Source organism: Tenacibaculum tangerinum, from assembly GCF_029853675.1.
GTDB lineage: Bacteria > Bacteroidota > Bacteroidia > Flavobacteriales > Flavobacteriaceae > Polaribacter > Polaribacter tangerinum_A.
In genome coordinates this window covers 1,618,507-1,676,177 of record NZ_CP122539.1, presented here as the reverse complement: position 1 = coordinate 1,676,177, position 57,671 = coordinate 1,618,507, and the positions used below count along the sequence as shown (strand labels likewise).

Genomic DNA, 57,671 nt, shown 5'->3' with positions numbered 1-57,671 from the left:
CAAAACGATATTCTAAAAGAGTTTATGGTGCGGAACACCTATATTTACCCACCTACCCCATCGATGAAAATTATTGCCGATATTTTTAGATACACTTCTGAAAATATGCCAAGATTCAATTCCATTTCTATTTCAGGATACCACATGCAAGAAGCTGGTGCTACGGCAGAAATTGAATTGGCATATACGTTGGCAGACGGATTGGAATACATTAAAAAAGGACTCGAAGCAGGTATGGATATCGACACCTTTGCTCCTCGCTTGTCTTTTTTCTGGGCAATTGGGATGAGTCATTTTATGGAAATCGCCAAAATGCGAGCAGCTAGAATGCTATGGGCTAAATTGGTAAAACAATTCAATCCGAAAAATCCTAAATCACTAGCCTTAAGAACCCATTGCCAAACCAGCGGATGGAGTTTAACCGAGCAAGACCCTTTTAACAATGTTGCTCGTACGGCAATTGAAGCCATGGCGGCGGCTTTTGGAGGCACCCAAAGCTTGCACACCAATGCCTTAGATGAAGCCATTGCCTTACCCACCGATTTCTCTGCACGCATTGCTCGTAACACGCAAATATACTTACAGCAAGAAACTTATATTACCAAAACCGTAGACCCCTGGGCGGGAAGTTATCACGTAGAACAACTTACGGAAGAAATTGCGAACAAAGCATGGGAGCTTATTCAAGAAGTTGAAGAATTAGGAGGGATGACCAAAGCGATTGAAAAAGGGATTCCGAAAATGCGTATTGAAGAAGCTGCAGCTAAGAAACAAGCAAAAATTGATAGCGGTCAAGATGTTATTGTGGGCGTGAACAAATATCAATTAGCACAAGAAGATCCTTTACATATTTTAGAGGTCGACAACGAAGCCGTTCGTCAATCACAAATCGACCGATTAAACGACTTAAAATCAAAAAGAAATCAAGCTGAAGTAGACAAAGCGTTGCATAATTTAACAGAAGCCGCGAAAACAGGTGAAGGAAATTTATTAGATTTAGCCGTAAAAGCAGCCAAAAACAGAGCTACGTTGGGTGAAATTTCTGATGCCCTTGAAGTTGTTTTCGGACGTCATAAAGCAGTACATAAAACCATCTCTGGCGTGTATAGTAAAGAAATAAAAGACGATACATTATTTAAAAAAGCTACTGAATTGGCAGACAAGTTTGCTGACTTAGAAGGACGTCGCCCACGTATTATGATTGCAAAACTAGGGCAAGACGGTCATGACCGTGGTGCTAAAGTAGTCGCAACAGGCTATGCCGACCTAGGTTTTGATGTAGATATTGGTCCTCTATTCCAAACGCCCCAAGAAGCTACCAAGCAGGCAGTTGAAAACGACGTTCATATTTTAGGAATATCTTCGTTGGCAGCAGGACACAAAACATTGGTTCCGCAAGTAATTGCTGAACTCAAAAAGTATGGTCGTGAAGACATTATGGTAATTGTAGGCGGGGTAATTCCTGCACAAGATTATCAGTTCTTATTCGATGCAGGCGCTGTAGGCGTTTTCGGTCCTGGTACTAAAATTGCACAAGCTGCCATTGATATGTTAACTATTTTAATTGATAGCACCGAAGAATAGGGGGTATGCAAATAAAATTCATCGATAGAAAAACAGGCAACATCATTACCGAAACCCCTCCTGGGGAAGGGTATTTGAAATTATTATACAACAATCCGTTTGGTAAAATGGCTTTGTTACCCTTGGTAAAGCGTAAGTTTTTATCCTCTTGGTATGGTAAACTCATGAACAAACCCAACTCTATCAACAAAATAAACAACTTTGTTAAAGAACTGAACATTGACATGAGCGAAGCTGAACGATCTTCAGAAGATTACATTTCATTCAATGATTTTTTCTATCGAAAGTTAAAACCAGGGGCACGCCCCATCGAAGAAGGTTTTGTTTCTCCCGGTGACGGAAAACTATTAGCATTTAAAAGCATTTCAGATATTAACAACTTCTTTGTAAAAGGAAGAAAATTTACTTTAGAAGAGTTTTTAGGCAACAAAGAACTAGCCACAAAACATAAAAATGACTCTTTAATAATACTTCGATTGGCTCCGAACGATTATCATAGATACCATTTTCCCTACGACGGAACTCCTTCTGAAGTAACAAAAATTAAAGGACACTATTTTTCGGTATCACCCTATGCACTAGCAGCCAACTTTACCAAAGTTTTTTGTGAAAATAAAAGGGAATACTGCACATTAACAACCCACGATAAAGGAGATATTGTTGTCGCTCCAGTAGGCGCCACGATGGTTGGAAGCATTATTGAAACGTACACCCCGAATACTGAAGTAAAAAAAGGAGACGAAATGGGCTATTTTGCTTTTGGGGGTTCAACCATAGTTTTGTTAGTTAACAATTCTAGAATTATTATTGATGACGATCTGTTAACCAACACAAAAAACAAGATGGAAACCTTTGTTAAAATGGGAGAACGAATTGGAAAATAACCCTCGCAACTTTAACAATTAAGCTCTTAAAAATGATTGATTTCGTAGGGCGGTTAAAGCTTTAATCCGTAAATTTGCATCGTTTTTACACATAGCTGATTTACCGATGAAAAAAATCTTGAATATTCTCTACTCTACCCGTTTAATGGCTGTTTTGTTTTTGTTTTTTGCCATTGCCATGGGAATTGCCACTTTTATTGAAAACGATTACGGAACCCAAACCTCTAAAGCATTGGTGTACAACACGTGGTGGTTCGAGTTAATTATGGTGCTTTTTGTGGTTAATTTTTTCGGAAATATTTTTAGATACCGACTGTACAAAAAAGAGAAGTGGTCTGTTTTACTATTTCATTTGGCATTTATTTTCATTTTAATCGGTGCTGGAATTACTCGTTATATAAGCTATGAGGGACTCATGGTAATTGATGAGGGTGAAACTACGAATACTTTTTTTTCAGATACCAATTACCTTAATGTTGTTATTGATAATAATGAATTTCAAAGAGAATACAACAATAAATTATTATTATCTGCTTTAGGAACAAATTCAGCAAACTTTACCGAATATTTCAAACCCAAAAATGATAGTATAAATCATAAAATTGATTTCAAGCTGGTAAACTATATCCCTTGGGTTGAAAAAAAGTTTATGGAAGATGAAAATGGTACCGAACACATTTTGTTTGTAGAAAGTTCAAGCGGAAGTAGACACGAGCATTATATTAAAAGTGGAACAGTACAAAATATTCATAATATATTAGTTGCTTACAACTCAGAAAAAAGTGGCGCTACTATTAATATATTTAAAAGAAATGACACGTTAAAAATCATTACAAAATCTGAAGGTAATTTTCAGGTAATGGCTACTCAAGAAAAAGGTTTTGTAAAAAAAGATACTATTCAAAACTTTAAACTACGCTCACTTTACAATGTAGCTGGTTTACCATTTGTAGTTCCACAGTTCCCAGTAAAAGGAGAAGTAAAAACGGTTAGCGGCAAAAAAGACCCTAAAAAATTTGATATGGTGGTTTTTGATGTGACTTCTGAAGATAAAACAGAACGTGTAGAATTAATCGGAGGGCAATTCAATGTCGATGGAACAAAACAATTTAGTATTGGCGACTTAAACTTTAGAGCTTGGTATGGGTCAAAACTCAGAAAAACACCTTTTAGCATCAAGCTAAACGACTTTCAGTTAGAAAAATATCCTGGTTCAGAAAGCGCTGCTGCTTATGCAAGTGAAATAACAGTCATCGCTCCTAACGAAACTTTTGATTATAGAATATTCATGAATCATATTTTAGATTACCAAGGATACAAATTTTTTCAGTCAAGCTATAAAATTGAAGATGAGTATGAGCAAACACATCTATCGGTAAATCACGATTTTTGGGGAACGCTGGTTACTTACATTGGATATTCTCTATTATTCATTGGCTTAATTAGTTCTTTGTTTGCAAAAAACACACGTTTTGACCATTTAAAAGAATCGTTGGTGAAAATCCGAAATAAAAAGGCCAAACTATCAGTTATTGCCATATTATTTTCTTTAATTAGTTACGGTCAGCACAAAGCTCACACGCCCAAACAAATTACTGAAGCACAGATTGATTCTATTTTAACCGTTAACAAAGTAGATGACAAACACGCTGCGCTGTTTAGTTCTTTGGTTATTCAAGATGCTGGTGGACGTATGAAACCTGCACATACTTTTGCTTCGGAATTGGTTCGGAAAGTAGCACATAGCGGTACTTTCAAAGATATGGATCCTAGCCAAATCTTACTTTCTATTACAGAAAATCCGATGCTTTGGCTGAATGTTCCTTTCATTTATTTAGAAAAAGGAAACACACAAATACGAGAAATTTTAGGTCTTCCAGAAGATACTGAATATGCACGCTTTTTAGATTTCTATAATGAAGATGGCTCTTCAAAAATTAGCACACTAGTAGCTGAGGCTCAAAAGAAAAGAATTCAGAATAAATTTGAACAAGACGCCATTAAGATTGAAAGAAGAGTTTGGTTGTTATCGCAAGCCATAGGAGGCGGTGTACTTCGTATTTACCCTATTCCTAATGACGAAAACAACAAGTGGGTGTCGCAACCAGAAACACTGCATGCAAACTTTAAAGGAACAGATTCTGTTTTTGTACGTCAGTCGTTACCTGTGTATTTACAATTACTACAAGCCTCGAAAAAATCAGACGATTACACAGAAACGAACAAAGTTTTAGACGGAATTAAAAAGTTTCAACGAAAGTTTGGAGCAGAAGTTATTCCTTCAAAAGATAAAATCGATTTAGAAATTGCTTACAATAAGTTGAACATTTTTGTAAAGCTATCTAAATACTACGGATATGTAAGTCTGTTTTTAATTGTATTTGTTTTCTTGCAAATTTTTAATACTAAACCTTGGGTAAACACAGTCGTAAAAGGATTGATTGGAGTTGTTATTTTCTTGTTTGTTTTTCACGTACTAGGGCTGGCGGCTCGTTGGTATATTAGCGGAAATGCACCTTGGAGTAACGCTTATGAGTCTATTGTTTTTGTCGGCTTAGCCACCATGCTGTTTGGGTTACTATTCGGAAAAAAATCATCCTTAACGATTGCTGCCACCACATTTTTAGTGTCTATTATTCTGATGTTTGCCCACCAAAATTGGCTAGATCCTGAAATTGCCAACTTGCAACCGGTATTAAATTCTTGGTGGTTATATGTACACGTTTCTATAATTGTTGCTGCTTATGGTCCTTTCTTTCTAGGAATGATTCTTGGAGTGTTTGCTTTGTTCTTAATCGTTTTTACCAACAAAAACAATAAAAGCAAAATGGATTTACACATCAAAGAGTTAACTATTATAAACGAAATGGCACTAACTGTTGGGCTAGTTATGTTTACAGTTGGTAACTTTTTAGGAGGAATGTGGGCTAATGAAAGTTGGGGGCGTTATTGGGGTTGGGACCCTAAGGAAACTTGGGCTTTAGTTTCTATAATGATTTATGCTTTTGTATTACATATGCGATTAATACCTGGTTTGCGAGGTAGATATACGTTTAATTTAGTATCTATCCTTGCTATTTCATCAATCATGATGACGTATATGGGTGTGAATTTTTACTTATCTGGATTACATTCTTACGCAAGTGGTGACAAAGTAGTAACTCCATCATCCGTATATTACTCTATAGCTTTTGTAACTATTTTAGGAATTCTAGCATGGGTAAAGAACAAAAAGTATTACAAGAAGTAAATTGGCAGTTTTTCTACTAAAAACTGTATTTTTGCAAACCAATAAAAAGAAAAAACAATTATGTTCAATAAAAATATAAAATTAGTTCTAGCAGCTTTAACAACGGTATGGTCGGTGTATGAATTTACACAAGGACATATTATGAATGGAATATCTTTACTTTTACTTGCAGGACTGTTTGTTTTATTTTATTTCAAAAATGAGTTTATTCTTTTGGCTTTTTTACAATTGCGTAAACAGAATTTTGAAGGAGCTCAAAAGTGGTTAGGATACATTAAAAATCCTGCTACTGCATTAACTCAAAAGCAAGAGGGGTATTATAATTACTTACATGGTATTATGCTGTCTCAAACCAACATAACACAAGCGGAAAAGTATTTGAAGAAAGCTGTTAAATTGGGGTTGTCTATGGATCATGATTTGGCAATGGCTAAATTACAGCTAGCAGGTATTGCCATGACGAAACGTCGTAAAAGAGAAGCTACAAACTTAATGGCAGAGGCTAAAAAACTAGACAAGCACGGAATGCTTAAAGAGCAAATGCAATTAATGAAACAACAAATGAAGAAGATATAGTACTTATCTAAGTTTTTTTCATTTTATATTTTGTAATTTTGTCTGCTAACAAAAAACATCAATGATTAGAAGTCTATTTTTAAAAGCTTTTGATAAGTACGCTTCAAGATGGCTCGTTTTAATTATAGATATTACTTTAGTTTGTATATCTTTTGTTCTTGCTTATGCAGTAAGGTTTAATGCCAGTTTAAATTTTGATGTGCATAACCTTTATTTACAAATTCCTTTTATTGCCATTATTGCTCTAATCAGCTTTTTAATGGTTGGTTCTTACAAAGGTATCATTCGACATACAGGTACTAGAGATGCATTTAACGTATTCTTAGGAGTTACTCTTATCTCTCTTATTACCACTTGTTTTGTACTGTTAAATAATGTTTTTAATTTATTTTCTGGTTTTACCATTCCGAAAACAATTATAATCATTCACTATTTAATTTCTGTACTTATTCTTGTTATTAGTCGTTATATTTTCAAAGCTTTTTATGAAATCATTTCTACAGAATTAAAATCCATTACCAATGTTTTAATTTATGGAGCAGGAGATTCAGGATTGGTAACTTATGGCGCTTTAAATAGAGATACAAAAAATAAATATGAAGTAGTAGGTTTTATAGATGATGACCCGAAGAAAGTTGGAAAAAAAATAGATAGAATAAAAATTTACGAAGGAAAGTGTATCAATAAAAGTTTTATTGAAGAAAAGAGTATTGATGAGATTATTATTTCTATCCAAAATATTAAATCTGATAAGCTCTTGTACCTAACCGATAACCTATTAGCTTTAGGGGTTGAAGTTAAAATTGTCCCTCCTTTGTCTAAATGGATTGGAGGCGATTTAAACGCTAATCAGATTAAACAAGTTAGAATTGAAGATTTATTAGATAGAAAACCTATTAATATTGACAACCCTATTGTAAAAAGAGATGTAAATAATAAAGTTGTTTTGGTAACAGGTGCTGCTGGCTCTATTGGCTCTGAAATCTCACGTCAATTAAGTATTTATAACCACAAACATTTGGTACTAATAGACCATGCAGAATCACCTTTGTATGATCTTCAGCAAGAATTAATTCAAAAAGGGCGTCAAAATTTTACGCCAATTGTTGCAGATGTGCGTGATGAAAAAAGAATAAATCAAATTTTTGAAGAATTCAAACCTCAAAAGGTATTTCATGCTGCGGCTTATAAACATGTTCCCCTAATGGAAATGAGTCCTTATGAAGCTGTGAAAATAAATATTGGAGGTACAAAAAATATAGCTGATTTATCAATAAAACACGAAGTTGAACGTTTTGTTATGGTATCTACAGATAAAGCTGTAAACCCGACAAACGTTATGGGAGCTACTAAACGTGTTGCTGAAATGTATATAAGTTGCCTAAGCAATTCTAGTAATCATGTTACCAAATTCACCACCACTCGTTTCGGTAATGTATTGGGGTCAAATGGTTCTGTAATACCTCTTTTCAAACGTCAAATTGAAAATGGTGGTCCTTTAACAGTGACACACAAAGATATTACTCGTTACTTTATGACCATCCCTGAGGCATGTAGATTAGTTTTAGAGGCAGGTACTATGGGGAATGGTGGTGAGATATACATTTTTGACATGGGGAAATCTGTAAAAATATATGACATTGCAAAAAGAATGATTTATTTATCTGGTTTGCAATTTCCTGATGATATTGATATAAAAATTACTGGTTTACGACCAGGTGAAAAATTATATGAAGAACTGTTAGCTAATGGAGAAAACACCACTCCTACTTATCACGAAAAAATAATGATTGCTAAAAATTTAGAGATAGACTATAGCACCATTAGTAATAAGATAAGAGCTTTGTGCTTGTCAAATCAAAATCATGATAATGAAAAAACTGTTCATTTAATAAAAGAGATTGTTCCAGAATATAAATCAAACAATTCTATATACGAGAAGTTAGATACTATTACTACTAAAAATTAAATTAGTATTTTCGCCAAAAATTCAATCAATGCAAAGATTTTCAAAAATTGTTCTAGTTTTAATCACGCTATGCATCACTTCTTGCGCCGCAAGAAAGGATATTGTATATTTCCAAAAAGATGAGGTTAATCAATCTCAAGCTAACACAACCTATAAAACTATTTTCAAACCAGATGATTTACTTTTAATAACCATATCTGCTTTAGATATGGAAGCGGTAAAACCATTTAATTTGCCAGTAGTTGCTTTTTCTACAACTACCGATAGAGCTGTTGGAACACCACAGCAACAATCGTATTTAATTGATAATGATGGATTTATTGATTTCCCTATTCTTGGAAAAATAAAACTAGGTGGTTTGTCAAGACCCGAAGCTATTGATTTACTTAAAAGTAAACTGTCTCCTGATTATATTATAAATCCAACTATCAATATAAGAATTACCAATTTTTCAATTACTGTATTAGGTGATGTAAAAATGCCAGGTAGGTTTACCATTCCTAACGAACGAATATCTGTGTTAGAAGCTATTGGTTTAGCTGGTGATTTGAATATGTCGGGGATTAGAAACATTGAAGTCAAAAGAGAAGAAAACAACCAAATAAAAAGTTATCAGCTAGATTTACGCTCTAACAAAGTTTTCAATTCTCCTGCATATTATCTGCAGCAAAATGATGTAGTGTATGTAGAGCCAAATAGATCTTCATCACAAGATGCTGCTTATAACAAAAATACAGGGCTATTTATTTCTTTAGGCTCTGTTATTATTTCATTATTAACACTTCTTACTAGATAATATTGCTATGGGTAACGAACAATATACTCCACAGTTACAAGATAACGATACCATTAACATCAGAGCTGAAATTGAAAAATACTTGATTCACTGGAAGTGGTTTGCTTTAGGTATTTTTGTCGCTCTTATTGGGGCTTTTATCTATTTAAGGTATAGCACACCAAAGTATAGCGCTTCTACAACTATATTGATAAAGAATGATAAGAAAGGAGGACTGTCTGAAGAGTTAGCCGCTTTTGAAGATTTAGGTATCGTAGGAGGTTCTAGCAAAAACATTGATAATGAAATTGAAATTATCAAGTCCCGTAAACTCATTAAAGATGTTATTCTGAATTTGAAATTAAATATTTCATATTTAACAGAAGGTAGAATAAAACAATCTGAGGTTTATACCAACACTCCCATTATTTTTAAGCAACTTGATTCTATTTCTGAATCTTTTTATGAAACGGATACTATTTTTAATGTTGAAATTTTATCTAACGACGAATTTCATTTGAAAGATATAGAGCATAATATTATTTCTAAAAACACATTCAATGAAGTAATAAGCAGTGATAAATTAGGGAGTTTTAAAATTGAGAAAACATCTGAGTTCACCAAAGAAAAGACAGGAGACAACATCAAGATTAGTATTACTCCTCTCAACAAGATAATTGATGCTTTGCAGGAAAAAATTACTATTTCTCCTATCAGTAAAAAATCTAGTGTTTTAAGATTAACTCTTGAATCTGTAGTAAAAGAAAAAGCAGAAGATGTTTTAGATGAACTAGTAAGACAATATAATTTAGATGCTATTGATGATAAAAAGCAAGTTTCTCAGAGAACAAGCGATTTTATTGCCAGCCGTTTGAAAAGTGTGGCTAAGGAATTGGGTAGACTCGATGATGATGTTGAAACATTTAAAGATAAAAATAACATTACTGATATTCAGTCAGAAGCACAATTAACGCTTCAAACGAATACTGAAAATCGCAAAAAATTAATTGAAGCTTCTACAGAATTAAGTTTAGCGAAATCACTAAACAAAGAGTTAGATAATAACGATTATCTACCTGCTAACTTAGGGGTATCTGATCAAAATATTGGAAATTCTATCAATGAATACAATCAACTGTTAGCCCAACTAAAACGTTTAGAAAAAACTGCTGGTGCGAAAAATACAGTATTAATAGATGTTCAAGAAAATATAAATAGCTTGAGAAGTTCATTAAAAAGAAGTCTTCAAAATACTGTCAACTCCTTACAAATAAAGGTCAATAATTTACAACGTGAGGCTAGTAGATTCGATACAAAAATTTCTTCAATTCCTACGCAAGAAAGAGAATTTTTAGATATTGCACGTCAACAAGAAATCATTGCAGGTTTATATTCTTATCTACTTAAAAAGAAAGAAGAAACAGCTATCTCTCTTACAGCGACAGCTGTACCCAACGCCAAAATTATAGATAAGGCGTATGGCTCTGACATTCCTGTAAGTCCTAAAAGAAAAATAATTTATCTAGCTGCTTTACTACTCGGGTTAATTTTTCCTTTTATAATTATATATATAAGAGACTTGTTAGACACTAAGATTCATACAAGAAAAGACATAGAAGATTTAACTTCTATTCCTTTCTTAGGAGATATACCCCACTCAGAAACTAAAGAGAAAATTGTAATAAATGCTGGTGCTCGATCTAGTACTGCGGAGGCATTTAGGTTAATTAGAACCAATCTCGATTTTATGCTCCCAGCTAATGATGCGCAAAGAGCTAAAACTATTTTTATTACTTCAACCACCAGTGGTGAAGGAAAATCGTTCCTTTCTATAAACTTAGCTGCTTCTTTATCCTTATCAGGTAAAAGAGTTATTTTGGTTGGAATGGATTTAAGAGCACCAAAAATTACTGAGTACCTAGAAATTCCTGATAGAAAAGGTATTACTAATTTTATAACAAATAATAGTATTACATTAGATTCTCTGAAGTTTTCAATAGATGAAGTACCAAATTTAGATATTATTGCTTCAGGCGCTATACCACCGAACCCAGCAGAACTACTAATGAGTACTAGAATAGATGAAGTTTTTACCGAATTAAAAGAGCAGTACGATTATATTATTATAGACACCGCACCTGTTAGCTTGGTAACAGATACACTTTTGATAGCTAAGCATGCAGATTTAGTATTGTATGTAAGTAGAGCGAATTATTTAGATAAGCGTATGTTGGTTATCCCTGAAAGTTTATACAAAGACAAAAAATTACCAAATTTAGCGATTGTTTTAAATGACACCAATATAAAACGTGGTTATGGATACGGTTACGGATATGGTTACGGGTATGGCTATGGTACAAATTACGATGAAGTTAAACCATGGTATAAAAGAATATTTTAAGTAAAAGAGGAAACTGAAAAACATATTCGGAATACACCCTAGATTTTAAGATTAAAAATAGAAGGCACTTTCAGAAAAAGCCTGCTTTTTGAAAGTGCCAAATGATTTGAAAACAGAGGCAGCAGCATCTCCTCATTAAACACATTTCTCAAAAGGGTAGTTTTATACTTTTTATTTTGGATAGATTACTAAATCTAAAGCAATATCAAATTCATGAACATCCTCTATTCTTTCAATAGGGGAGAAGAAGTTAAGCCCAATAGTTTGCGTGTCTTTTCTGCACTCTGATAAAAACCGATCGTAAAACCCTTTTCCGTAACCAACACGATAGTTTTGCTCATCTGAAATTAATAAAGGAACAAAAACTAAGTCGATATCTTTTACATGAGCTTCCTCTGCGTCTACAGGTTCTGGAACTCCAAATTTATTGAGGTGTAATTTGGTGTTTTCTTCAAGATAGAAATGAGTAAGGGAATTCGTATTAAAATTACAACGACTTACGATAATTCTCTTTCCTTTTTCTGTAAAATAGTTAATGATAGGCTTGGTGTCTATTTCATTAAATTTTCTCATGGATAGAAACAAATGAACGGTGCGAATATCATTCGTTTTTAACTCGAATATTTGTTTATAAATATTTTTCTGTAGTTTTTCTTTTTCTAGTGGTTTAAGCGCATTTCTTTTTTGCTTATATAATTTTCTTAATTCAGTTTTAAGCATTTGGTTATAATGATTTCAATTCTTCTTTTAGTTTTTTTGTCAATCCTTTAACCACAAGTTCGTAAGAATGGTCAATTAATTCAAAAGCAAAAGCATCAGAAACATCGTTGTTTAGGGTAACTGTATTCCAGTGTTTTTTACTCATGTGAAATCCAGGGTTAATACCATCGTATTCAGATCTCAGTTCTAAAGCTCTTTCAGGGTTACATTTTAAGTTAATTTTTGTTTCGCCCTGTTCCCATCTGTCTAATCCAACCAGCGCAAACATTTTTCCCATTACCTTGAAAACTAAGGTAACTTCGTCGAAAGGAAAATGTTCGGTAACTCCTTTCTTTGAGGTGCAATAGGTATGTAGTTGTTCTATATTCATGCTTATACTGATTTTACATTAACTAAATTTAAGCAATTAAATTTAAAGCAGTTGAAAACTGATAACCAGCAATTTGTAATTAAAAATTACACTATAACAAGCGCTCCATCAATCTTTCAGGGTGGGCTAGCTCTGTAAATTCAAAATGTTTATATAAACCATGAGCATCACGGGTTTTAAGCAACCAAGTTTTACAAGTAGCCAACTCGGGAGCATGTATAATTTCATGCAGTAGTTTTTTTGAATATCCATTACCTCTGTATTCTGGTAGAATAAAAACATCCATAAGGTAAGCAAATACAGTATAGTCAGATGCTACTCTGGCAAAACCAATTTGTAATTCGCCATCATATATTCCAAAACAAAGGCTATTTTTTATAGTGTTTTCTACTTCTTCCATAGTTCTACCCTTCGCCCAATAACTATTGGTTAAGAAAGAATAAATGACATCAAGTTGTAGTTTTGATTTTTCTTTGGAAATGCTAATCATTTATTCGATTAAATTTTGAGACGATTTGGGAATTTCTAACGCTGAATAATCTAACTTCCATCCGATAGTTTCTACTAAGTTTTGCATTAAAGTAACGGCTTCTAAAGCCTCTTTATTCGCTATTTGCATTAAGTTACTTTCAGGTATTTTTTGTAGAATATGTTCTTTAGCTTCTTTATTAACTTCGGTTAAATCTTCTGAACTAAATTTATTAAGCAATCCGTTTTGAATATCGTAAAAACGTAAATTGGGTTCAACAGAAAATACTTCTGGTTGCGGAAACTCTGATAATATTAACACCTTCTTTTGGGTATCGGTGTGCATTTTTATTTTTCTAAAATCGAAACCAATATGCACTTTAGCGTTTATTAAAATAATGGCTTTTTTCTTGCTAGTAATTAATCCTAAAAATTTCTCTTTAGTATTTTGGTGATGGTATATTTCGGCAAATTCACCTTCAACTGTAATGAGTTTAGATACTTTTTTAATTTTATCTAATAACACTACCGATTGTTTTTCGGTTAGGTTTTTGCTTTTTGCAGAGGTAAATTTTCTTAAAACATAATAAGATATAACGGCTCCTCCAGCCAATCCTAAAAAAAGTAATTCCATAAATACGAATTTACATAAAAATCTTATAGCGATGAAAAAGAGCGGCAAAAGAAAAAGACTTAAGATTTACTTAAGCCTTTTACTTTTGAATTTTAGAATAACAACCTAATAAGCTGTCACTTCAAAAAATAATTTTAAAATATAGTTTACTAAATTTCATTACTCCCAAATATCTTCTAGCTCTTCTAACGTCTTACCTTTAGTTTCTGGAATCAATTTGTAGGTGAAAACAATAATTACGAAAATAAAGAAGATAAAAATAAAGTAAGGTAAAGAGCCATTCCAAAAACTATTGTTGTTTACATCGCTACCTACAACAATTGGAAAAGATTGTGAGACTATATAATTTGCAGCCCATTGTGCAGCAACAGCAACAGACATGGCTACGCTTCTAATTTTATTAGGAAACATTTCTGATAGCAATACCCAAACCACGGGTCCCATTGATAATGAAAAGGAAGCTATAAATATTAAAATTCCAATTAGCGATGCAACTCCTACTGTTTGTTGTTGTAGCGTAACGCCCAATAATAAGAAACCTATAATCATACCAATACTACCAATATATATTAGAGGCTTTCTTCCAAATTTATCTACGCTAAACATGGCAACTAGTGTAAATACTACATTTATAAAAGCCAGTAGTATTTGCTGTTTTAATACATCTTCTTGCCCGAAACCTAATGCTTTTTCAAAAATATCTGCACCGTAATATAGCACAGCATTAATACCCGTAAACTGTTGTAATGCTGAAAATATTGTTCCAATGGCAATAATTACCAAAATCGATTTTGAGAAGTAATTTATTTTATTAGTGTCTGTGCTTTCATTTTTCAATGAAGCTTTAATTTCTTGAAGATCTTTCTTAACAGTCTCTGGGTCTTGAATTTTTTCTAATACCTTGAGTGCTTCTAGATATTTACCTTTAAGGCATAACCACCTAGGGCTTTTAGGAACAAAAAATAGTAATAAAAGAAATAAAGTACTGGGAATCAATTCGGACCAAAACATGCGTTTCCATCCAAAAGCAATATTTTCTGATTGAGTTAACTCATTTCCAATAAAATAGGTAACTAAGAATACACTAAAAAAACCAATAACTATTGCTAGTTGGTAGTAGGTAACCATTTTACCTCTTATTGAGCTAGGTGAAATTTCAGCAATGTACATAGGGGCATTCATAGAAGCAACCCCAATTCCTAAACCGCCAATAATTCTAAAGAAAACTAAGACAGAAACAGTTTCTGGAAATATATCAGGCAAACCAGAGCCATAGGCTGAAACGGTAAATAATGCAGCTGAAATAATTAATGAGTTTTTTCGACCTATTGCAGCACTTAACTTGCCTGCAATGATGGCGCCAACAAAGCAACCTAATAAAGCACTACCAACAACCCAACCTTTTAACGAATCGCTTAGTTCAAAATACTTGCTTAAATAAAATTGAGCACCATTGATAACTCCAGTGTCGTAGCCAAATAAAAGGCCACCTAAAGCAGCGATTACAGTTATTAACAATAAGTATGATTTTTTTTTCATTTTTTAGTTGTCTGTTTTAGATAAAAGGTTGAAACGTTTTAATTTATTAACTTCAAAGGCAAAGTTAATAAATTATTGTTTGCATTGTATGTGGAGCTATCTTATAATCGATTTTATACTCTCCGACGATTAATTTATAATCAATAGGATCGTCTGTTTTATTCATAACGACAGTGATGATTTCGCCATCTGGATTTTGAAAAGAGGTGCTTTCAAGCGTACTTCTACTTACCGTGGTACTGATACGTTTTGCCTTTGGTTTTATGAATTTTGAAAAATGACCTATATAATAATAACTTGGTGTATAAATAAGCTCATTTTTTTGCGTATCTGCATGGATTGGTGCGAAACAAAAGTTTTGTACATGATTTGGTCCTCCGTTTTCATTTAATAATATATTCCAATCAGTCCAACCTACCGTGCCGCTATTAAAATCGTTAATCATGGAGTTTCCATAACGTTCTGCATTCGACCATCTTTGGTAGTGCTCTGGGTCAAATTTTTCTTGACAACCTTCGGTAAATAACAGTTTTTTATCTGGATAAGATTCTGTTATGTTTTTTAAATTATCATATTTTGGATCTCCACCAGTCCATGTTTCATACCAATGAAATCCAATTCCCCAAGCATATTTAGAAGCTTCTGGATCTTCAAAAATAGTGTTTGCTCTATGAGATATTAAGTCTCTGTTATGATCCCAAACCACAATTTTTTTATCACCAAAGCCATTTTTTTCAAAAGTAGGGCCTAAGTTATTCTTTAAAAAGTCACGCTCTTCTTCGGCAGTGTAAATGCAAGACTCCCAGCGTTGCGTAGCCATTGGTTCGTTTTGAATAGTAACTCCCCACACAGGAATATCTTCTGCTTCGTAAGCTTTGATAAATTTCACAAAATAATCGGCCCATGTTTGGTAATATTGCGGCATTAATTTTCCGCCTTGCAGCATATTTTTATTCGTTTTCATAAACGCAGGTGGACTCCAAGGACTCGCGTAAAACACAAAATCATTGCCAATAAGTGCTTGCGCACGTTTTATCATAGGAATACGTTTTACTTTGTCTTTTTCTATAGAAAAAGTTTTAAGTTCTCCATCTCCTTCTTCAATATAGGTAAAACTTCCTAAGCCAAAGTCGGCACTATGTATACTAGTTCTTATAATATTGTAATTAATACCATCTTCAGTAAAATAGGCGTTTAGTAATTCCTCTTGTTTGTCGGCACTTAATTTTGAAAATACCTCAGAAGAAGCGTCAGTAATGGCACCACCGATACCTAAAAATTCTTGAAATTGTTTTTTAGGATTAACGAAAATGGCTATCTCTGTTTCTAAAGGCTGTGTAGCACTAGTAAACATAGTATTAGGTGAAAGAGATAGCCTTTCATTAGTTCCTTCTGATGTGGTGTATACTTTAACTTTCTTGTTTTTCAGTTTTATCGAATCGTCTTGTTTAATTTCAGAGCTGGCTAAAGGTTTTTTATCATCGTTTGTATTTGTTGCACAGCTACTAAGTAATACAAAAGCTATCGAAAATTTTAAAAACACTATTTTCATATTCAAATTTTAAAAGGAAACTATTAATTATTAATCAAAACTTTTTTAGAAACAACCTCTCTGTCACTATTAATGTTTACAATGTAAATACCATTACTTAAACCAGTTGTATTAACGATGAACTCTCCAATTCCTTTATCATAATTTAAGGTTTTAACTTTTTTACCAAGGATTGAAAAAATGTTAACCTCTACACTATCTTTAAAAGGAGATTTTAGAATTAGTTCATTTCTAGAGTTTTTATAAATTGAATACGTTGTATCCGTTAGTATTGTGTCTTGACTTGCTGCTTTACCAGATACAGAACTATACGAATTACAGGTTATGGTATTTAACGATGAGTTGTATGTTAAAGATTGATGCGTAATATTATCTACACAGAAAGTAAATGAAATAGGGTCTCCAGTTGTACTACTAGTTGAAAAATTAACAATACCACCAGGACCAGTATTACCTGTTACGGTTTGAGAATAATCTCCTGAAAAAGTACCCGTAACAGTGGCTGATGAAACAGTATTACCATTTTCATCTAGCACAAGTACTTGAGCGGTTCCTTTTTTATTTTTACCGTTGCTAGTTCCTAAAGTAACATTTGACACATACATTGCAGGACCTTGTCCCGTAGTATTTTGTACAGTGATACTTGCTGAATTGCTTACGGTTGTAGCACCATTATTATCAATGGCTTCTGCAGTAAGGGTGTAGTTTCCTTCTGATACATTATTCCATGTAAAACTATAAGGGCTTGTAGTATCTGAACCTAATAGGTTAGTTCCACTATAAAAATTAACTTGCGTAATAGTTCCGTCGGAATCACTAGCATCTGCAGTTACATTAATATTTGATCCTGCTACAAATGAGGATCCGTTAGTAGGCGATGTTAGCGCTACGGTAGGTGGGTTATTACTTGTTGCATCTTGTACACTAATACTTATTGGATTGCTAACAGTTGTAGCTCCTTCATTATCAACAGCTTCTGCTGTAATAGTGTAATTACCCTGAGCAACATTACTCCAAGTATAAGAGTAAGGACTAGTGGTGTCTGATCCTAATAAAGTTGTTCCCTCGTAAAAATTAACTTGAGTTACAGACCCATCAGAATCACTAGCATCAGCTGACAATAAAATATCAGAAGATGGTGTGAATGAGGCACCGTTTGAAGGTGAAGTTAGTGCTACTAATGGTGCGTTGTTTCCAACTGGTGTACCATCAATAGACCATTTAAAACTTGCAACAGCTCCATTTGGAAGTGTATAACTAAATGATTTACCTCCTATCCTTACTCTAAAACTTGAAGATCCTCCCGAGTCATTTAAGGTTATTAGAGAAATAGTATTGTCTGGGTTTAAGAAAGCTACATTTTGTATATCGGTAATATTAGATTCTATTCTTTCAGCATTAGGTTGTACAAACTTGCTGATATGACTAATGATGTAATATGATACATTTCTTGTAAAGCTTACACCGTCATTACCAACGGTAATAGCACCTAGGCAGTCATCACAGCCTCCTGGGGTTCTCGGACCATATTCTGTATCTGTTGCCAAGTTCCATTCTATTACTGTTTTCGACCAGTTACGTGTTGAACCAATAACAACATTCTTTAGATGCCAATTTAAGTCTCCTCCAAAACTTCCGTTTGCACCAGTATATTGTTCTGTAAAATATACATTTTTTCCAGTGTCTTCTTTTACTTGTGACATAGCTGATATTTGTGCTCTTCTATCATAAAGGTGAAAGGCAGCACCATCAACATAAGGGCTACTATTTAATACTTTAGTAGGATATCTTGGGTTGTCACAGTTATGATCGTAAGCGATAATCTTGGTATTATAACCAGCGTTTACAATGGCGGGCCCCAAATGGTTGTTAATTAGGTTGATTTGTTCATTTTCACTCATAAACATACTTGGTTCATTATTGGTGTTTAATGGTTCGTTTTGGGGAGTAATAGCCCAAATATCAATACCTTGTGCCTTCATGGCATCCAAATATTTAATGAAATATAATGCATAAGCAGCATAATATTGTGTATCGAGTCGGTCACCTATCCAAGTAGGATTTGTTTTCATCCAAATAGGTGCTGTCCATGGAGTGGCTAAAATTTTGATATTCGGGTTGATACTTAAAATCTCTTTGAGTACAGGAATCAAATAAGTTTGATCTGGTCCTGCAAGAGAGAAGTTTGTCATGTTCACATCACCAGGAGTATCATTGTAAGTATATACAGAATTGCTTAGATCTGATGCCCCTATACTAATTCTAACAATAGAAACAGCGTTGTTTGATGGGTCGTAAAGTTCTTTTAATAAATTGGTTCTAACGGTTGAGTTTAAACTCATTAACACCTCTGCACTACCTTGTGTTAACATAAATCCAAACCCATCTAATGATTGGTAAGTATTATTAGGATTAAGGTCTATAACATTCGTTCCTAAACCATCATCGTTTACAAAAGACACATCTGACTGCTGAGTTAATTTTTGAGATTCATCACCTAACGTTAACCATGAACTAACCGTTTGAGGTGTCATGGTTTGATTAAGGAAAATAATAATTAATAGAGTTATAAGTTTTTTCATCTTAAAATTTAGTTATGTTTTTTTTCTAAAAATAGAGTAGCAAGCATGAGCAAGAGTAACCTACTTTTTAAGTAACTTCTCTCGTATTAAGAGCTATAATAAGTATGCTTACCAAACAAAGGTTGCAACTCCGCGACTAGGCATAGTTACACTTACAGGTTCTGATCGTACATTGATATTCAAAGCTTTTTGCACATCTGAATCGTTGAGTACAATTACAACGATTTTATCATCAGGGGTTTTATAAGCTACATTAGGAAATTCAGATGAATAATTAGATTGTATTCTTACTGAACCTGGGGGAACAAACTTTGATGAATGAGCTACCGTATAATAAGCAGGGTTTCGAACAACGTTATTACCATCTATAGTAATGGCTCCTAAACACTCTTCACAGCCTCCATTCGTATGTGGGCCGCTATTAGGGTCGGAAGCCAAATTCCATTCTAGTACTGTTTTACTCCAGTTACGTGTGGCACCAACAGTAAGTTCTCTAATATGCCAAGGCATGTCGCCATAAAAGTTTCCTGGTGCTTGCATCCATTGTTCTGTGAAATACACATTTTTATCTGGATGGGCATTTTTTACTGATGAAAGCGTACTGATTTCTCCTGCGTACAGATGAAATGCAGAACCATCAACAAAACTTTTTGCCACAGCATCATCCATAATAGAAATAGGATAATCTGGATTGTCTAGATTATGATCAAAAAGAATAATTTTAGTTGAAATATTTTCAGTAGAAAATAAGGGGCCTAGATAATCTCTAATAAATACTTTTTGTTGTTCAGCATTCATTACCATACTTGGGTTGTTGTATGGGTTTTCAGGCTCATTCTGAACTGTGATAGCATCTATTGAAATTCCTTCACTAGCCATACCTCGAATGTATTTCACAAAATAATTAGCATAGGTGCCATAGTACTTTTCTAGAAGTTGCCCACCCACAGTATTATTATTTGTTTTCATCCAAGTTGGAGCAGACCAAGGTGTTGCTAATATTTTTATATCTGGGTTTATTGCTAAAATTTCTTTTAGTACAGGTATCAAATTAATCTTGTCTTGATTTAAAGAAAAGTTGTTTAAATTTTCGTCTGTTTGTCCACTCGGTAAATCATTGTAGCTGAATGTTTTTACATCTAAATCTGAAGCACCGATACTAATTCTTAAATAGCTTACACCAATACTGCTTTCTGCAGATCCAAAAAGTTCTTGTAGTAAACTTGCTCTTGCTGAAGAAGACATATTGTTAATCAACATAGCACTTCCTCCGGTAAGCGTGTAGCCAAAACCATCCATTTCTTGGTAGGTAGTACCTTCTGAAACATTGATGGTAAAATTTGTATTCGTATCTGAAGAAACACCGACAGTTGTTTTTTTCAATAAATTAACTTGATCGGGTGTCGTAAGATAAAAATCTACATTAGCTTCCACCACAGGCGGCGGTGGGGGAGGAGGAGTAACTTCATCTTCCTTACCCCCGCAGGCCTGTAATGTAAAAATTAGGGAAAATAATATAAATGTTTCTTTTATTTTGAACACTTTATTTATTGTTTAAATTCGTAAGTACCAGTTTCGTAATCATCATTCAGTATCATAGTTACAGTATAGGTACCACTATTGGTTATGTTAACTATATTAGATCCACCAGATTTAATTAAATTCCCAGCTAATGCAGACGGTGCATCACTTCCTAAATCATAATCCCAAGGACTAATAAATTTACTGTCATAATCTGCACTAAGATCTGCAGTAACGGTATAGGTATTAGGGTGTGAGTAGGTCATTAAGAATTCTTGTCTATCATCCCACTTTTCGTTAGCTTGATCCCAGTGGAATAATCTAAAGTTATAATAGGTCCAAGTTAACGACGGAGCACTAAAATCTATGCTAAAGCGAATAGCTCTGTCTGAAACTACCGTAAAAGTGTTATTGTTTTCAACAAGAGTTAATACATCTGAAACCTTATTGTCATCTGGAGAATCACTGCTTGCTAGTAATCCTTCTACAGAGTACGATGTACCAGAACCGTCAGAAGCACTATTAAGTGTATAGGTATTATTTGATTGTAATGGGATGAATTTGTTTGAACTAAATACGTTACCATCTACCGTAAACTCTTCAATCATAGTTCCATTTTCAAGTAAAAATAATTGAGATGGTGTATCGATAGGAGCGGCAACTGAACCGTCTCGCTCAAAGGTATAGTTATAGTTACCTGGAGAAAGGTCTAAGGTTACTATATAGGTACCTGTTAAATCATTAGGTATATCTTCAAATGAAAGTCCTTGACTTGAAGCATCTCTTTCCATTACAAGTGTGTTTGGAGTACCAACAACACGCTTTAGTAAATATCCCCAATCTCCATTAGCTCTGAATACAAAACCACCAGTTTCAAATAAATTTATAGAGGCTTTCCATATTCCATCTCCTTGATATTCTAAAGGTTCGTCACCTCCCCAGCCTCCATTAATAGGCTGTCCTACCATACTCCATTTTTCTATGTGAAGGAGTTCGTATGTATTGTTATCTAAATCTACAGTGATTCGGTATTGTCCAGAATCTTCTGCAACTATTTCGTTTCCGAAAAATTCAATATTTCCTTCACTTCCACCGTATTGTAATGCAGGTAAAGAGCGTTCGTTGTAAAATTTATAGCTTTCACCAGCTTTTAAACTAGTATAAATTTCATATTTATTCGATAAAGAAGTACCATCGCTACTGGTAAGACGTTGTAATTCTATTGCTTGAGAAAGATCTCCATTATCTTCTGTTGCTGTACCAGAAATGTATAGCGATTCTGGCATAAGAGGGTTGGTAAAAGTTACAATTTTTAGTTCACCAGTATCCATGCTAGATTTACTCAGGCTATTTGCTTTTACAGCAAAGGCTAAAGTAATTTCAGAGTTTGCAGGATAGCCATTGTATGCCAAAGTTTTATTGAGTTCTTCATAAGTAATAGTAAATGACGTATCGTTACCATTATCTGAAGATTTTGAGACAAAAATAGGGTCAGTAAAGTTACCTCCCTGCTCGTCCATTAATACCTCGTAGGTTACTCCATATCCCACTGATGATTCTGCTGCTTCCCAGCTAAACATAACTGTTTCACTAGGAGTATTTTCATCTAATGTTATTTTAGCTCCAGAACTAGGGGTTAAGACTGCTGGTGTACTTAACTCCCATTCTCCTTCGGGTTGTAAATTGTCGTCTTGTTGACAAGATACTAACACCAACAAAAAGAATGCTACAATTTTTGTTATATATAAATTTTTTGTTGTCATAATCAGTTGTTTTTTATAATGGATTTTGAACTAATGCTGGGTTTCTATCTAATTCCTGTTGCGGTATCGGTAATAATTTTTTTGCTTCAGTCATATTATAATTCACAGTAGTATTTGTTCTTAAGTCTATTTCTACTAAGTTATTCATAGTAGAGACTAATACATTGTATCTAGCTAAATCGTCCCATCGTTGTCCTTCTAGGAATAACTCTAATCTACGTTCTTTAAGGATAGTTTCTCGCATTACCTCTTTAGAAATGCTTTGTTCGTTTGTTAAATTTGGCAATTCTACTCTTGTTCTTATACGATTTACTTCAGTAATAGCATTTTGTAATTGGTTTAGCTCATTATATGCTTCTGCTTTTAGTAAAACAATGTCTCCGTATCTAATAAGATAGGTGTTGTCTGCACTAGCAAAACCGCCAGCATTTTTCCACTTGTAGCTAAAAGGAATGCTTGTATTTTGCGCATTTCCCCAAAACTCATCTACCCAATCTACTGATTCGAATAAGATAGCAGCATTTTTTCTAACAGTATCTCCTTCGCTGTCGAAAGCATTTACTAAATCAACAGACGGAGTCACAAATTTTCTCCATGAATCACCACTAATTGATGGTGGTAATAACAGTTGAGGTCCATAATTTCCTTCGTTTCCTCCTAGGTATTGAACTTCTATAATAGATTCAGCATTGTTTTCGTTGTTGCCACTGAAAAGTTCATTAAAATCAACAAGTTGATAGTTTGCTGCGCTACTTTCAACAGCTTCAATATGATCTAGTACTGCTTGATAATCTGGGTTAGGTTGTTGTGCGTAAGCTTTGGCGGCTAATGCATGAGCAGCACCAGAAGTGGCTCTTGCCTTGTTTACACTGGCATCATTACCGTAAACATCGGGTAATAGAGATGCTGCTAAAGCTAAATCTGACGTTATTTGCGCATACACTTCCTCAGTGCTTGAACGAGGAATATTAGTGTCTTCAGCTTCTAGTGATTTTAAAGTACTGGTAATTAATGGAACACCACCCCATAATTTTACTAGCGTAAAATAATGATATGAACGTAAGAATAACGCTTCTCCTTTGATTTGTTTTCTGCGTTCTTGTGATAGGTTTGGGTCGTCAACTTGATCTACCCTTTCTATAACTAAATTGGCCTTAGCAATGGCATTGTAAATGTTCGACCAATGCTTAAATAGTCGCGAATGAGTAGGTGCGATGTCTAAATAATCTAGCTGAAAAATTTCGGGATTATCACCACCCGCATAGCAATTGTCTGATCTTACATCTTGAAATAATAAATTATCCCAAACATAATATTCAGAAGATTGAAAAGACTCATATGCACCTACTAATGCCGCTTCTATCTGCCTTCCAGTTTCATAGGCATTCCCACTAGTTTCCTCAGAAATAGGGCTCAGATCCAAATAATCATCACATGAAAATATAGTGACTGAAATAAAAAGAGTAATTAAAATTTTATATGGTTTCATATATGATATTTTTTTAGAATGTTAGGTTTACACCAAAGATTAAATTTCTAGTTTGTGGATAGGTTCCAAAATCTACTCCTTGTGCTACATTGCTTGCTTCGGTGCTACTTCCGCCAAAAGCACTTACCTCTGGATCGAATCCAGAATAATTGGTAAAGGTGAAAATATTTTCTCCAGTTCCGTATATTTTTAAAGATGAAAGACCTAGCTGTTCTAAGACATTTTGAGGTAAATCATAGCTTAAAGTAATGGTCTTGAATCGTAGATAAGAACCGTCTTCAATAAATCGTGTTGATACCCTTGAATTATCACTGTTACCAAAACTAGCTCTTGGAATATCTGTAATATCACCAGGTTGTCTCCATCTGTCCAATACCGCTATCGACTGGTTTTTCGGGTCAATCATACCCTCAGTTTCAATACGTGTGGCATTTAACATATCATTACCTTGTGTTCCTTGAAGAAAAACAAACAAACCAAAACCTTTATAATTGAATGCGTTTGTAAATCCGTAGAAAAAATCTGGATTGGCATCGCCAATAATAGTTCTGTCATCTTCAGAAGGGGTAAAGGTAGGATCACCATTTCTATCGATGTAGTAAGCATCTCCTGTGGTTGGGTCTACTCCACCGAAAACATAGCCATAAATCGAACCCAACGGCTCTCCCTCTCTTGCTATAGAAGCTTCTCCTCTTCCTCCTGCTATAGGACCTAATAATATTTCTCGACCGAGTAAGTTTAATGCCTTATTTCGATTAAATGTAATATTGAATCCAGAAGTCCATGAAAAGTTTTCAGATCTTACATTTACTGTATTTAAATTGAATTCAAATCCTCTGTTTTCAACATTACCGATGTTTTGAATAGCATTATCAAATCCTGTGGCAGTTGGTAGTGGGGCTCTTAGAAGTAGGTCTCTTGTTTCTTTGATATAGGCATCGGCTGTTAAGCTAACTCTACTGTTGAATAAAGATAAATCTAGACCAATATTTCTTTGTTCAGTTTCTTCCCATTTTAACTTTCGATTTTCTATGGAAATAGGATAGGTGCCAGGTTGTGGACTTCCTCCAATAGGGTAGTTTGAGCCACTACCTACTCTTCCTAGATAACCATAACCTCCTATTTTATCATTTCCAACGATACCCCATCCAGCTCTAATTTTTAAATCGCTGATAAAAGAGTCATCACTTATAAAATTTTCTTTTGAAATACGCCATCCAACAGATAGTGATGGGAAATAACCCCAACGTTTCCCAGGGCCAAAAACACTTGAACCGTCAGCTCTAAAATTTGCAGTCAACAAGTACTTATCATCATAGCTATAATTAATTCTACTGATAAAAGAAGCATTTGTACTTTCAGATTTCCAAGCAGATGCAGAAAAAATTTCAGAACCAGCATTCGGTGTTATAACAGCATCGCCAGCATAATTTCGAGTTACCACATTGCTATTTTCATATTTAAACTTTTGAGCTATAGAACCTACTAGAGCTTCAACAGAATGTTTATTAAATATTTTGTTAAAACTCAACGTGTTATCTATGATGTAGAACGATTTTCTATCGGTGTTATTAATTCCTTCTCCTCCTATAGCAACACCGTATCCAGTTCTATAAGGATCAAGAAAAGAGTCATATACACCACTACTATTATCTACACCGTAATTTAAGCGGTATTTAAATCCATCCCAAAACTTCGCCTCGAGGTATATATTACCTAACAAGCGTCTGCTGTTATACTCCCTTTTCAAACCATCTGTACTTGCTAATGGGTTTTCCCAGTTTTGAAACGGATTACTAGCAAACATGCCTTCTTCGTTATAAACACCAATGATAGAAGGAGTGGATAACGCACCTAAAATCACACCACCTTGGTTGACGCTATTATTGTCATTTACATCGACATCGCGATAATCGGTATAAGCAATTCGGGTACCTACTTTAAGCCAGTCATTTATATCTTGGTCAATATTAATTTTAAAGTTGGTTCGTTCCATTTCGGCACTTCTAACAGCACCTTCTTGAAAAAAGTGTCCTACCGATAAGAAATAGTTGGTATCTTCAGTTTTCCCAGAAACAGAGGCTTGAAGGTTTTGTGAGATACCATTTTGAAAAATTTCCTTCTGCCAGTCTGTGCGCGCTGTGTAGTTTTCCCAATCAGTAGATAAACCCATTTCTGTCATCAAATCCCTATATTGCTCACCATTTAATACAGGAAGGGTTTTCCATACTTGAGAAACACCGGTGTAAAAGTCTAATGTTACCTTTGGCTTGGCTGTGGTTCCTCTTTTGGTGGTAATTAATATTACACCATTTGCTGCCTGTGTACCATAAATGGCTGCTGAAGCTGCATCTTTCAATACAGATATTTTGTCAATATCGCTAGGATTGATTGATCTTGTATCGTCTGTAGGTACACCATCCACTACGTATAGAGGTTCGTTACCTGCGTTAATAGAACTAGTACCTCTAATTCTTAAACTAAATCCTGATGAAGGTTTCCCAGAATTGGAAAGTAACTGTACACCAGCAGTTTGTCCTTGTAATAGGTCTCCTACTTGAACATTAGGTCGAGATTCGAAATATTTCGTATCAATACTGGCAACAGATCCTGTAATATCCTTTTTTTGCTGAGAACCATATCCTACTACAACAATTTCTTTAAGAGTATCGAAATCCTCTTCCATCTGTACGTTGATTATGGATTGTCCATTAATAGGTATTTCTTGGCTTTTAAAGCCTAGAAAGCTAAAGGAAAGAATTGAATTTTTGGTTATTCCTTCGTTAATAGAATAATTACCATCTGAGTCAGTGCTTGCTCCTATAATTGTACCTTTAATTATAACTGTTACTCCGGGGAATGGAATACCGTAATTATCGACAACTTGTCCAGAAACACTTGTTTGTGCAATTGCTATTTGACTTGAAAATAGAATTAAAATTGCAATAAGTAACCGCTTAAGTAGTATCATATATTCTTAAAATTTAAGTTAATCATTTAGTCATCACAAGTTACTTTGTTAATGTTCTCTTAACAATAGAAGTTAAGCAATAAGTGGATGGTTTTAATAACTTTTTGGTGTTAACTTTATGATTTTAAGTTGTTTAATTTTTATAAAAATAATATCAAAAGTGGATTTTTATTGTTGTTTTGTAAAAAAAAGAGGTGTTTTTTTGTCGAAAAAAAGTTAAAAAAAGAAAAAAAAGATTATATCACTTTTATTGTATGTTTTTTATTAAATCCTCAAAAGTAGATTTGTCTTTTGCCATGTTTTTTATCGAAGCACGATAGTTGTAAATTGTGTTAACAGAGTAACGTAAGATTTTTGCAATTTTTGAGCTGCTTGTAATTCCTAATTTTATCAAGGCTAAAATTCGTAGCTCGGTATTTAGTTTTGTTTTATCTTCTAATTCTATTTTTTTATCTTCTTCTAACAGTTCATTAACAGAATCAATAAAGTTAGGGTGAATGTGTAAAAAAGAAGTATCGAAGTTTTTGTTAAAAATTTCTAGTTCTTCATCGATAAACTGTTTAGATTTAGAAAGTTTTAGTAAGGCATTCATTTGGTTAGCATTTACATGCTTACTAACTAGTTTTCTATAAACGTCTAATTTTGATATGTACTCTGAGTATAGGTTTATGAACGAACCTATGTAGTGTTCTTTAACTTTGTCTACCTCCGAGAGTTCCTTGTATAGTTTTCTTAAATTTTCATTAGCTAATTTTAACTCGTTTCGAGCTTGTGAAACTTTTTTTACCTGTCTATATATAAAATACACGGCAGTTAACAAAAAGATACTCAGTACACTAATGAATACTAATAGTTTTTGAAGTCTTTCCTTTTGTTTGGTTGTTTTTTCTTCATAGGTCTTTGTAATCAAAGGCATGCTATTGGCAATATTAATAAAACGTAATTTAGAATTAAAAAACTCTGCATCATCATAAGAAAAATTAATGTATCGATGAGCACGATCTATATCTCCTTCGGTAAACAGTACTTTGGCAAGTGTGCCTAAAGAGGCATTGTCTTTAACTGACGCTTTAATATCTGATATGGCAGACAAAATTAAATATTTTTTTTGTTCTAAAATAGTGCCTTCAAGTTCATATAGTAAAGACCTTTCAAAGGTAATTAGAGAAAATAATCTAGACCCTTCTTTTACTTTTGATAAGCGTTGGTCGTTTATATGTAATGCCATTTTAAGGTTTCGGTTATCTCTAAACTCTTTTTCTTTTATCCTTAGAGATTCTTCAGAATCTGATTTGAGTCGAGAATAAAGAGAGTCTTGATAAGCTAAATACAGTTGTGTATAATTAGACTTACTACTATTAACAGCAGTATTGTAGGCAAGCCCAGAATATCCTTCGTTATAAGCAATGTAATAATCATTTAATAATGGGGTTGGTAGCGTACTCCTATCTATCTCATTCAATGCATCGATAGATTCTTTATATCTACCAGTATTTACAAGTAACAAACCTAGTTTGAGTTTAGATTCATTTAGGTATGTTATGTTTTTTAACTGTTGGGCAATTTGGATATTATTTTCAAGATACTTAAGTGCTTTATTAAAGCTGTAAAACTGATATTCTTTAAATACTTCATTATTAATATCATATTTTTTTTCTAGGTTTTTGGCCTTATTACTCTTTTCAATAAGAGATTGTATTCTTCTTTCTTTTTGGTTGTCGTAGAATTCTTTTTTTTGTATTTCTTTGTCTAGCTGCAGTGATAATGAATCTAATTCATTATTTGAGTAAGATAGTATTAAGAATGCTGTTGCGATAAATATTTTTTGCATGGGGGTAACTATGAAATAAAAAAGCGATTGATTATTATACGAGCAAATTAATTAAAAAAAATCAGATTTTTCAACTTAACATTGGTTTAGCTTCTTTATTCTCTTAGTTTTAATCTTTTGGGTTGCTTTCTTTTTTTAGAGTTCTGTTATTTTGATTAGTTCTTTCCTAGTTATAGAAATTATTAGACAAAAATATATATGTTAAAGAAATAAGGGTAAAAGGGAATGAGATTAGAAAGGAATACTATTTAGGTATGTTTTAAGCATAATATCAAGATGAATATTAATTAAATGAATCTAACTTCTTTTTTAACTTCATAGGTTCAATTTTAACTTTTTTTAAGTAAGATGTTAATTTTATAACTCGCTTTTCTTTCAATACCCTTACATAAACTTGAGTAATTGTAATTTTGGAATGAATGCACCAATTTTGGTGTAGTTTCACAATTTATTTTGATTCAATTCTTGGTAAAAACTATAAAACCTTGTAAATCATATGATTTACAAGGTTTTAATTTTCTTTGGTATTAATTTTAGTCGGGGTGGCAGGATTCGAACCTGCGACCTCCTGCTCCCAAAGCAGGCGCGATGACCGGGCTACGCTACACCCCGAAAATAATATACTCGTAGTATAGTTTATCTCGAACGAAGTTGAGAGGATACACCCTGAGTAATTCGGACTGCAAATTTAGAAAAAAAAGTAAATGAGAAATAAAAAAATAAAATATTTATTAGCTACTATAATCCTAATAAGTTTATAGTTAAAATCTATTCAAAAACAGATAATAGAAGTAAAAAAAAATTACATTTGTAACTTCAAAAATTTTAAATAATGGCAGAAAAAATTAAATGTTTGATTATTGGTTCTGGACCAGCAGGGTATACCGCAGCGATTTATGCAGCAAGAGCAGATATGAAACCAGTGATGTACACAGGAATGCAAATGGGAGGACAGTTAACTACAACTACTGAGGTTGACAATTTTCCTGGATATCCAAATGGAACTGATGGTACAGCAATGATGGAAGATTTAAAAAATCAAGCAGAACGTTTTGGTACCGATGTTCGTTTTGGAGTAGTAACAAAAGTAGAATTCTCAGAGAAAGAAGGAGGAATACATAAGGTTATAGTTGATGAATCAACTGAAATTGAAGCACAAACGGTTATTATTTCTACAGGAGCTACTGCTAAATATTTAGGATTAGAAAGTGAGCAACGTTTAATAGGAGGTGGTGTATCTGCTTGTGCTACTTGCGATGGTTTCTTTTACAAAGGACAGGATGTTGTTGTAGTGGGCGCAGGAGATACCGCAGCAGAAGAAGCTACTTATTTAGCAAATATTTGTAGCAAGGTTACTATGTTAGTTCGTAAAGATTACATGCGTGCTTCTAAAGCAATGCAGCACCGTGTAAATAAAACCAAGAATATTACAGTTTTATATAATACCGAAATTGATGAGGTCTTGGGTGACAATGTTGTAGAAGGTGTACGAGCTGTTAACAATCAAACTCAAGAGAAAATAGAAATTCCAGTAACAGGAGTGTTTATTGCCATAGGTCATAAACCGAATACTGACCTGTTTAAAGGAATATTAGACATGGATGAAACAGGGTACTTAATTACCAAAGGAAAATCTACCAAAACAAACTTACCTGGTGTTTTTGCAGCAGGAGATGTACAAGATAAAGAATATCGCCAAGCAGTTACAGCAGCAGGTACAGGTTGTATGGCTGCCCTAGATGCAGAGCGTTATTTAGGAGGCTTGGAATAGCGAATAAAAAGATAAAAAACTAAAAAGGTTACGAACAAAAATCGTAACCTTTTTAGTTTTATTCAGCAACGTTTTTGTCGCTCTCCTTAATGACGTGTCGAAGCCAATCGTTCGGAATCATATCAATAGTCATATTAATACGCTCTTGTGCTCCATCATTTATTACTTTATGCGGGTCGGTAAGTCGCAAATACCAACACTCACCAGCTTGCATTTGGACAGGCGTGTTATTTAAGTAAAAAGTTACATCTTTATTGTTGAGAATAGGTATGGTAAGGCGAACTACTGATTTTTCAACCTCTAATCCCAAAGTAGCATCTATATGTTCTTTTACTGTAGAATGAGGTGCCAATCGAAGCAATCGAACTAAAGTTACAGTTGTGTGTTCCTTAAAAAAATCTACAATGCTAGTTAAATAAGAAGACTGTTTTAAGGCTTTGGTATCTAGCCAATCTGTCCAAGAACCATCAGCATAATCATCTGCGGGAGGGGGAAAAGGCAGAGAGGTATCTACCAGATGCGCTGGTGAGCGTAAAGGAATAACATTATAATATTCAAAATTCTCTAACTGTAGCGCTTTAGTTTCTTCTAACATTTTGGCAGCACTAAACTGAAAGGGTAATTGAATACGATCACTAAAAATACTTGCTGTGTTGTTTGGTTGCATGTGTTACTTTTATAAAAGTTGTAGATTTTAAAAGTACAAAATAAAAAAAATGTGGATATATACATTGTAAAAAAAGAGCAGTTAAGTTTTTATAATGGTATTATACAGTAAAAAGCCAAAGCTGTACAAGCTTTGGCTTAACTAATAAAACCAAGTATTAGTGTCACCGGAGTTAGCTAACCAATGAACTAATGTTGTTAGTATAAAACTATATGTTAATGCAGGCTAATAATTTTAGTCATTAACCATCGGTTGTTTTCTTTTTTCCAAACGACAATAAATTTGCTAGGAATAGCTTTAGCATTTGGTTCTTGATTGTTAAAAAACTTATGATATCCAATTTCTACTGCTCCATAATTGTTTATAGGATACACTTCTACACTTCCCTTTATCAAATTGCGAGTAACTTTACCACAAATATTCTTTTTAGTAGCAGCTATAATTTCGCTTTTAGAAGTAGATACACCTCCTTTATCATGAAAAAACTCAATATCATCACTTAACATATCTGCTTGTGTTTTTAGATTACAAGTATTATAAGCATTGAAAAATATACTATCCATTTTTACAATCTCATTGTGTAAATTGACAGCAACAGGCTTGTAGTTTGGTATTTCATGTACTTGTCCGTTCATTACCCAAGAGAGCAGAAGAGTATATAGTAGAGTAACTGTTTTTATAAAAAAGTTACCTTTAAAGAAGAAGTCAAATAAATCGTTCATAGTTTTTCAGTTGATGATGCGTTTACCAAATTTTAAAAGCTAAGCTTTTATCTTCTTCGTTATACTTTCTAGTAAATCCGTGCTTACCGTTACCAAATACGATACCGCTATAATTGCTGTTTCCCTTGAATCCGTCGTTACAATCTACCTTTAAAGAATAGGCTTTAATTTTACCATTTGGATAAAAATCAGATTCAGAAAAATCAATATCAATATTTTTGCGGTCTTTGAACCAGTTGGCAAGTTTTTCCAATTCTTTTTTGGTTGTTTCTTTGGTAATAATTAATTCAGCTTTTGTGTCATTTATAGTACTATCAAATAAAAAACTTACGTCATTGTCGTTGTCATTGTTATTATCAGAATTCCATTCTTCAGAATTACTATTAATATCTTCCTTATCACAATCTAAACAATCAAAACCTTTAGAAGTCATTTTAAAGTGATGGTTTGCCATATCACGATCATATACATCTTGAATGTTCTTTACATCGTTTAAAAAGTTACGAGAAGAGCCTTCAAAATATACAGTTGTTCCTTCGGGAATGTATATAGTAGCTTCAATTTCTTCATCTTTCGATATGTTTTTATACTCACTTAAAAAGAAAGCATCAAAAACAATCGTATTGTTTGCAACTTTAAAGTTGTATCGAATTGCTTCAGCATTATTATTTGCGTCGTATCGTTTTCTACCTTCAGAAGTTTTCTTAATTTCTATGTAGGCATTGTTTGTTTCACTCTTACGAACATCAATGTTAACATCGTTAGAGTACTTCATTTCTTTATCTTTTACATGAACAGAAATAGAGTTATTACGATTGCGTACATTATGATTGTAGTAAATATTATCATCGTTTACTACACGTATTTTTAAAGGGTCTTCTTGGTTGTAGGTGATGCTATGTTTGCTAACACTTGTGCCATCGTAAGCATGACTGGTTGCGTATTCTATAGCAGAAAATCCTACGGCAAATAGTGATACTAACCAAAGACCTAAAATCGTTAAAATGGCAGTAGTGCTTAACCTTTTTACATTTGGTGAAAGGATTCTTAAGCCTAAAATAAAAAGAACGATAAATGGAATTCCTATTAAAATAAATAAAGAGGTCATTAATAGCCATTTAGGTAAAGTAGCATCATAAAGAAACGGGGGATAATGAACAAACTCACTATCAAAATTCAAGATTTCTAAACTACCTACCGAAAATAATCCGAGTAGCAGCGATATAATAGTTATTCCGGCAATAAAGATTAGTAAAACGCCCATGAATTTACCGAACACTTTGAATACGGCAAGTAAAATTTTACCCATTGTGTCTATAAAATCCTGAAAACCAGACTTTGTTTGGTTACGTAGTTTTTGATAATCGGCATTTGAGATTTTATCCGATAAATCATGGGCGCCTTCCTTTACTTTTGTAGAAAGGTTGTTAAATTCGTTACGAATTTTTTTTCAATGTTGTCAATATTTACGGCTTCTCCTTCCATTTGTAACTTCTCAGAAGTAGTTTTAGCTTCTGGTAGGATAATCCATAAAATGATGTAGCCTATAATTCCAAAACCAAAACCTGCTAGTGTTAAGATTAAGAAAGTCAAGCGAATCCAAACTACATCGATATTAAAATAATGCCCTAAACCAGAACATACTCCCCCTAAAAATTTGTCATCACCATCTCTAAACATTTTTTTAGCGGTATTTCTGCTATAATTATAAGAAGTATTTTCATTGTATGTCTCTTCAGCTTCTGCATAATCTTCAGGTTGCCCCATAATCGCAATAATTTCTTCAATATCGCTTTCATTTACGACCTGACGGGCATCGGTAATTCTTTCAGATAATAACTCGCTAATACGGGCTTCGATATCTGCTATAATTTCATTTTTTCCTTGTGGGTCATCACTTAGCGAACGAGCAATAGCGTCTAAGTATCGTTTTAGTTTTTGATAGGCTGTTTCGTCGATGTGGAAGAAAAATCCGCCTAAGTTTATATTAATTGTCTTATTCATCTTTAGTTGATTTTGTGCTTGTTACTTGGTTTACTGCGTTTACTAAATTATGCCATGTTTTATCTAATTCTTTTAAAAACATTCCACCATTTTCGGTGAGTACGTAATATTTTCTAGGAGGTCCAGAGGTTGATTCTTCCCATCGGTAACTTAAGAGTCCTGCATTTTTTAAGCGGGTAAGTAACGGATATATGGTTCCTTCAACCACAATCATTTCAGCACTTTTAAGGCTCGAGAGTATCTCAGAAGTATACGCATCTCCTTTTTGTAAAATAGATAAGATGCAGTATTCTAAAACGCCCTTGCGCATTTGTGCTTTTGTGTTTTCGATCTTCATGTAATGCGGTTTATGGGTTATTTTATAAATTTTATGGTTAGCGGATAATGATACATTTCGCCTTTGTTGGCTTTCATAGCAGCTATGATGATCAATGCTACTTTGATAAGAGCGACAATGCTGACTAGTGAAGCAAATCCAAAAATGTTAAATAAACTTCCGTATCCATGATGTTCGCCAAAATCGATATTGATACCATTAAACCCATTAAAAATATTTCCGAAGAAAAAAGGAATAAAAGAAGCGCCTAGTATAAAAATATACAGACCAAAGCTGATGTTAAAATTAACTGCTTCCTTACCGTGTTCATCTAAAAAGGGACCTCTTTCTTTCAATGTTTGCCATAATATAAGCGGGGTAATAATACTTCCTAAAGGAAATAAATACCCTGCAAAAGCAGAAATATGTATTAAAAAGGCATTGGTATTTTGGTTGTTGTGTTGCATGATGAAATATTTTATATAATACTTTACATTGCAAATATATATCTTTTAAAAGGTATTATGCAATACATAGTACTAAAAATTAACATAATTTAACATTTATGTTTCGAGACTTAATTAAATAAAAAGCTGTACATTGCCTGTAAATACTGACAAAAATGAAGTTTACACCTCGAAAAGTTAATGCCTTTTTATTTTTTAAATTACCAGCGGCTTTTTTTACTGGAGTGCGATTACAGTCAATTACGAACAATTCAGCAGTGGTTAAAGTAACTCACAAGTGGGTAAATCAAAATCCTTTTAAATCAATTTTTTGGGCGGTACAAGGAATGGCATCAGAGTTATCAACAGGTATTTTGGTGATGAAAGAAATAGATGCGTCGGGTAAAAAGGTTTCAATGTTGGTTACCAATATGAACGCAACTTTTACCAAAAAGGCTAAGGGTAAAATTCGTTTTGAGTGTAACGAGGGTGAATTAATAAGAGAAACAATACAAAAAGCAGTTAATACAGGTGAAGGGCAAACAGTAACCGTTACTTCTGAAGGTTTTAATGAAGAGGGAGTTTCTGTTTCAAAATTTGAATATGAGTGGAGTTTAAAGGTTAAAAATTAGTTTACTTATGAAATTCAGTTATTTTTCTATAGCTTTTGTGTTGCTATTTTCTTGTAAAAATGAAGAGAGGAATAGAAAAGAGAAGACTGAAACAAGATTTGTAGTTCAAGAGGAGTTTCAAGAAATTCTCGATGCTACAAAATTAGGAGGAGCTGTATTAGTTTATAACTTGAATAAAGATAGTTACTATTCGAATGATTTTGAATGGTGTACAAAAGGGAATTTACCAGCATCTACCTTTAAAATTCCTAATTCTATTATTGCCCTAGAAACTGGTGTTGTTAAAAATGACAGTACGATTTTTAAATGGAATGGAGAATCTAGGTACTTGAAAGTATGGGAGCAAGATTTAACTTTACAGCAAGCTTTCCAGTATTCTTGTGTTCCTTGTTACCAAGAAGTTGCAAGAAAAATCGGGGTAGAAAGAATGAAAACTAGCTTAGCAGAGTTAAATTTTGGTTCAATGGATGTACATGAAGCCAACTTAGATAATTTTTGGTTGCAAGGAAAATCGAAGATCAGTCAGCTAGAACAAATCGATTTCTTAAAAAGGCTGTATACTTCAGAATTACCTATTTCTAAACGAACGGATAGCATTATAAAAAAGATGATGGTACTATCTAAAAACAATGCGTATGTACTAAGAGGTAAAACGGGTTGGTCGATAAGAGGTAATGAAAATAACGGTTGGTTTGTTGGCTACGTCTCCGTTAAAAACAATGTGTATTTCTTCGCAACAAACATAATTCCTTTAGAGGATTTTAATATGAAGTTTTTTAATAAAGAACGAAAAGAAGTCACTTTTAAAGCTTTAGATATACTTAAAATATTAGGTGATAAGAAATCGTTTGTAACAAAACACTAAAAAAATCTTCTTATAACTATAAAAGTAAAAAATATGAATGCACACGAAATTGATTATCGCATTTTTGGGGAAGAAATGCAGTACGTTGAAATAGAATTAGACCCGCAAGAAGGAGTTGTAGCTGAAAGTGGTAGTTTTATGATGATGAATTCCGATATAAAAATGAATACCATTTTTGGAGATGGATCAAATCAAGAAAAAGGGTTGTTAGGAAAAATTTTTTCTGCTGGAAAAAGAATTTTAACGGGTGAAAGTTTGTTTATGACTGTGTTTACCAATGAAGGTCAGGGAAAAAAACAAGTATCTTTTGCCTCACCTTATCCAGGAAAAATCATTCCAATTGATTTAACTGAGTTTGGTGGCAAATTCATTTGTCAAAAAGATGCCTTCTTATGCGCTGCCAAAGGAGTATCGATTGGAATTGAATTCTCAAAACGCTTAGGTAGAGGCTTGTTTGGAGGAGAAGGGTTTATTATGCAAAAAATGGAAGGAGACGGTATCGGTTTTGTACACGCAGGAGGTACTATGGCAAAAAAAGTGCTACAACCCGGAGAAGTATTAAAAGTAGATACAGGCTGTATCGTTGGTTTTACGCAAGATGTTGATTACGATATTGAATTTGTAGGAGGAATAAAAAACACCATTTTTGGTGGAGAAGGCTTGTTTTTTGCAAGGTTAAGAGGACCAGGAACGGTATATGTTCAGTCGTTGCCATTTAGCCGATTAGCAGGTAGAGTGTTAGCTATGGCACCTCAAACAGGAAGAGGTGATAGGGGAGAAGGCAGTGTGTTAGGAGGATTGGGAGATATTTTAGATGGGGATAATAGATTTTAGTTAATTGAACTAACCACCATTATTTTATCTATAACATAAAACAACCACTGATTCTTAATCAGTGGTTGTTTTATTGATGTATAGAAAACAAATTAGGTTTTAAATACCCAATTCATTAAACAAATTAATTAATTTTTCTCCTTGTGATGGTGCAGGAGCATTTGGACTTACAATTTTACCTTCAGGATCTATGATGATAAATCTTGGCAGTCCCTTGATTAAAAAGTTTTGAGCCCATTCTAGATTCAAGTGACTGTCTCCCGCCATTAATTGTATACCAGTCATTTCTCTGTCTTGAATCGTTTCTTTCCACTTCTCTTCTTTCCCTTTATCATCAACATTAATACTTACAAACTCTATGTTTTTACCGTGGTATTCTTGTTCTAACATCTTTAATAAAGGAATCTCTCTTTTACAGTAACCGCACCAAGTAGCCCAAACATCGATGTACAAGTACTTTCCGTCTTTTAATAAATCATCCATAGAGGTGGTACCACCATCGTAATTCACGTAATCTTTAAACTTAGGAGCAGGTTGTCCTTTTGCTGTTGTTTTTAAAAGATTATAGTCTTTGGTAATTTCTTTTTTATGCGTTTCATTAGTAGAGTACGCCATAAACTTTTTGTAAAACTCTTTTAAATCACTAGCATATGTAATGCTATTTTGCGCACTACTGTATAATAAATCGTTTTTAGCAATCGTATCGGTAACTTCAGTTTGTACCGTTTCTAAGTATGTTAAATAATAATCTTCTCCTTCTTTGTTGTTTAATGTGGCGATTCTTTTTAACTCAGCTTCTAACATGGCTCTGTAGAAATACGAGTTCACATAATCGCTATCGCTACTATAATTAAAGTTTTCTAAAGGGTCTGGGAAGTCTTCTGAAACTTTAAAATCTTTATTTCCTGTAAGCGTAGCGTGGTAATCTTGGTAGTTGTAGATGTTTCTTAAACATTCATAGTCTATATTTTTTACTTCTTGTGTAATGAATTCAGCAGGTAATTGTTTAGAAATAGAAAGTTCAGTTACTGCTTCCTTGTATTCTTCAGTTTTATTTAGGAATTCTTCTTCCTCTAAGGCAAAATATTTATTGGCACTTACCAATATTTCAGGCCAAATTTTTTGCTTTTCAAGAAGATAGTTGTTTATCTCTTTATTAGCTCCTTCAAAGTTGATAATTTTAAGATTTTTAAAATCAAAAACCATCCCTGTGTCATCAGTTTTTGTCAAATATACATTGACCGGTTTTTTATTAAAAATTAAGGTGTAATACCCATCTCTCTCAATTCTTAAGGTATCTGTAAAAGAACTGGTGCTTTTGTCAAAATTTATTTTTTTCTCAAAATTAAAGCCATTTAAAGTAAGATTACTTTTTTTATAATTGTCAATTTTACCAGATAAAATCAGATAATCCTTTACAGGTTCTTCTTTTTTACATGAAATTATGGTGACTCCTATGAGGGCTAAAAGTACTAGTTTTTTCATCGTTTTGTGTTTAGTAAATAATGGTGTTTAAGGGGTCGAAGTTACTTTTTTAAAGTTTTTTATCAAAGAAATTAACATTTTATTTGAATAAAACATTATTTTTCTAATGAGATAGAATCTTTAATTTTTTGTAAACGCCGAAAAATACAAAAAAATAATGTATACAGGCAGAACTTCGATAATAAATTTAAAGACTGTTTTTACTGTTTAATGAATTTGGCTTAAAAGTATTTGCTGTAATTGTAAAAAAAATATGCACATGATTCATAGCAACTCAATAACTAGAGGCATTTCTAATAAGAAAGATGTAGACTAAATTCTTTATGATGTATGGGTTCGTTTTTGTCAATTATTACTATTCCTTGCTCGTACAAGTCTATCGAAAAATTAACATCTTTATCTTTCTTTATAATTTCCCAAGCTTCTGTCATTCCATCGCTCCAATAAATATCATCAAAAACAAATATGGCTGTTTTTTTTATTGTAGCTTTTAAAGCTTTAAAGTATTCGAGTGTGGGAGCTTTTTGGTGGTTTCCATCAATAAATAGTATATCGTATTCTTCTTTATTTTCAATCACCTTCGAGAACGTATTTTCATACAAGCCTTGAATTACTTCAAATTTTGAATTTGGAACAATGGTAGCGAATTGGGCAGCAGATATTTCGCAAAGTTGAGGCAATCCTTCCATAGTGGTTAGTTTACCATTTTTATTTTTCATTGCTTCAAGTATGTACGATCCTGAAATACCAAGATTAGTTCCAATTTCTAAAACTTTAGGAGCATCAATTGCATCAACTAAATGGTATAAAAACTGACACCATTTTTTGCCAGAGGCTGCTTTTTTGCATATTTCTCGTACCGAAACTACTTTATCGGAAGAGAATATTTTGTAGCTAATGGGGGTATTATCTGCTAAGAGTTTAGTTCTGTAGTTTTCACAGTTCGAAAATGAGTTAAGATCTTCATTCTTGTGCAATTTTTTTTGGGTTACTATAAATGCGTTTATTACCTTTTGAAGTGTGTCGTTTTCTATTTTAGATAACTTTTTTAATTCGTGTTGTTGAGTTATTCTTCTTTTAAAGATTAAAAGATGCTTTGTTATTTTCTTCATTGTGTATTTTACCCTTAATCTATTAATAAGTGGGGAGTCTTTTATTGTTAAAACTGATTTTGGATATGATTAGTTATAATGAATTTACTTGTGTTTTAGAGATGTTCTTTTTTGCAAAAATACTAAAAAACCCAAGCTATACTGCTTGGGTTTTTTACTTTATTACTCTTCGTCAATTTCAGTGCGGGACTCTTTAGGCTTTTCGCCTTTTTCTATTGTAATGAGAAGTTTTTCATCCTTCTCATCTAAGTCCATAAAAATTGAATCTCCTTCATCTAGCTTAGAGCTTACAATTTCTTCAGCTAAAGCATCTTCTATGTATTTTTGAATGGCTCTTTTTAAAGGACGAGCACCGTATTGCTTATCAAAACCTTTGTCGGCAATATAATCCTTCGCTTTTTCACTTAAAGTTAGCTTATAACCTAAGTCGTCAATACGTTTTAATAATTTATCCAATTCAATATCGATGATTTTATGAATATCTTCACGTTCTAGTGAGTTAAAGATTACAATATCATCAATACGATTTAAGAATTCAGGAGCAAACGATTTTTTTAAGGCACCTTCAATAACGCTTTTAGCATGGGCATCTTCCTGTTCTTTTTTTGAAGCAGTTCCAAAACCAACACCTCCACCAAAATCTTTTAACTTACGAGCTCCAATGTTTGAAGTCATGATGATAATAGTGTTTCTAAAATCAATCTTACGACCTAAACTGTCGGTTATATATCCATCATCTAATACTTGTAAAAGCATATTGAATACATCGGGATGTGCCTTTTCAATTTCATCTAATAAAATTACTGAATAAGGTTTGCGACGCACTTTTTCAGTTAACTGTCCTCCTTCTTCATAACCAACATAGCCTGGAGGTGCTCCAATTAAACGAGAAATGGCAAATTTTTCCATATACTCACTCATATCAATTCTAATTAAAGAATCTTCAGAGTCAAACAACTCACGTGCTAATACTTTTGCTAGTTGAGTTTTTCCAACCCCTGTAGAACCTAAGAAAATAAAAGATCCGATAGGTTTGTTAGGGTCTTTTAAACCAACACGGTTACGTTGTATCGCTTTCACAACTTTGGCAACAGCGTTGTCTTGACCAATGACTTTACCTTTAATTAATTGTGGCAGTTCTGCTAAGCGATGACTTTCTGCTTCGGCAACGCGATTAACAGGAATTCCTGTCATCATCGATACTACCTCTGCTACATTATCTTCAGTAACAGTTTCTCTATGTAGTTTAGAATCTTCTTCCCATTGTTTTTGAGCAGAATCTAAGGCTGTTTCAATATTTTTTTCATCATCGCGTAGCTTGGCAGCTTCTTCGTACTTTTGTCCGCTTACTGCTTTTGTTTTACTACTTCTTATTTCTTCAAGTTTTGCTTCTAGTTCTAGAATCTGTTGCGGAACCACAATATTGGTAATATGAATTCTCGATCCTGCTTCATCTAACGCATCAATAGCTTTGTCTGGTAAAAAGCGATCGGTCATATAACGGTTGGTTAATTTTACACAGGCTTCAATAGCCTCATCAGTAAAAGTAACATGATGATGTGCTTCGTATTTACCTTTAATATTGTGTAAAATTTGAATCGTTTCTTCTACTGTAGTAGGGTCTACAATTACTTTCTGAAAACGACGCTCTAGGGCTCCGTCCTTTTCAATGTTCGTTCTGTATTCATCGAGGGTAGTAGCTCCAATACATTGAATTTCTCCTCTTGCTAAAGCGGGTTTTAGCATATTTGAAGCATCTAAAGAACCTGTAGCACCACCAGCGCCTACAATGGTATGAATTTCATCTATAAATAAAATGATATCATCGTTCTTTTCGAGTTCATTCATTAAAGCTTTCATACGTTCTTCGAACTGACCTCTATACTTTGTTCCTGCAACCAAGCTGGCTAGGTCTAGAGAAACGATGCGCTTATCGAATAAAATTCTAGATACCTTTCTATCTACAATACGTAGTGCCAATCCTTCAGCAATGGCAGATTTACCAACACCAGGCTCTCCAATAAGCATTGGATTGTTCTTTTTTCGTCTACTTAAGATCTGAGAAACACGTTCTATTTCCTTTAAACGACCTACAACAGGGTCTAATTTTCCTGCTACGGCTAATGCGGTTAAATCACGTCCGAAGTTATCTAAAACAGGGGTTTTAGACTTTTTTACTTGCTTGCCTTTTTGAGGTTGTTGTCCGTACGGATTCGATTTTTCATCTGCAAAATCGTCACCAGAAGGAGTTTCTCCTATTGGTGAAATAAATGTATCATTATCAACATGCAGCTCTTTGTATAAGTTTTTAGCTTGCTCATAATCTACATCATACTTTTGAAGTAATTTTGTAGTTGGGTCGTTCTCGTTGCGCAAAATACACAGCAGTAAATGCGCAGTATCTATTGCGTTACTTTGATATAATTTAGCTTCTAAAAATGTTGTTTTTATTGCTTTCTCTGCTTGTCTAGTAAGGTGTAAACTCTTTTTTTGTGGAGTTGTAATAGATGGGGTGGTGGGATTTAACTTCTCTAATTTATTGCGTACTAAATCTAAGTCAACATCAAAAGTTGTTAATATTTCGATGGCTTTTCCATCTCCTTTTCTAATCAAACCTAACAAAAGATGTTCAGTTCCAATAAAGTCATGTCCTAGTCGTAAGGCTTCTTCTTTACTAAAAGTGATTACATCTCTAACCTGTGGTGAAAAATTATCGTCCATAAAATTATTTTCTGTCTCTGTAAAGTTAGTAAGTTTTTTCCTTAAAAATTACAAAAAAGATGCCAATAGTTTTTTACTGACAATATGACGAATAAAAAAAGGAGATCATTGCAAAAGCTAATTTCTTTTAGGGTATGGTCTCAAGGGACTCTTTATATCTCAATTTTAGAGAATATTTTTTAGTCGATTTCTCATCAATAACTAGGTGTCTTGTTCTGAAATATAGTTACAGGTTAATACTGAAGCTTCGATTTAATATTATTTTGGTATTATCTTTATAATCATTTATTTAAAGGTACCTTTGACAAAGTACTATTTGTCTGTTGATATTGAATTTCTCCGTACTACTTCAGCGAATTCCGGAGACTTTTTAATTTAAGTCTTTGTTTTGATTAATGAACCCCTAGTAACCAACTTAATGCCTGATTGCTAGTAAGTAACTTTCTAATAGTAATTCTAATATTTCGCTTTGCTCATGTCATTACCGTGCAATTCGTGTTAATTTAAAAACATATGACTTTTTTAAAAATGGGAGTAATTGGTACTTCAAAGAAAGAAGATGAAAGGCGTGTGCCTGTTCATCCTGCACATTTAAATAGACTTCCTGAACATATTCGAAGACAACTTATTTTCGAAGAAGGTTACGGAAAACCTTTTAACATAGAAGACAAAGATATCAGTGCCTTAACAGGAGGAGTTGCTTCAAGAGGTGAAATTTTAGCAAGCATAGGTTGTGCTATAATTGCCAAACCTATTTTATCAGATTTTAAAGAACTAAAAGACGGAGGTATTATTTGGGGTTATCCGCATTGTGCTCAAAATACGAAAGTTACACAAACAGCTATAGATAAAAAATTAACTTTAATTGCTTTTGAAGATATGTATGTGTGGACGCCTAGCGGACAAATGGGAAGACATACATTTTATAAAAATAATGAAATGGCTGGATATAGTGCAGTTATACACGCCTTGCAATTAAAGGGAATAGATGGTCATTATGGAAATCAGCGAAAGGTAATTGTATTTAGTTTTGGTGCTGTAAGTAGAGGTGCTATTTACGCCTTAAAAGCGCATGGTTTTAGAGATATTACTATATGTATTCAAAGGCCAGATCATGAAGTGAGAGAAGAAGTCTTAAATGTAGACTATGTTAGAGTTATTAAAGGAAACCAAAACCAACCACGACTAATTGTTGTTGAGCATGATGGTTCACAAAGACCATTATTAGATTTAATTAATGAATCTGAAATAATAATTAATGGCACATATCAAGATACAGATAATCCAATTGATTATGTAATAGAGGAAGAAAAATCGATGCTTAAACCAGGTGCACTTATTATCGATGTGAGTTGCGACGAAGGTATGGGTTTTTATTTCGCAAAACCTACCACTTTTAAAAACCCAATAATTGCTATAGATAATATTGATTACTACGCGGTAAATCATACACCAAGTTATTTTTGGGAAAGTGCTTCAAGGTCAATTTCTGCAGCGCTACTAGTGCATGTACCGTCTGTTATATCTGGTCGCGAGAGTTGGAATGAAAATAAAACCATACTAAATGCTATAAATGTTGATAAAGGTGTGATTGTAAAAGAACATATTCTACGATTTCAGAATCGTGATAAGAATTATCCACATAATATAAAGGAATAATGAAACGATGTGTTTGGAAAAGAATTGTTGCAAATTTTAGATTCTAGTGCTTGCGCAAAATGTCTGGTTTATGTTTAGATGCGTGTTTAAGAAACTAGTATAGTAAACATTTAAGAGCGAGATGAATTTCCTAAGGAAATTCTGATTGATACTATCTCATAAAGTGTATAAACTTATTTATCGAGGGGTTGACTTTTTAGAGTTAAACCCTTTCTTCAAATATAGTTGGTTTATGACATGTGAGACGCAGCCACATGAGAAGCCATAATTTCTACTCATTCGCTATATATTCTGTTATTATTAGTTTCGTATGAAGTTCAAGAAGAAAGCTCAAAACACAACAATAAATTAGTTTTTAAAGTGCAACGTGCTTTGGTTTTGAACAGAAGTAATAATGATTTTCATATAGTGCTGTGCTACGTTATTTAATCAAATTCGCTTTCAATTTTAGTTAGATTAGAAATATCTTTATTTAGGTATTTTATACTAACTTTTGGTGGAATTGAAATCTCAATACAAGTTTCACTAAAAACTAATGTTTCCGAAGATAATTTTCCTTGAAATTCATTTGACATTCTCAATGCTTTGAATATTAATTTAAACATTTTTCTGTTAGAATATAATTCAAGTAATTTATTAGTCTCTTTTTCATTAAGTTCTTTATATCTACTAAAATGTATTTCTATAGATGGCGGAACAGAAATTCCAACGATTACCCTATTTGTTTTAAATCCTGCGTTTTCAATTAAAGGTAAAACATCAAATACATCTTTTACATAATCAACAAACTTATTTTTGGTATTTGTTCCTATATCTCCAATTTTAGAAAGCCCGTTTTTAAGTTGAGCTAGTACCTGTTCAGAAGTATCTGTAACTGTTTTAGATGTTTTTTTTAAAATTGATTTTTTTTCATTTAACATATTTTGTTCTGTTTCTTCAAATTATTACACACAACGGCATGTATGGGCAGTTTACTTTTGTTGCCCCTGCGGCAGTAACATTGCGTATTTACCTATTGTTTTTTCTTTTTGCTGTTATTGAATAAACCATTGGGATTTTGTCTTCTAAATGTTCTATTCTATATTTTCTCGGCTCAAATTCTATTGTCTTATTGAAACAGTTATAGGGGGAGTAATCAAACTCTTCAAGAGAATTTATTTCAAGTTCGTTATTAATTAAATTGTTTATTACTTCACTTATTCCGTGATTCCACATTACATATGATTGGGTTATAGCTGCTTTTTTGTCGGCATAAGTTCCATTTTCTGTTTCTATAATTGCTCCTGAATTAAAATATCTGTAATCAATTTTTTCAAAGTTATCGTCAAACATCCATACAACAGGATGAAATTCTACAAACACAAATTGTCCGTTTGGTTTTAAAAAATTAGAAATAATTTTTGCCCATTTATCCAAGTCTGGTAACCAACCAATTGTTCCATAACTTGTAAAAACAATATCAAATTTTTCGTTCAAATGGTTTGGTAAGTCATAAATGTCACAACAAATGAATTTTGTATTTGAATTTGTGTTCTTTGCAATTTGCTTTGCACTTTCAATAGCTTTGTCTGATAAGTCAACACCTATAACATTTGCTCCAAGTCTGCTCAACGAAATAGTGTCTTGCCCGAAATGACATTGTAAATGCAAAATGGTTTTTCCTTTTACGTCGCCAAGCAAGTTTAATTCGATGTTGTTTAGTGAATTTTTTCCTTTGATAAAATTGTCAAGGTCGTAGAATTTCGATTTTAAATGTATTTCGGTTCTGTTGTTCCAAGATTGTCGATTTATTTCTACATAATTTTGTTCTGAGTTCATTTTTTCTACGATTGGTTTTTCAAAATAACAGCTACAACAATTTATAAATGTTGTTACGGGATTAAAGTTATATACTTTGTTTAAGTACAAGTATTCGTAATTACCGAGTGGATTCGGAAGAAGTAGAATCCGCCGTAATTCTGGTTATACATATTTGTTAGCTATAGTCATTAATTTATCTTGATCTTTTCTTCAACCATCTCCAAATCAAAGGAACTATTGGGTTATTATTTTTTTCAAGTTGATATAAAGCTGGTTTAGTTTCTTTCAATCTTTTTAAACCTATGTATTCATCATCTAACCATTTGGAATACCATTCTTCAAAAGTTATTCTATTTTCGTTTTTTGTTTTTTGGTTTAATTAATTTTAAAATTCTATTTGCTATTATTCCAACATATGACGTCAAAACAATAATCAGCGATATCATGACTTGCCAATATTCCGATTTTAAATCCGTGAGCAACAATTCAAATTGAGGGATTTGAATAAAAGTCAAAATTGTTATTAAAGTAGAAAAAATTAGCAACGATTTTAAATTCCGATTTTTTGATTCAGGATTATTTCCAATTAAAAGTTCCTTTGTGTAGAAAATCAAAAGTCCAATTGTCAAGATATTCGGCAAGAGTAAATTCCAAATTTCATACTTTTCCTTAAAGAGATTTCCAAATGTTAAATAAACAAAGGTCAGCCACCCAAAAATATAGATTGTGAATAAGGTAAGTCCTATCCACAATAGTTTAAATAATATTTCGGGTTTCCATTGTTTCATTTCGGTGCTCTAATATTAAGTCTTGAAATATAGCTACAGTTTAATCCTGAAGCTTCGGGAGATTTTACGCTGATTTTAATACTGTATTCGGTGTTTTACATCCTAAAGATACGTGTAATCTTATTTGGTTGTATAGATTGATAGTGTTTTTTGGTACTCTTCATAATGATAGTTTGAATTTAAAGTTAGTAAATTAGAATTTATGACTGTCCTGTTTTTCGGGAAGCCTACAACGGGGGGATGTTCAAATGGCATATTTGATATGTTTTGAGCCCTCAAAAAAGCAAAATAAGGAGTTAAAAACTTTGGCTTAGTTCTAAATAAAGCCCTTACATAGCTTTAAAATGAATTCTATTTTTTTAAAATTTGGGTGTTGTGCATGAGCTACCGGTATTGTGCATAGTTTTTACTCACATACTTTATTTTTTTCAATCCATGGATTAATAAATTTCCTTTCTGGTTCGTCGAAAATCAGATAGAATTTTTTGTTTTTTTCCACGTATTTAAATTTCAATTCAGTACAATATTTTCCAGTTCCGTGATTTACGAGCATACTTATAATTCCATTTTCAATTTGTATATCTTTCACGGATTCTACCATAATAAAATTAACTTTTATGTCAGAAGGGATTTCTTTTTCACTATATTTTTCAAGGTCATTCATTTCAATCATTTCCTCAACGATTTCTTGAATCCATTTGTCAATTGGTCTTTCTTGGTTGATTTGGATGGTTGAAATTCCAATAAATAAAGTCAGTAAAATTATTTTCATATTCTTTTTTTTAAATTATGCAAAACGGCAGTCTGTCTCAAAAGTAGCATAAATGATTGATTTTTTTAGGTAAAAACGCCAATTTTTCAGCAAAAAAGTTTCGTTTTTGAATTGTTTCAAAATGTATCTTTTGAGTTTGTAAAGCTGTTATTTTAAGGCATACAGCCCCAAATAGGCTTACAATAACGGTAAAATGTGTTTTAATAAGACATTATACCTCTTTTACAAGGGTCTTGAATCCCATAATATTGATTACTCTCACGCAGTATATAGGCTTGCGCAAAGTTAATGTTAGGGGCATTGATGGGGCGAATAAGTGCATGCTCATGGCTGGGGCTGCATATAACATTAAAAAACTATTAAAATTCTTGGGTAAACCTACTAAAACTGAGGCAAAAGCGGTTGCTTTTGTGTTTTGGTTAAAAAACGTACGATATCACTTAATAAATTTCGTTTTAAGCTCAGAAAAAAAGCAAAATAAGGAGTTAAAAATTTTGGCTTCGTTCTAAATAAAGCCCTTACATAGCTTTAAAATGAATTCTATTTTTTTGAAATTTGGGGGTTGTGCATCAGCTATCGGTGTTGGCAATAGTTAATTCTGTTAAATTTCATTAAAATATTTTATGACTAAATAAATATCATAAAATGTATATTCTCTTTTTCTCAGTTTATTCAATAGTTTTTTATTTTCAGGCATTATCCGCATTATCATTTTTGTAAAACGTTCTGGTATAATTAATTCCATTTTTCCATCTTTTTCAATATAATAATGAACATTATAATAATTTGTGTTTTCTATAACTTGTTTAAAAAGTTTAGCTTTTTTTCCATTGTATAGAAGCTCTACTTCATTTGGAGAAGTCAGGTTTCCTTTAGTTTTTAAATCATTTCTGATTAAAAAAATCGCACCTTTTTCTCTATATAATTTTGAACTTGAAACAGGATATTTTTCTCCTAATTCAGTTACAAGTTTTTTTCCTCCAAAAGTTATTTGTTTTATTTTTCCGAAAATTGTGTCATTGTTTTTTGTAACTATAAAGTCTCTCCTTTCCTTTTTATTCAGTTTTCTTATATAATAATAACTTTCTTCTTTAAATAATGGTTTTTGATTTTTCGATATTCCTATAAGACTATCGTTTTTATCACCAAAAAACTCTTTATTTTTCAATAAAGCTAAATGGTATATTTTATTATCAGACCTTATTGTTTTAATTTTTTTTCTATTTACTTTATGAGATTTTTTGTTTGGATCGATTAACTTATTACCTCTATATCTTCCATAAATAGTGTCATTATTGTGAGTTACAATAAAATCCAAGAATTTATTTTGGGATGAAATTTCGTATGAAATAAAAATTAATGTAATTAAAATTATTTTCCTCATAATTATTGCCAACGTCAGTCTGTCTCAAAAGTAGCATAAATGATTGAGTATTTTAGGTAAAAACGCTATTTTTTGAGCAAAAAGGTTTGGTTTTTGAATTGTTTCAAAATGTATCTTTTGAGTTTGTAAAGCTGTTATTTTAAGGCATACAGCCCCAAATAGGCTTACAATAACGGCAAAATGTTTTTTTAACAAGAGAATATATATCTTTTGTAAGGGTACTGAATCCCATGATATTGATTATTCTCCTCAGGTTATAGGCTAGCGCAAAGTCAATGTTAGGGGTGTCGATGGGGCAGATAAGTGCATGCTCATGGCTGGGGCTGCATACAACATTAAAAAACTATTAAAATTCTTGGGTAAGTCTACTAAAAGTGAGGCAAAAGCGGTTGCTTTTGTGTTTTGGTTAAAAAATGTACCCTATTACTTAACATCTTTTGTTGTAAGCTTTCTGAAAGAAGAAAATCAGGAGTTAAAAATTTTGGCTTAGTTCTAAATAAAGCCCTTACATAGCTTTAAAATGAATTCCTTTTTTTTAAAATTTAGGGGTTGTGCATCAGCTACCATTGTTGTAAGCAGTTTTTATTCGTTTATTAAGACTATCTTTTCATTTACTTTATCCATAAAATTATGTAGATAGTTTGGCACGTTAGCTTTCACTTGGTCAATCCTCCAACTTTTTAAGTTTCCATTTTCCGAATATTGTATAAACAGTCCACCTCCATCAGCACAATCTGGACATCCAAAAACAGTTTCATTTTGATTCAGAAGTTGATTCGGGAAGAAATCGGTTAAGTTTTTGACTTGTTCGAACGCATCATTTTCTAATTCAATAAATTCCATATTTTGCCCATTGTAGTCGTCAACAGTATCTTCAAAAAGTGATTTGTTAGTAAGTTTAAAAGTTTCTACACATCCTTCTCCACCACATTCTCCGTAAAAATGTCCAAAAATCAGAAAATTTTGTTCGTTGATATTGATTTCGTTATCATCATCACTATTACAGGATAATAAAATTCCGATTGTTAAAATTCCTAAAATTATTTTTCTCATAACTATCATTTATTTTGTAGAAGTTATATTTGGTAGCGTTAAATTGCGTACAACACGTAAATATACGGACATTATATTAGACCAAAAAATCATTCTTAAATGTTGAATAATTGAGTGTTATTTTATTGATATTCAGTATTTTGTTTTTTATTTGTTTTGTCTGTAATTTGTATATTAAATTATTTTTTGGATTTTATAAAAATAAAAAAATATACAAATTATAGACGTTAATTTATATGATTCGGATGCGTAAAATGGTTATGGTAAAAAAAGAAGTGACTCTTTAAAAACCTCGCTGTCGTTTCGCTTGCAAAGTTAACATAGCTGCGGCTACCGACACATTCATCGAGTCTATTTTACCTCGTATAGAAATTGATATTCTCAGTGGATTGGTCTCGCTAAACGTGTGTTCATCTTGTAGTTTATTTACTTACAGAATATGAACAATTTGAAATTCATCATTTAAAATTATTGAGTTATGTTGATACCCTTACCTTCTTTTTGCATAAAAAGTCAAGTAGAGGTTTGACGCACACCATAGCGTTGAATTAACTGAACACTTGATAAACGTTTACTACTTGTCGTTATTTCAAAAACCATGCAAAATGTTTTTTGTAGCATCTTATAAATGATGAAAACCATAACAATTAACAATGATATGTATAATGTTTTTTCACAAAGCCTTTAGTCTTGTCATATTTAGAATGTTTAAAAATATTCTTGCCATTTATATTTGGTGAAGTAGGGTTTGCAAGCATCATCATTTGGGAGTTCTTTTACAAAGGGTGTGTATTTTTACTCTTATAAATTGTTCTAGAAAGGTAGTTTGAAAGGAAAGGTGCACGGATTTTATAGTAATAAGTGAATGCGTTTTTATTTTACGGTAGTATCCAGTTTTTTGCAAAATTAAACCCCGCATTAGCGGGGTTTGTTATTAGTTTTAACCGTGTCTGTATCATTCTTACGTTAATTACAACTCAGTGAAGTTCCTTTGAGTGACATGAAGGTATAAGCTGTTTGGTGTCCAATTTTTTGGGCCATCCATGATTTCCATGCATCAGAATTAGTATCAGACGGTTCAGCTCCTAACACACATTCACCTGTTAATAAAGTGTACATAAAAGCACCCGTAGCTCGATCTAAAATACCGTGCATGTGCCAATCATCACGATAAGCGGATTGACTAGGTATGGCTTCTTTTATTTGTGCATACAGTGTGCGAATAGGGATAGCACGTGCGTTGGGTAACTCTGAATTTCTAATCATGTATAGTGCCGTACCCAAGTCAGTACCGTTATTACTGTCACTTGTTCGTTTATCTAGACCGTATAACATAGAGGTATTTCCATGGTTACCATTATCTTGCATTGGAAAACCTAAAGAAAAATCGAATTTACTCGGATCTACCTTATAGCGTTTACTCGCTTCAAAATTGGTATTGGCTCTTCCATAATTAAAGTTAATTGGTGATGTTCCGCCGCTTACCAATGTTCTGTCCGATTGGGTAATGATCCATTTTAAACCATTTAAAATGCCGTTTTCTGAACTAGTACCTGTATGATTATAATTGAGTGTAGCATCATTGATACTGCAATTTTTATAGGGCGACATGAAATCGTGGTCTCCAGTATAATGTTCCTTGTTTTCTTCATTCGTTTTGGTAGAAAACGCCGTATCAGCAATTTCATCATCATAACTGTAGGCAGATGCTGTAGCGCTTTTATTGCTTAATTGCGAATAAATTGCTGCTGCTGCCACATAAGCTCCGTTGGGTGTAGGGTGCTCGGTAGCAGTATCTTTTTTACTACCAGCCAGTGCATTCCAGGCGAGTCCTGCAGGGATGGTTTCCAATTGATTTTCAGCGCCTTCTGCTATACGATACGTAAATTCTTCGTAATTTTTTACAGATGTGGTGTTTGCTTCATCTTTAGGCCATACTAACAATAGCATTGGTTTGGCACCTCCTTCAAGCACTTTTGAAGCGATTTTATTAACACCTAATGCGTAATAGCCTGGTACTTTTGAAACGATATAAGGATCTGCTCCCATAATCACATAGTCCCATTTATTAGTTGATTGGTTGGCTAAATTTTCCCAACGTTCAGTTTTGCCTTCTGGCCAATAATAATATTGCATTAATGAATGTGAATAATGCCAAAAGTTATATACATTACCGGCTTGACCCAAACCAACTTCAATGTTTTTACTCTTGTATATGTCTTCTGATACGACATTCACATCAAGTGTTACAGATTCATCATTCGATAAAATATTTTGCAGTTCTATAGCGATTTTATCTGAAGCAAATCCACTCGAAGAACTATTGATAGAATTGCTGGTGCCTAAGATTAGGATGTTGAGTTTACCATCGTCATTAAGATCTAAAGTTGTTGTTTCTGTTGGTGGTATTTCTGGTTCTGTTGGTGGTGTTTCATCTATAGGTGCATCTTGTTTGCTACAACTTAACATAAAAACAACAATTACTAAAAGAAGGATTACTTTTTTGTACATGGGGGAGAATTTAAACGGTTATTATTTTAATAATTGTTCACATAGTTTAAACGGTAACTAACATCTATATGTTTACAGTATTTTTTATATAGATATTACGTAAAAATTATCAACAATTTTATTTCTTCAAATATAAAAAAATAAACATACTAATGATGCTTCGTTCCTATAATAATAGCGATACTCTATTAGAAAAAGCAGTAATATTCCATGTATAAACTTGTGGCAAAATTACTTTAGGTATAGAAACAATGTTTTACTTATACCAGTAGCTTAAGAATGATAATGAATTAAAAATTGTACTTCGGTTGTACTTAGAAATATACTATTGCTTCTCAATAGCTCTGTTGAGTCTAGCCGAAGTACAATTTCCATTTCATTCAACTAATTTTACTCGAAGAGACAATAGACGAAAATGTGAAATAATAAATCGTATTATATCTGATAAAAAAAAGACCGCCAAAATTTAATTTGACGATCTTTTAAACAAACAACTAAATTCTAAAACCTATAAAAGTTGAAGAAAATTTTTCAATTTTTTAGAAGCAGTACTTATTTTCTGCTTTTAGTTTTTCTGCGATAGTATTACGTAACGCAACTACATTCGGGTAGTTGGTATATTTAGTAAAACGTTTTAATCCCATTAACATCATACGTTGCTCATCACCTTCAGTGAAAGAAATAACTCCTTCTCTGGCACTTTTGGTAATGATTTCTACTGCATTGTATAAATATAATTTTGCCATGGCTATTTGTTCTTTTTGAGCGTCTTCACCAAAGCGTTTGGCATTCTTTTCGGCTCTTAAAATTCCAGACTCTGCCATGTATATTTCAATTAAAATATCGGATGCAGCCGTTAATAATTGTTGGTGTTTTTCTAACTCAGGACCGAATTTTTGTAAGGCCGCTCCTGCCACCATTAAAAACACTTTTTTCAACTTGGCAATCATCTCTTTTTCCTCTGAAAATAATTCAGAATAATCAGGAGTGTCGAAAGAAGGAATTCCCATTAATTCATCTTTCACAGCCATAGCAGGATTCAATAAGTCTACATGCCCTTTCATGGCTTTTTTAACCAACATTCCTACCGATAATAAACGGTTGATTTCGTTTGTTCCTTCGTAAATACGAGCAATACGAGCATCTCTCCAAGCAGCTTCCATAGGGGTTTCTTCAGAGAATCCCATACCTCCGTAAATTTGAATTCCTTCGTCTGCACAGTTTTGTACATCTTCAGAAACGGCTACTTTTAAGATAGAACATTCAATAGCATATTCTTCAACACCTTTTAATTCTGCTTCTTGATGTGAGTTTCCTTCTGCTTCACGAATAGCAATTCGATCTTCAATATTTTTGGCAGCTCTATACGATGCAGATTCCCCTACATACGCACTGGTTGCCATTTCGGCTAATTTCATTTTAATCGCTCCAAATTCAGCGATTGGAGTTTTAAATTGTTTACGCTCATTGGCATATTCTACAGCCGAAGTGGTAATTCTTCGTTGAGAGTCTAAACAAGCGGCTGCCAATTTAATACGACCTACGTTTAAGGCATTCATGGCAATTTTAAATCCACCACCACGAACCGATAGCATATTTTCAACAGGAATTAAGGTATCGTTAAAAAATACCTGACGTGTAGAAGAGGCACGAATTCCTAATTTGTGTTCTTCTTCGCCTAACGTTACTCCGTTAGGATTATTCTTATCGTATTCTAAGATAAAACCAGTAATGTTTTTATCGTCTTCGATACGGGCAAAAACGATGAAGATTTCAGCAAAACCAGCATTCGAAATCCACATTTTTTGTCCGTTAATTTTATAATGTTTTCCGTCTTCAGTTAATTCGGCAGTAGTTTTACCAGAATTTGCATCTGATCCTGCTCCTGGTTCTGTTAAGCAGTAAGCTCCGAATTTTTCACCCATTGCTAAGGCAGGAACGTATTTTTGCTTTTGTTCTTCGGTACCGTATAAAGTAATTGGCATCGTACCAATACCCGTATGCGCACCAAAAGCGGTACTAAAAGATCCTGTTCCACTCGAAATGTAGTCACAAGTTAACATGGTAGAAACGAAGCCCATTCCTAATCCGCCATAAGCTTCAGGAACAGCCACACCTAAGAATCCTAATTCACCAGCTTTGCGCATGGTTTCTTCAGTAAGTGCAAAGTCCCTTTTTTCGAAGCGATCTTTGTAAGGAATTACTTCACGGTCGTTAAACTCTTTAACCGCATCACGCATCATGGTTTGCTCTTCTGAAAAATCTTCAGGAGTAAATATATCTTCGCATTTTGTTTCTTTTACTAGGAACTGCCCTCCGCGTAAAATATCTTTTGTTAATTCTGACATCTTTATTAGTTTTAAGAAAAGAGAAAATAGAGAATAGAAAAAAGACTAGGTAAGAGTATTTTGAAAACTCATTGTCATTCTTTGAAATTCTTCTATTTTTTCTTCAAGTATTGTTAATGTTTCTTGGTTAATATATTTTCTATGGAAAGCAACTAGTAATTGTGTGCCTAGTTCAAAAGAAGAACCTAAAGCAATATTTAAATAGTTGCTAAATGATTTATTGGTATTTGCTGAACCTTCCGCAATATTACTAGGCATAGAAACAGAACACCTACTCATTTGAGAAGACAAATAATAACGTTCATGTTTTGGCAACTCTACTAATACATCAGAAATGTCATTTGCAATTTCTAATCCTAGTTGCCAAATCTTTAAATTTTTATAATTATGTCTTTTGCTAGTGTTCATTAAAAATCTATTCTCTTTTCTCTATGCTCTTTACTCTTACTAGCTAAGAAATTCAAAAATACCTGCGGCACCTTGCCCTGTTCCTACACACATGGTTACCATTCCGTATTTGTTTTTCATTTCACGCTTACGCATTTCATCGAATAACTGAACCGATAATTTCGCTCCGGTGCATCCTAATGGATGACCTAAAGCAATTGCTCCACCATTTACATTAATGATATCCGAGTTTAAGTCTAGCTCACGAATAACGGCTAATGATTGTGAAGCAAATGCTTCGTTTAATTCAATTAATTCAATGTCACTTTGTTGTAAACCTGCTTGTTTTAAGGCTTTTGGAATGGCTGCAACAGGACCAATTCCCATAATGCGAGGTGGTACACCAGCTGCTGCATAACTTACCAAACGAGCTTCTGGCTCGATACCTAATTCTTTTACCATATCTTCACTCATGACCATTACGAAAGCTGCTCCGTCACTTGTTTGTGATGAGTTACCAGCGGTAACCGAACCATTTGCAGCAAATACGGGACGTAATTTTGCCAAGGCTTCTACGCTAGTTCCACGTCGTGGTCCTTCGTCTTTGGTAACAGTATAATTTCTTGTGGCACGCTTTCCGTTAGCATCAATATAGGTTTCTTCTACATTGATTGGTGCTATTTGGTCTTGAAAACGATCGCTATCTAAGGCTTTTAAAGCCTTCATGTGTGATTTGTAAGCAAATTGGTCTTGATCTGCACGAGATACGTTGAACTGTTGTGCCACTGCTTCAGCAGTATTACCCATTCCCCAATAATAATCTTCGTGACCTGCATTTACGATATCGTAGTTTAATTCTGGTTTAAAACCTGTCATGGGTACAGAACTCATACTTTCTGCTCCACCAGCAATAATACACTCTGCCATTCCAGATTGAATTTTTGCTACGGCCATACCAATTGTTTCTAATCCAGATGAGCAAAAACGGTTTACGGTAACTCCAGGAACATCTACAGAATCCAATCCGATTAACGAAATAATTCTCGCCATGTTTAACCCTTGAGAACCTTCTGGCATTGCGTTACCAACAATCACATCGTCGATACGTTTTACATCGAATTCTGGCAACTTCCCCATCATATATTTAATGGTCTCAGCCGCTAATTCGTCAGCTCTTTTAAATCTGAACACCCCTTTTTTAGATTTCCCTACGGCGGTTCTATATCCTTTTACTATATATGCTGTTTTCATATTTTCTTGCTTTTGGCTATTGGCTTTTAGCTATTTGCTAACAGCTAGAGGCTAATAGCATAGTAATTTTAATTACGTAAAGGTTTACCAGTTTTTAACATGTGCTGAATACGCTCTAACGTTTTACGCTCTGTAGCTAAGCTTAAGAAGGCTTCACGTTCAAGGTCTAATAAATACTGCTCAGTAACTTTGGTTGGTTCTGATAAATCTCCTCCAGCCATTACATAGGCTAGTTTATTCGCTATTTTCTGATCGTGTTCAGAAATATACTTAGAAGCTTCCATAGAGTCTGTTCCTACTAAGAACATTCCTAAGGCTTGCTTACCTAATACTAAAACATCTTTACGTTTTGCAGGTTGTGTATAGCCTGCTTCAGCTAATAGCACAGCGTGTTTTTTCGCTTCTGCAATTTGACGGTCTTTATTTACAACCACCACATCTTTTCCTTTTTGTAGTAAGTTTAGGTCGTAGGCTTCATAGGCTGAAGTCGCTACTTTTGCCATACCAATCGTTAAGAAGTGCTCTTGTAATACGTTTAATTGAACATCGCCTGTGTGGAATAAGTCTTGTGCTCTTAAAGCCATTTCTTTAGAACCACCACCACCAGGAATTACACCAACTCCGAACTCTACCAATCCGATGTAGGTTTCAGCAGCAGCTACTACTTTATCGGCGTGTAATGATAATTCACATCCACCACCCAACGCCATTCCGTGAGGAGCAGCAATCGTAGGAATTGCAGAGTAACGCATACGCATCATGGTGTCTTGAAAATATTTGATTGCCATATTTAGCTCGTCGTACTCTTGCTCAACCGCCATCATAAAAATCATTCCGATATTGGCACCTACTGAGAAGTTCGCAGCTTGGTTACCAATAACCAAACCTTGGAAGTCTTTTTCAGCTAAATCAACCGCTTTGTTTAATCCAGCCAACACATCGCCACCAATGGTATTCATTTTCGATTGGAACTCACAGTTTAAAATGCCGTCTCCTAAATCTTCAATAACTACCCCAGAGTTTTTAAATACCTCTTTGGTTTTACGAATGTTATCTAAGATAATAAAAGCTTCTTGTCCTGGTTTTTTTACTTGCTCTTTGGCATCTAAATCGTAATAGTACGTAGCGCCATTTTTAACAGTATAAAAAGAGGTTTCTCCTTTGGCTACCATTTCTGTTACCCAAGCAGCAGGTTCTTTACCCTCAGCTTTCATTAATTCGATACCTTTTTCAACTCCTACAGCATCCCAAATTTCGAAAGGAC

Annotated in this window: 44 protein-coding genes and 1 tRNA gene (2 of these 45 only partly in view); 12 read left to right on the top strand and 33 right to left on the bottom strand. The window is 33.4% G+C overall.

What is annotated here, in order from left to right:
- The 7 genes from scpA to P8625_RS07295 all read left to right on the top strand — a co-directional run.
- Positions 1-1,584, top strand: partial view of a methylmalonyl-CoA mutase gene (scpA, locus tag P8625_RS07325; RefSeq protein WP_279652804.1) — the 3' portion only. Its footprint begins 480 nt before the window's first position; only the last 1,584 of its 2,064 coding nucleotides appear in the window; its start codon lies off the left edge, out of view; its stop codon occupies positions 1,582-1,584.
- Positions 1,585-1,589: 5 nt separating this feature from the next.
- Positions 1,590-2,468, top strand: coding sequence for a phosphatidylserine decarboxylase (locus tag P8625_RS07320; RefSeq protein ID WP_279652803.1), 879 nt, complete (start codon positions 1,590-1,592; stop codon positions 2,466-2,468).
- A gap of 106 nt (positions 2,469-2,574) precedes the next feature.
- Complete coding sequence (gene ccsA, locus P8625_RS07315; protein ID WP_279652802.1) at positions 2,575-5,718, top strand: cytochrome c biogenesis protein CcsA; 3,144 nt, start codon at positions 2,575-2,577, stop codon at positions 5,716-5,718.
- Between the two features lie 60 nt (positions 5,719-5,778).
- Positions 5,779-6,294: a DUF2892 domain-containing protein gene (locus P8625_RS07310; protein ID WP_279652801.1), complete on the top strand. Its 516-nt coding sequence runs from the start codon at positions 5,779-5,781 to the stop codon at positions 6,292-6,294.
- Positions 6,295-6,355: 61 nt separating this feature from the next.
- Positions 6,356-8,263, top strand: coding sequence for a polysaccharide biosynthesis protein (locus P8625_RS07305; RefSeq protein ID WP_279652800.1), 1,908 nt, complete (start codon positions 6,356-6,358; stop codon positions 8,261-8,263).
- A 28-nt stretch (positions 8,264-8,291) separates the two neighbouring features.
- The gene (locus tag P8625_RS07300) at positions 8,292-9,059 is read left to right on the top strand and encodes a polysaccharide biosynthesis/export family protein (RefSeq protein WP_279652799.1); all 768 of its coding nucleotides are present in this window, start codon (positions 8,292-8,294) and stop codon (positions 9,057-9,059) included.
- Positions 9,060-9,066: 7 nt separating this feature from the next.
- A complete protein-coding gene (locus P8625_RS07295) occupies positions 9,067-11,439 on the top strand; it encodes a GumC family protein (RefSeq protein WP_279652798.1) in 2,373 nt (790 codons plus the stop codon).
- A 171-nt stretch (positions 11,440-11,610) separates the two neighbouring features.
- Here P8625_RS07295 and P8625_RS07290 read toward each other — a convergent pair whose 3' ends face one another.
- The 13 genes from P8625_RS07290 to P8625_RS07230 all read right to left on the bottom strand — a co-directional run bounded on the left by P8625_RS07290 (position 11,611) and on the right by P8625_RS07230 (position 29,491).
- The gene (locus P8625_RS07290; protein ID WP_279652797.1) at positions 11,611-12,159 is read right to left on the bottom strand and encodes a 5-formyltetrahydrofolate cyclo-ligase; all 549 of its coding nucleotides are present in this window, start codon (positions 12,157-12,159) and stop codon (positions 11,611-11,613) included.
- Positions 12,160-12,163: 4 nt separating this feature from the next.
- Complete coding sequence (locus tag P8625_RS07285) at positions 12,164-12,529, bottom strand: MmcQ/YjbR family DNA-binding protein (protein ID WP_279652796.1); 366 nt, start codon at positions 12,527-12,529, stop codon at positions 12,164-12,166.
- Positions 12,530-12,620: 91 nt separating this feature from the next.
- A complete protein-coding gene (locus tag P8625_RS07280) occupies positions 12,621-13,019 on the bottom strand; it encodes a GNAT family N-acetyltransferase (RefSeq protein WP_279652795.1) in 399 nt (132 codons plus the stop codon).
- Entirely contained in the window at positions 13,020-13,631 is a 612-nt protein-coding gene (locus P8625_RS07275; RefSeq protein ID WP_279652794.1) for a DUF4230 domain-containing protein, read from the bottom strand.
- Between the two features lie 159 nt (positions 13,632-13,790).
- Positions 13,791-15,170: a sugar porter family MFS transporter gene (locus P8625_RS07270; RefSeq protein WP_279652793.1), complete on the bottom strand. Its 1,380-nt coding sequence runs from the start codon at positions 15,168-15,170 to the stop codon at positions 13,791-13,793.
- A 64-nt stretch (positions 15,171-15,234) separates the two neighbouring features.
- Entirely contained in the window at positions 15,235-16,722 is a 1,488-nt protein-coding gene (locus P8625_RS07265; RefSeq protein WP_279652792.1) for a glycoside hydrolase family 30 protein, read from the bottom strand.
- A 23-nt stretch (positions 16,723-16,745) separates the two neighbouring features.
- Positions 16,746-19,304, bottom strand: a complete 2,559-nt coding sequence (locus P8625_RS07260) for an Ig-like domain-containing protein (protein WP_279652791.1) — start codon at positions 19,302-19,304, stop codon at positions 16,746-16,748.
- A gap of 108 nt (positions 19,305-19,412) precedes the next feature.
- On the bottom strand, positions 19,413-20,846 hold the full coding sequence (locus P8625_RS07255) for a glycoside hydrolase family 30 protein (protein WP_279652790.1): 1,434 nt from the start codon (positions 20,844-20,846) through the stop codon (positions 19,413-19,415).
- Between the two features lie 5 nt (positions 20,847-20,851).
- Positions 20,852-22,588, bottom strand: a complete 1,737-nt coding sequence (locus P8625_RS07250; protein WP_279652789.1) for a SusE domain-containing protein — start codon at positions 22,586-22,588, stop codon at positions 20,852-20,854.
- Positions 22,589-22,601: 13 nt separating this feature from the next.
- Positions 22,602-24,077: a RagB/SusD family nutrient uptake outer membrane protein gene (locus P8625_RS07245; protein ID WP_279652788.1), complete on the bottom strand. Its 1,476-nt coding sequence runs from the start codon at positions 24,075-24,077 to the stop codon at positions 22,602-22,604.
- Between the two features lie 13 nt (positions 24,078-24,090).
- A complete protein-coding gene (locus tag P8625_RS07240; protein WP_279652787.1) occupies positions 24,091-27,048 on the bottom strand; it encodes a SusC/RagA family TonB-linked outer membrane protein in 2,958 nt (985 codons plus the stop codon).
- A gap of 247 nt (positions 27,049-27,295) precedes the next feature.
- Positions 27,296-28,879: a DUF6377 domain-containing protein gene (locus tag P8625_RS07235; RefSeq protein WP_279652786.1), complete on the bottom strand. Its 1,584-nt coding sequence runs from the start codon at positions 28,877-28,879 to the stop codon at positions 27,296-27,298.
- Between the two features lie 537 nt (positions 28,880-29,416).
- A tRNA-Pro gene (locus tag P8625_RS07230) sits at positions 29,417-29,491 on the bottom strand.
- Between the two features lie 220 nt (positions 29,492-29,711).
- Between P8625_RS07230 and trxB the strand changes: the two genes are divergently transcribed.
- Positions 29,712-30,650: a thioredoxin-disulfide reductase gene (trxB, locus tag P8625_RS07225; RefSeq protein WP_279652785.1), complete on the top strand. Its 939-nt coding sequence runs from the start codon at positions 29,712-29,714 to the stop codon at positions 30,648-30,650.
- Positions 30,651-30,708: 58 nt separating this feature from the next.
- On the opposite strand, the gene P8625_RS07220 is transcribed toward trxB, so the two are convergent.
- The 6 genes from P8625_RS07220 to P8625_RS07195 all read right to left on the bottom strand — a co-directional run bounded on the left by P8625_RS07220 (position 30,709) and on the right by P8625_RS07195 (position 34,826).
- Positions 30,709-31,317, bottom strand: coding sequence for an aspartyl/asparaginyl beta-hydroxylase domain-containing protein (locus P8625_RS07220; protein ID WP_279652784.1), 609 nt, complete (start codon positions 31,315-31,317; stop codon positions 30,709-30,711).
- Positions 31,318-31,532: 215 nt separating this feature from the next.
- Positions 31,533-32,039, bottom strand: a complete 507-nt coding sequence (locus tag P8625_RS07215) for a nuclear transport factor 2 family protein (protein WP_279652783.1) — start codon at positions 32,037-32,039, stop codon at positions 31,533-31,535.
- 22 nt (positions 32,040-32,061) lie between these two features.
- The gene (locus P8625_RS07210) at positions 32,062-33,348 is read right to left on the bottom strand and encodes an MFS transporter (protein ID WP_407704765.1); all 1,287 of its coding nucleotides are present in this window, start codon (positions 33,346-33,348) and stop codon (positions 32,062-32,064) included.
- Between the two features lie 98 nt (positions 33,349-33,446).
- Positions 33,447-34,043 carry a PspC domain-containing protein gene (locus P8625_RS07205; RefSeq protein WP_279652781.1) on the bottom strand — a complete coding sequence of 199 codons (597 nt, stop codon included), beginning with the start codon at positions 34,041-34,043 and terminating at the stop codon, positions 33,447-33,449.
- Positions 34,036-34,380, bottom strand: coding sequence for a PadR family transcriptional regulator (locus P8625_RS07200; protein WP_028890785.1), 345 nt, complete (start codon positions 34,378-34,380; stop codon positions 34,036-34,038). The genes P8625_RS07205 and P8625_RS07200 overlap by 8 nt, the downstream gene beginning before the upstream one ends.
- A 17-nt stretch (positions 34,381-34,397) precedes the next feature.
- Positions 34,398-34,826 (bottom strand): DUF4870 domain-containing protein, encoded by a 429-nt coding sequence (locus P8625_RS07195; protein ID WP_279652780.1) that lies wholly within the window; start codon positions 34,824-34,826, stop codon positions 34,398-34,400.
- A gap of 155 nt (positions 34,827-34,981) precedes the next feature.
- On the opposite strand from P8625_RS07195, the gene P8625_RS07190 reads away from it, so the two are divergent.
- Genes P8625_RS07190 through P8625_RS07180 form a run of 3 tightly spaced genes read left to right on the top strand, consistent with a single transcriptional unit; the run spans position 34,982 to position 37,136 of the window.
- Positions 34,982-35,437: a DUF4442 domain-containing protein gene (locus tag P8625_RS07190; RefSeq protein WP_279652779.1), complete on the top strand. Its 456-nt coding sequence runs from the start codon at positions 34,982-34,984 to the stop codon at positions 35,435-35,437.
- Positions 35,438-35,444: 7 nt separating this feature from the next.
- Positions 35,445-36,302 carry a class D beta-lactamase gene (blaOXA, locus tag P8625_RS07185; protein ID WP_279652778.1) on the top strand — a complete coding sequence of 286 codons (858 nt, stop codon included), beginning with the start codon at positions 35,445-35,447 and terminating at the stop codon, positions 36,300-36,302.
- A gap of 33 nt (positions 36,303-36,335) precedes the next feature.
- Positions 36,336-37,136, top strand: a complete 801-nt coding sequence (locus tag P8625_RS07180) for a TIGR00266 family protein (RefSeq protein ID WP_279652777.1) — start codon at positions 36,336-36,338, stop codon at positions 37,134-37,136.
- 99 nt (positions 37,137-37,235) lie between these two features.
- Here P8625_RS07180 and P8625_RS07175 read toward each other — a convergent pair whose 3' ends face one another.
- The 3 genes from P8625_RS07175 to P8625_RS07165 all read right to left on the bottom strand — a co-directional run bounded on the left by P8625_RS07175 (position 37,236) and on the right by P8625_RS07165 (position 42,454).
- A complete protein-coding gene (locus P8625_RS07175; protein WP_279652776.1) occupies positions 37,236-38,621 on the bottom strand; it encodes a TlpA family protein disulfide reductase in 1,386 nt (461 codons plus the stop codon).
- A 293-nt stretch (positions 38,622-38,914) separates the two neighbouring features.
- Positions 38,915-39,733 carry an O-methyltransferase gene (locus P8625_RS07170; RefSeq protein ID WP_279652775.1) on the bottom strand — a complete coding sequence of 273 codons (819 nt, stop codon included), beginning with the start codon at positions 39,731-39,733 and terminating at the stop codon, positions 38,915-38,917.
- Positions 39,734-39,895: 162 nt separating this feature from the next.
- On the bottom strand, positions 39,896-42,454 hold the full coding sequence (locus tag P8625_RS07165) for an ATP-dependent Clp protease ATP-binding subunit (protein WP_279652774.1): 2,559 nt from the start codon (positions 42,452-42,454) through the stop codon (positions 39,896-39,898).
- A 513-nt stretch (positions 42,455-42,967) separates the two neighbouring features.
- On the opposite strand from P8625_RS07165, the gene P8625_RS07160 reads away from it, so the two are divergent.
- Positions 42,968-44,113: a N(5)-(carboxyethyl)ornithine synthase gene (locus tag P8625_RS07160; RefSeq protein WP_279652773.1), complete on the top strand. Its 1,146-nt coding sequence runs from the start codon at positions 42,968-42,970 to the stop codon at positions 44,111-44,113.
- 425 nt (positions 44,114-44,538) lie between these two features.
- Here the strand turns inward: P8625_RS07160 and P8625_RS07155 are convergent, their stop codons facing one another.
- The 11 genes from P8625_RS07155 to P8625_RS07100 all read right to left on the bottom strand — a co-directional run.
- Positions 44,539-45,033 carry a hypothetical protein gene (locus P8625_RS07155; protein WP_279652772.1) on the bottom strand — a complete coding sequence of 165 codons (495 nt, stop codon included), beginning with the start codon at positions 45,031-45,033 and terminating at the stop codon, positions 44,539-44,541.
- A gap of 88 nt (positions 45,034-45,121) precedes the next feature.
- Positions 45,122-45,931 carry a class I SAM-dependent methyltransferase gene (locus P8625_RS07150; protein WP_279652771.1) on the bottom strand — a complete coding sequence of 270 codons (810 nt, stop codon included), beginning with the start codon at positions 45,929-45,931 and terminating at the stop codon, positions 45,122-45,124.
- Between the two features lie 332 nt (positions 45,932-46,263).
- Positions 46,264-46,701, bottom strand: coding sequence for a hypothetical protein (locus tag P8625_RS07145; protein ID WP_279652770.1), 438 nt, complete (start codon positions 46,699-46,701; stop codon positions 46,264-46,266).
- A 406-nt stretch (positions 46,702-47,107) separates the two neighbouring features.
- On the bottom strand, positions 47,108-47,473 hold the full coding sequence (locus P8625_RS07140) for a hypothetical protein (RefSeq protein ID WP_279652769.1): 366 nt from the start codon (positions 47,471-47,473) through the stop codon (positions 47,108-47,110).
- A 601-nt stretch (positions 47,474-48,074) separates the two neighbouring features.
- Positions 48,075-48,857 carry a hypothetical protein gene (locus tag P8625_RS07135; RefSeq protein WP_279652768.1) on the bottom strand — a complete coding sequence of 261 codons (783 nt, stop codon included), beginning with the start codon at positions 48,855-48,857 and terminating at the stop codon, positions 48,075-48,077.
- A 582-nt stretch (positions 48,858-49,439) separates the two neighbouring features.
- Complete coding sequence (locus tag P8625_RS07130) at positions 49,440-49,910, bottom strand: hypothetical protein (RefSeq protein WP_279652767.1); 471 nt, start codon at positions 49,908-49,910, stop codon at positions 49,440-49,442.
- Between the two features lie 966 nt (positions 49,911-50,876).
- On the bottom strand, positions 50,877-52,421 hold the full coding sequence (locus P8625_RS07120) for a hypothetical protein (RefSeq protein WP_279652766.1): 1,545 nt from the start codon (positions 52,419-52,421) through the stop codon (positions 50,877-50,879).
- A gap of 539 nt (positions 52,422-52,960) precedes the next feature.
- On the bottom strand, positions 52,961-54,769 hold the full coding sequence (locus P8625_RS07115) for an acyl-CoA dehydrogenase family protein (protein WP_279652765.1): 1,809 nt from the start codon (positions 54,767-54,769) through the stop codon (positions 52,961-52,963).
- A gap of 45 nt (positions 54,770-54,814) precedes the next feature.
- Positions 54,815-55,177, bottom strand: coding sequence for a four helix bundle protein (locus P8625_RS07110; RefSeq protein ID WP_279652764.1), 363 nt, complete (start codon positions 55,175-55,177; stop codon positions 54,815-54,817).
- A 39-nt stretch (positions 55,178-55,216) separates the two neighbouring features.
- The gene (locus P8625_RS07105) at positions 55,217-56,407 is read right to left on the bottom strand and encodes an acetyl-CoA C-acyltransferase (protein WP_279652763.1); all 1,191 of its coding nucleotides are present in this window, start codon (positions 56,405-56,407) and stop codon (positions 55,217-55,219) included.
- A gap of 68 nt (positions 56,408-56,475) precedes the next feature.
- On the bottom strand, positions 56,476-57,671 hold the end of the coding sequence (locus P8625_RS07100) for a 3-hydroxyacyl-CoA dehydrogenase/enoyl-CoA hydratase family protein (RefSeq protein ID WP_279652927.1). 1,258 nt of this gene lie beyond the right edge of the window; only the last 1,196 of its 2,454 coding nucleotides appear in the window; the start codon falls outside the window, past its right edge; its stop codon occupies positions 56,476-56,478.

What these genes read in the sequence shown, in the direction of transcription:
- P8625_RS07240 (WP_279652787.1), bottom strand. Translation starts at nt 27,048, where the DNA reads ATGATACTACTTAAGCGGTTACTTATTGCAATTTTAATTCTATTTTCA.
- P8625_RS07190 (WP_279652779.1), top strand. Translation starts at nt 34,982, where the DNA reads ATGAAGTTTACACCTCGAAAAGTTAATGCCTTTTTATTTTTTAAATTA.
- P8625_RS07195 (WP_279652780.1), bottom strand. Translation starts at nt 34,826, where the DNA reads ATGCAACACAACAACCAAAATACCAATGCCTTTTTAATACATATTTCT.
- P8625_RS07300 (WP_279652799.1), top strand. Translation starts at nt 8,292, where the DNA reads ATGCAAAGATTTTCAAAAATTGTTCTAGTTTTAATCACGCTATGCATC.
- P8625_RS07265 (WP_279652792.1), bottom strand. Translation starts at nt 16,722, where the DNA reads ATGAAAATAGTGTTTTTAAAATTTTCGATAGCTTTTGTATTACTTAGT.
- ccsA (WP_279652802.1), top strand. Translation starts at nt 2,575, where the DNA reads ATGAAAAAAATCTTGAATATTCTCTACTCTACCCGTTTAATGGCTGTT.
- P8625_RS07270 (WP_279652793.1), bottom strand. Translation starts at nt 15,170, where the DNA reads ATGAAAAAAAAATCATACTTATTGTTAATAACTGTAATCGCTGCTTTA.
- P8625_RS07290 (WP_279652797.1), bottom strand. Translation starts at nt 12,159, where the DNA reads ATGCTTAAAACTGAATTAAGAAAATTATATAAGCAAAAAAGAAATGCG.
- P8625_RS07200 (WP_028890785.1), bottom strand. Translation starts at nt 34,380, where the DNA reads ATGAAGATCGAAAACACAAAAGCACAAATGCGCAAGGGCGTTTTAGAA.
- P8625_RS07205 (WP_279652781.1), bottom strand. Translation starts at nt 34,043, where the DNA reads ATGAATAAGACAATTAATATAAACTTAGGCGGATTTTTCTTCCACATC.
- P8625_RS07285 (WP_279652796.1), bottom strand. Translation starts at nt 12,529, where the DNA reads ATGAATATAGAACAACTACATACCTATTGCACCTCAAAGAAAGGAGTT.
- P8625_RS07115 (WP_279652765.1), bottom strand. Translation starts at nt 54,769, where the DNA reads ATGTCAGAATTAACAAAAGATATTTTACGCGGAGGGCAGTTCCTAGTA.
- P8625_RS07145 (WP_279652770.1), bottom strand. Translation starts at nt 46,701, where the DNA reads ATGAAACAATGGAAACCCGAAATATTATTTAAACTATTGTGGATAGGA.
- trxB (WP_279652785.1), top strand. Translation starts at nt 29,712, where the DNA reads ATGGCAGAAAAAATTAAATGTTTGATTATTGGTTCTGGACCAGCAGGG.
- blaOXA (WP_279652778.1), top strand. Translation starts at nt 35,445, where the DNA reads ATGAAATTCAGTTATTTTTCTATAGCTTTTGTGTTGCTATTTTCTTGT.
- P8625_RS07310 (WP_279652801.1), top strand. Translation starts at nt 5,779, where the DNA reads ATGTTCAATAAAAATATAAAATTAGTTCTAGCAGCTTTAACAACGGTA.
- P8625_RS07150 (WP_279652771.1), bottom strand. Translation starts at nt 45,931, where the DNA reads ATGAACTCAGAACAAAATTATGTAGAAATAAATCGACAATCTTGGAAC.
- P8625_RS07135 (WP_279652768.1), bottom strand. Translation starts at nt 48,857, where the DNA reads ATGAGGAAAATAATTTTAATTACATTAATTTTTATTTCATACGAAATT.
- P8625_RS07280 (WP_279652795.1), bottom strand. Translation starts at nt 13,019, where the DNA reads ATGATTAGCATTTCCAAAGAAAAATCAAAACTACAACTTGATGTCATT.
- P8625_RS07215 (WP_279652783.1), bottom strand. Translation starts at nt 32,039, where the DNA reads ATGAACGATTTATTTGACTTCTTCTTTAAAGGTAACTTTTTTATAAAA.
- P8625_RS07250 (WP_279652789.1), bottom strand. Translation starts at nt 22,588, where the DNA reads ATGACAACAAAAAATTTATATATAACAAAAATTGTAGCATTCTTTTTG.
- P8625_RS07110 (WP_279652764.1), bottom strand. Translation starts at nt 55,177, where the DNA reads ATGAACACTAGCAAAAGACATAATTATAAAAATTTAAAGATTTGGCAA.
- P8625_RS07155 (WP_279652772.1), bottom strand. Translation starts at nt 45,033, where the DNA reads ATGTTAAATGAAAAAAAATCAATTTTAAAAAAAACATCTAAAACAGTT.
- P8625_RS07320 (WP_279652803.1), top strand. Translation starts at nt 1,590, where the DNA reads ATGCAAATAAAATTCATCGATAGAAAAACAGGCAACATCATTACCGAA.
- P8625_RS07220 (WP_279652784.1), bottom strand. Translation starts at nt 31,317, where the DNA reads ATGCAACCAAACAACACAGCAAGTATTTTTAGTGATCGTATTCAATTA.
- P8625_RS07175 (WP_279652776.1), bottom strand. Translation starts at nt 38,621, where the DNA reads ATGAAAAAACTAGTACTTTTAGCCCTCATAGGAGTCACCATAATTTCA.
- P8625_RS07245 (WP_279652788.1), bottom strand. Translation starts at nt 24,077, where the DNA reads ATGAAACCATATAAAATTTTAATTACTCTTTTTATTTCAGTCACTATA.
- P8625_RS07160 (WP_279652773.1), top strand. Translation starts at nt 42,968, where the DNA reads ATGACTTTTTTAAAAATGGGAGTAATTGGTACTTCAAAGAAAGAAGAT.
- P8625_RS07140 (WP_279652769.1), bottom strand. Translation starts at nt 47,473, where the DNA reads ATGAAAATAATTTTACTGACTTTATTTATTGGAATTTCAACCATCCAA.
- P8625_RS07260 (WP_279652791.1), bottom strand. Translation starts at nt 19,304, where the DNA reads ATGAAAAAACTTATAACTCTATTAATTATTATTTTCCTTAATCAAACC.
- P8625_RS07130 (WP_279652767.1), bottom strand. Translation starts at nt 49,910, where the DNA reads ATGAGAAAAATAATTTTAGGAATTTTAACAATCGGAATTTTATTATCC.
- P8625_RS07170 (WP_279652775.1), bottom strand. Translation starts at nt 39,733, where the DNA reads ATGAAGAAAATAACAAAGCATCTTTTAATCTTTAAAAGAAGAATAACT.
- P8625_RS07120 (WP_279652766.1), bottom strand. Translation starts at nt 52,421, where the DNA reads ATGTACAAAAAAGTAATCCTTCTTTTAGTAATTGTTGTTTTTATGTTA.
- P8625_RS07235 (WP_279652786.1), bottom strand. Translation starts at nt 28,879, where the DNA reads ATGCAAAAAATATTTATCGCAACAGCATTCTTAATACTATCTTACTCA.
- P8625_RS07305 (WP_279652800.1), top strand. Translation starts at nt 6,356, where the DNA reads ATGATTAGAAGTCTATTTTTAAAAGCTTTTGATAAGTACGCTTCAAGA.
- P8625_RS07180 (WP_279652777.1), top strand. Translation starts at nt 36,336, where the DNA reads ATGAATGCACACGAAATTGATTATCGCATTTTTGGGGAAGAAATGCAG.
- P8625_RS07295 (WP_279652798.1), top strand. Translation starts at nt 9,067, where the DNA reads ATGGGTAACGAACAATATACTCCACAGTTACAAGATAACGATACCATT.
- P8625_RS07105 (WP_279652763.1), bottom strand. Translation starts at nt 56,407, where the DNA reads ATGAAAACAGCATATATAGTAAAAGGATATAGAACCGCCGTAGGGAAA.
- P8625_RS07210 (WP_407704765.1), bottom strand. Translation starts at nt 33,348, where the DNA reads ATGGGTAAAATTTTACTTGCCGTATTCAAAGTGTTCGGTAAATTCATG.
- P8625_RS07165 (WP_279652774.1), bottom strand. Translation starts at nt 42,454, where the DNA reads ATGGACGATAATTTTTCACCACAGGTTAGAGATGTAATCACTTTTAGT.
- P8625_RS07275 (WP_279652794.1), bottom strand. Translation starts at nt 13,631, where the DNA reads ATGGAATTACTTTTTTTAGGATTGGCTGGAGGAGCCGTTATATCTTAT.